This is a genomic window from Duganella sp. GW821-FHT07G03, assembly GCF_059418605.1.
Window position 1 is genome coordinate 280,604 of record NZ_JBWKQE010000002.1, and the last position, 55,221, is coordinate 335,824.

Below are 55,221 nucleotides of genomic sequence, written 5' to 3' on the forward strand. Positions count from 1 at the left end.
GCGGATGCGCCACGCGGCATAGCTCTTGGCCAGGATGAAGAACCAGCTCACCAGCGACATCGCCAGCAACACCAGCGCCACGATGTGGCTGATGGTGTCGCCCTGCTCCCAGTAGCTGGCCAGGGTGAAGTGGTTGGGCATCATCAGTTCAGCGCCAGCACGTCGTTCATGTCGTACAGGCCGGTGGCCTTGTCGGCCAGGAAGCGGCAGGCGCGCAGCGAACCGTGCGCGTAGGTCACGCGGCTGCTCGATTTGTGGCTGATCTCGATACGCTCGCCGGTGCCGGCGAACAGCACCGTGTGGTCGCCGACGATGTCGCCGCCGCGGATGGTGGCGAAGCCGATCGACGACGGATCGCGCTCGCCGGTCACGCCTTCGCGCGCGTAGACGGCGCAATCCTTCAGGTCGCGGCCGAGCGCGTCGGCCAGCACTTCGCCCATCTTCAGCGCGGTGCCGGACGGGGCGTCGACCTTGTGGCGGTGGTGGGCTTCGATCACTTCGATGTCGTAGCCGACCGCCAGCGCCTTGGCCGCCTGTTGCAGCAGCTTGAGCGTGACGTTGACGCCGACGCTAAAGTTGGGCGAGAACACGATGGCGGTCTTCTTGGCCGCCTCGGCGATGGCCGCCTTGCCGGCGTCGTCGAAGCCGGTGGTGCCGATGATCATCTTGATGCCGTGCTCGGCGCAATAGGCCAGGTGCTCCAGCGTGCCTTCGGGACGGGTGAAGTCGATCAGGAACCGGGCGCCGGCCAGGCCCTTGGCCAGGTCGGACTCCACCGGCACGCCGGCCGGCTTGCCGAGGAAGGCGGCGGCGTCGCTGCCGACGTTGGCCGAGCCCGCGCGGTCCAGCGCGCCGGACAGGGTGGCGTCGGGCGCGTCGAGCACCGCTTCGATCAGGATGCGGCCCATGCGGCCGCCGGCGCCGGCGATGGCGATGTTCAGGTCTGTCATGCGTCTGTCCTCGTGCTTATTTCTTGTCGTTGTTCACCGTGACGCCGACCGGCGAGGCGGCGGAGTTGTCGCTGCCGGCCGGAATCGGCGAGGTATTGCCGACCGGACGCGCGTCCGGCACGCTCAGGTCCTTCTTGACCTTGGGCGCCGGGCCGGCGATGCGGGCGATGTATTCTTTTTCGGTCGGCAGGTTGCCGCCTTCCCAGCGCGCCACTTTGCCGTCCTTGTCGAAGAACACGATCACGCGGCTGGTGGTGATTTCGCCGTTGCCCTTGGCCATGCGGAAGGCGTAGTCCCAGCGGTCGGCGTGGAACGGGTCGGCCAGCAGCGCGGTGCCGAAGATGAAGCGGACCTGGTCGCGCGTCATGCCGGCCTTCAGTTGCGACAGCATCTCTTCGGAGACGAAGTTACCCTGCTGGATGTCCGGACGATACGGCGAGAAGAACCACATGAACTTCTGCAGCTTGGTGATGGTGGTCGTTTGCGCGCCCTTGTTGGCGTCGAGCGTGGTGCCGGTTTCCTTGACGTCGGTCGATTTCTCGCCCAGCGTGGTGTTGGACGCGCAGCCGCCCGCGGCCAGCGCGACGCAAACAGCGCCGGCGAGCAGCGGCGCGCGGCGGGTGAAACGGTGCAACAAAGACTGCGATAAAGCCTGGGTGACGCGCATGGTTGTCCTCAATCTGATCGAGCGGAAGTGCCGAAAAACGCTATATCATAAAGCACAAGGTGCGAGATGGGGCTGCGCGGGCACTCGGAGAGTTCGCATTATCCTGCAAATCCGGAACTATGTCCTTGTTTTATAAAGATTAATTGTAAAACATTGCAAATGTAAATTTCACGCGGGAGGGCGCGTCTCGCGTTGAAGGTGCGGCGCCTGTCGGAGTGCGTTAAACTGTCGGCTCGCAATCGCCAACCACTCAAAGAGTCGACATCATGAGCAACAATCCTACCGACCTGAAGGCCAGCGGCCTGAAAGCCACGCTGCCCCGCCTGAAAATCCTGGACATTTTCCAGAACAGCGAAGTGCGCCACCTGACCGCCGAGGATGTCTACAAGATCCTGCTGTCCGACAATATGGACGTGGGTCTGGCGACCGTGTACCGCGTGCTGACCCAGTTCGAGCAGGCCGGCCTGCTGAACCGCAACCACTTCGAGACGGGCAAGGCGATTTTCGAATTGAACGAAGGTTCGCACCACGATCACCTGGTGTGCCTCGATTGCGGCCGGGTGGAAGAATTCTTCGACGAGGAAATCGAATCGCGCCAGCAGATCATCGCCAAGGAGCGCGGCTTCAAGATTGCCGAGCATGCGCTGGCGATCTACGGCAACTGCACCAAGACCGCCTGCCCGCACCGCCCTTAAAACCTCGGGGGTCTGCCCCCCGCTTAGTTGTGGCTCAGCGCGTTCGACAGCAGCTTGGCCGTGATGTCGACGATCGGTATCACCCGCTCGTACGCCATGCGGGTCGGGCCGATCACTCCCAAGGTGCCGACGATCTTGCCGTTGGCCATGTAGGGCGCGGTGACCACGCTCATCTCGTCCATCGGCACCAGGCTCGATTCGCCGCCGATGTAGATCTGCACGCCGCTGGCCTTGCTCGAGACGTCGAGCAGCTGCATCAAGCCCGTCTTCTGCTCGAACATGTCGAACATCTGCCGCAGCGACGTCATGTTCGACGACAGGTCGCTCACCGACAACAGGTTGCGCTCGCCGGAGATGACCATGTCGTCCGAGCTGTCGGCCATCGCCTCGCTGCCCGCCTCCACCGCCGCCTGCATCAGCCGCCCCATGTCATCGCGCAGCTGGCGCACTTCGTTTTGCAGCCGCATGTGCACTTCGTCGAAGGCCAGGCCGCCGTAGTTCTGGTTGATGTAGTTGGCCGAGTGCACCAGCTGCGCCGGGCTGTAGTCTACGTCGGTCAGCAACAGCCGGTTCTGCACGTCGCCGGTCGGGCCGACGATCACCAGCAGGATGCGCTTCTCCCCCAGCCGCAAAAACTCGATCTGCTGGAACACCGATTCGCGCCGCGGACTGAGCACCACGCCGGCGAACTGCGACAGCGACGACAGCATCTGCGCCGCGTTGGCAATCATCTTCTGCGGCTGCGGCGCCTGCAGCCGCATGCGCCCTTCGACCGATTGCTCGTCCAGGTGCTGCACCGTCAGCAGGGTGTCGACAAAGATGCGGTAGCCGCGCGGCGTCGGCACCCGCCCGGCCGAGGTGTGGGGACTGGCGACGTAGCCCAGCTCCTCCAGGTCGGCCATGATGTTGCGGATGGTCGCCGGCGACAGGTCCAGCCCGGAAATCTTGGACAGGGCGCGCGAGCCCACCGGCTGCCCGTCCGCGATGTAGCGTTCGACGAGGGCCTTGAGCAGGGTTTGTGCGCGTGTATCGAGTTGCATGGTCATTCACTGATGGTATTTCTGCTTATTATGCACGCTCTGCGCCGGACAGGGGCCGCGGCGTGGCGTCAATGCTGCATTTGCCCGCGCACCCATGCCAGAAGTGCATCGAAACTTGCACAGATGGCGTCCGGCGCCACGCCGGCCTCCAGGTGCGCCGTGCTGCCGGCGCGGTTCATCCATACCGCGCGCAGGCCGGCGCCCTGCGCGCCCTGCACGTCCAGCCGCAGGTCGTCGCCGACGTAGACCGCGTCCTGCGGCGCCACGCCCATCGCCTCGCAGGCGGCCAGGAAGATGGCCGGATCGGGCTTGGCGCGGCCGAAGCGCGACGAGGCCAGCACGGTTTCGAAATGGTGGTGCAGGCCGATGACTTCAAGGTCGGCGTTGCCGTTGGTGATCACGCCCAGCCGCAGCAGCGCCTGCAGCTCGGCCAGCGCCGGCAGCACGTCGGCGTACGGCGTGACGGCGTTGCGCTGCACTTGGAAATGGCGCATGGCGCCCTCGATGTGGGCGGCGTCGGCGCCGGCCTCGGCGAAGGCCTGCTCCAGCGCCACGCGGCGCAGCTGGTACAGGTCGACGACCAGCTCGGGACGCCGCTCCAGCAAGGCCATGCGGCGCGCCCGCAGCTCGGCGATCGAGTAGCGCTGCGCCACCTCGGGCGCGTGCTCGGCCAGCCAGGCGTGCCAGCTGGTTTCCGCCGCCGCGATCACCGGGCCGATCGGCCACAGGGTGTCATCAAGGTCGAACAGCAGGACGTGCGGGCGGCGATAGTTCATGGCGGGCAGGGAAAATTGGAATCCGCATATTGTCGCACCGATCGCCGCTTGGCGACGGCATGGTAACATCGGATTCCCCCGCTGGAGCCGCCGTGCCTTTGACTATGTTTGTGACGATTTGCCGCCGCTGGGCGCCGCCCCTGCTGAGCGCCATGCTGGCCGGCTGCGCCACCGTCGGCCAGGCGCCGGCCTTTTCCTCCTTCGTGGTGCTGGGCGAACAGGGCGCCGCCGTGGCGCGCGTGCTGATCGCCGCCCCCGCCTGCCCCGACATCGTCATCGACCAGCGCGCGCAGCCGATGGCCTTGCGCGCGCCGGCCGCCACCCTGGCGCTGCGCAGCACGCCGTCGGCCCCGGCCGATTCCAAACCGGCCGCCTTCCCGCTGCTGACCTGCGAGGCGCCGCTGCCGGCCGCCGGCAGCTATGGCCAGGCGAGCGTGCTGGGCCGGCCGCTGCCGCTGCCGAGCGCGGCCCCACGGCGCATCGTCGTGCTCGGCGACACCGGCTGCCGCCTGCAAAAAAACAGCCACAGCTACCAGGCCTGCAACGACGGCGCCGCCTACCCATTCGCCGCCATCGCCGCCGCCGCCGCCGCGTGGGGCCCGGAACTGGTGATCCACGTGGGCGACTACCACTACCGCGAAAACGCTTGCCCGGACGGCAACGCCGGCTGCGCCGGCAGCCCCTGGGGCTACGGCTGGGACGCCTGGAACGCCGATTTCTTCGCGCCCGGCGCGGCGCTGCTGCAGGCGGCGCCGTGGGTGATGGCGCGCGGCAACCACGAAAACTGCCTGCGCGGCGGCCAGGGCTACTGGCGCCTGCTCGATCCGCGCCCGCTGCTGCCCGGGCGCGACTGCAACCGCGCCGCCGACGACGCCGTCGGCAACTACAGCGATCCCTACGCCGTGACTATCGGCCAGGACACCCAGCTGCTGGTGCTCGACAGCGCCAGCACCAGCTGGAAGGGCCTCAAGCCGGGCGAGCTGGGCTACGACAAGTACCGCGAGCTGTACCGCAAGCTGGAGGCGCTGGCGCGGCAGGCGCCGCGCAACCTCGGCATCGTCCACCATCCGCTGCTGGGCATGGGCGCCGACCGCAAGGCCGACGGCGCCACCGTGCTGCTGCCGGGCGACGCCGGCCTGCAGCAAGCCTTCGGTTCGCTCAACGCGCAGCTGCTGCCGGACGGCATACAGGCGATGCTGTCCGGCCATGTGCATCTGTGGCAGCAGGTCAGCTTCGCCAGCGGCCATCCGAGCCAGTTCATTTCCGGCTTTTCCGGCACCGCCGAGGACACCGTGCCGCTGCCGGAACGCTTGCCGGACGGCGTGACGCCGGCGCCGGGCGCGCAGGTCGAGCAGTTCAGTTCCTGGGTCGACGGCTTCGGTTTCATGAGCATGGAGCGGCTGGGCGCCGACCAGTGGCTGGTGCGGGTGCACGACCAGCAAGGCCGGGTGCGCAACACGTGCCGGCTCGACGGCAAGCGTTCGCGCTGCGAGCGGGCGCAGGTCAACTAGGCGACGGCGCCGCCGCAAGTGTCACAAGCTGTTACATCGCTGAGCGGTCCGGCCTGAGCAAATGCACTAAAATACGGGCCATTCCGTGTAAGATGCTGGACCCGAGTGTTGCCGGGCCCTATACGTTTTTAAGAGAGATTTTTATGAAAAGTTTGTATCTGCGTTCGGGCCTGGCCCTGGTGTGCGCCGCCTTGCTGAACGCCTGCGGCGGCGGCAATGGCAACCTGGCCCTGTCCGGCACCATCACCGGCCTGACCAAGCCCGACCTGGTCCTGGTCAACAACAAGACCGGCGAAAAACTGCCTATCGCCGCCAATGCCAGCAGCTTTGTGTTCACCAAGCTGGCGGCGGTCGATGAAGAGTTCAATGTCACCGTGCTGACCCCGCCCACCGGCGGCAGCTGCAAACCGGTCGGCACCAGCAACGTCGGCAAGGCCAACGCCTACACCTCGTACTCGATCCAGTTCACCTGCCAGGCCAACCCTTACACCCTGGGCGGCACCGTTACCGGCCTCAGCAGCACGGGCCTGATCCTGGCCAACGGCGCCGACACCGTCAACGTACCGCCGCCGGCCACCGCCGGCGCGCCGGTCTCGTTCACCTTCGGCAACACGGTCGGCGACGGCTCGCCCTATGGCGTGACCGTGCTGTCACAGCCGAAAGATCCGGCCCAGACCTGCACGCTGTCCAGCAATGTCGGCACCATGCCGGCCAGCAGCTTCCTCGGCGTGACCGTCACCTGCAAGTAATTCCGGCGCCGGCCCGCATCGCGATGGCCGGCCGATCCGCCTCTTTTTGGAGTAATTGATGAAATTTTCGACTTTGAGCGCCGTAGCGGCGCTGATGCTGGCCGCCGCGCTGTCCGCCTGCGGCGGCAAGGCCCAATTCGCCGTGCAGGGCACGATCAACGGCCTGACCGGCACAGGCCTGGTGCTGGCCAACGGCGACGACAGGCTGCCGGTGGCGCCGGCCACCACCAGCTTCGCGATGCCAAGGCAAATCCCCTACGGCACCGAGTACAACGTCACCGTGCTGACCAACCCGTCGCACCAGACCTGCGCACCGGTGTCGGGCGGCTCCGGCTCGGCCGGCCATACGGTGGCGATCGCCGTGATCATCAACTGCGTCCAGAACAGCTACTCGGTGGGCGGCCCGTTCATCGGCCTGTTCAACAAATCCGAGGCGGTCGCCGCCAGCGGCACCACCGCCGCAGTGGCCGCCGTCCCGCGCGTCGTGGTGCTGCTGAACGGCTCCACCGGCGGCCAGGTCTCGGTATCGAGCGCCGCCGCCACGGATGCCGTGCTGGGCAAGGGCGAGTACGTGTTTGCCTCGTCGGTGGCCGACGGTTCCGCCTACGGCGTGACCATCCTGTCGCAGCCGGACGACCTCAACTGCTCGCTGGCCAACAACACCGGCGTGGTCAACGGCGCCAACATCAGCAACGTGACGCTGAGCTGCAAACCGAAGTAATCCAGAGGTGGGAGCGCCGCGCGGAATGCGCGGCGCGGCGGCCGGAGAGTTATACGTTATCGTGATGTTCGATATTCTAAAAATAAACTTGCGTTATATGCCGCGCCGCAGCATACTTCATTTGTCTCCTCCACTTCTTGCAAAGGAATTGGATTTAGCCCGCTTTCACCAGCGGGCTTTTTTTTGCCCGACGAAAAAGAAAGCGAGGGTCAAGTCTGACATTCGCCTTTGACCCCGCCTTGCTTACTTGAGCAGGTTGGCCAGCGCCACGTACTGCGCCAGACCCACGGTTTCCGGACGCATGGTCGGGTCGATGCCGGCTTCGACGATCTGCGCTTCGGTGAACATGCCGGCCAGGCAGTTGCGGATCACCTTGCGACGCTGCGAGAACGCCTTCAACACCACCGCCTCCAGGGTCGGCCCGTCGCACGCCAGCGGCTGGGCCACCGGTATCATGCGCACGATGGCCGACTCCACCTTCGGCGGCGGATCGAAGGCCTCCGGCGGCACCACGAACAGCAGCGTCATGTCGTAACGCCACTGCAGCATCACCGACAGCCGGCCGTAGGTCTTGCTGCCCGGCGCGGCCACCATGCGCTCCACCACTTCCTTCTGCAGCATGAAATGCTGGTCCTGCACCTGCGGCGCGAACGTCGCCAGGTGGAATAGCAGCGGGCTGGAGATGTTGTACGGCAGGTTGCCGACGATGCGCAGCTTTTGCCCGGCCGGCACCGGAATGCTGCCATAGTCGAACTTGAGCGCGTCGCCGGCGTGGATGGTCAGCTTGGCCGGGTTGTAGGTCTTTTCCAGCCGCGCCACCAGGTCGCGGTCGAGCTCGACCACGTGCATCTGCTTCAAGCTGCGCATCAGCTGCTCGGTCATCGCGCCCAGGCCGGGCCCGATCTCGACCATCGCGTCGTCCGGCGCCGGGGCGATCGCCTCGGTGATGCTGGACAGGACGTATTTATCGTGTAAAAAATTTTGGCCGAAGCGTTTGCGGGCGACGTGTTTCATGGTTGTTCTTGTTTGAGGGGTGAGGAGGAGGCGGCCTGGCTGTTGACCATGGCCAGCGCGGTGTCGAGCGCGGCGGCCATGCTGCCGCAGTCGGCCAGGCCCAGGCCCCGGGCCGCCAGGTCGAGCGCGGTGCCGTGGTCGACCGAGGTGCGGATCAGCGGCAGGCCCAGCGTGATGTTGACGCCCTGGCCGAAGGTGGCGTATTTGAGCACCGGCAAGCCCTGGTCGTGGTACATGGCCAGCACGCAGTCGGCGTCTTGCAGGTATTTGGGCTGGAACAGGGTGTCGGCCGGATACGGGCCGGAGGCGGCGATGCCGCGCGCCTGCGCCGCCGCGATGGCCGGCGCGATGACGTCGATCTCTTCGCGCCCCAGGTAGCCGCCCTCGCCCGCGTGCGGGTTCAGGCCGCACACCAGGATGCGCGGGGCGGCGATGCCGAACTTGGCTTTCAAGTCATGGTCGAGGATGTCGAGCACGCGCGCCAAGCCGTCCTGCGTCAGCGCGGCGGCCACGTCCTTCAACGGCACATGGGTGGTGGCCAGCGCGACGCGCAGCGGCGGCAGCAGCGGCCGGCCGGCCGGCGCCGGCGGCTGGCCGGCGAGCATCATCACCACCTGCGCGGTGCCGGTCTGGTCGGCGAAGTATTCGGTGTGGCCGGAGAACTTCACGCCGGCCTCGTTGATGGTGCTCTTTTGCAGCGGCGCGGTGACCACCGCCTGGAACCAGCCGGCCCGCACGCCTTCGATGGCGGCGTCCAAGGTGGCCAGCACGCTGCGGCCGTTTTCCCGGTCCAGCTTGCCCGGCACGACGTGCGCGGCCAGCGGCACGTCGATCACGCTGACGCGCCCCGGGCCGAACTGCGGCAGGCCGCCGTTGCGCACCGCCTGCAGCGACAGCGCCGACAAATGAATCTCGGGATCGATCTGGCTGGCCGTCATGGCCAGGAAGGCGGCGTCGCCCAGCAGCACGCAGTTGACGTCGTGGCGGCGCGCCCAGGCGGCGCGGATGGAAATCTCCGGGCCGATGCCGGCCGGCTCGCCGACGGTGACGGCGATCGCGGGACGCAGCGTGCTGCGCCCGGTTTGCAAAGTGGCGCTCACGCGTGCTCCCCTGGTTGCTTGCGGTTGAACTTACTTGGCGGCGGCGCCGTCTTCGGTGCGGTACTCGACGTAGGCGCGGTCGCGCACTTCGCGCTGCCAGCTTTCCGCCGCTTCCTCGACCTTGCGCTCGCGGATGGCCTGGCGCGCGGTGTTGCGCTCGCGCTCTTTCGAGACGTCGTCGCTCTTGCGCTCCAACACTTCGATCAGGTGGATGCCGAAGCTGGTTTCCACCGGCTGGCTCACTTCGCCGATCTTCAGGTTGTTCATCGCCGCCTCGAACTCGGGCACGATGTCGCCCGGGTACAGCCAGCCCAGGTCGCCGCCCTTGGCGGCCGAGCCGTCGTTCGACACCAGCCGCGCCAGGTCCTCGAACTTGGCGGCGTTGTTGTCCAGGCGTTCCTTCAGTTCGGCCAGCTTGCGCTTGGCGTCGGCCGCGCTCATGGTCGGCGTCACCTTGATCAGGATGTGGCGCACGTGCGACTGCTGCACCGCGGCCACGGCTTGCGCCTCGGCCAGGCTGCGGCGGTCGACCGCCTTGAGGATGTGGAACGCGCCCACGCTCTTGATGATGGGCGTGACCTGGCCAGGCTTGAGCTTGGTCAGCGCCTCGGCGAACACCGGCGGCAATCGCTCGGGCTGGCGCCAGCCGACCACGCCGCCCTGCAGGGCGTCGCTGGCGTCGGAATAGGTGCCGGCCATCTTGGCGAAGTCGGCGCCGGTGCGCAGCTGGCGCATCACTTCCTCGGCGCGCGCGCGGCGCTGGGCGATCACTTCGGCGGTGGCGTTGTCGGGAATGCGCACCATGATCTGCGAGATGTTGATCTCGAACTGTTCGGCGGCGGCGGCCTTCTCGGCGGCCATGAAGCTGTCGACCTCGGCCTCGGAGATCTGGATCTTGGCGTCGACCTCGTGCTCGCGCAGGCGCTGCATGATGATCTCCTCGCGGATATCCTCGCGGAAGGCGGCGTACGGCGTGCCATCCTTCTCCATCTGGTTGCGCAGGTCCTGCACCGACAGCTTCTGCGCCTCGGCGATGCGGCCGATGGCGCGGTCGAGCTGCTGGTCGTCGACCCGCACGCCCATTTCCTTGGCCATTTGCAGCTGGGCGCGCTCGACGATCATGCGCTCGAGCAGCTGGCGGCGCAGGTCGGCCGGATCCGGCATCTGCACGTTCTGCGCCTTCATGCGCGCGGTGACGGACTTGATGCGGTTGGCCAGCTCGCGCTGGGTGATGACGTCGTCGTTGACCACCACCACGATCGAGTCGATCGCCACGTTGCCCGACTCGCCCGGCGGCAGGAAGCCCTTGCCGTCGGCCTTGGCTCCCGCCTTGGCGGCGGCGGCCGGCGTGGTGTTGAGCGCCGGCGCGGCGGCCGGGGCGGCGCTGGCGGCCGGCGCTGGAGCGGCCGGGGCCGGCTTCTTCGAGAACAGGCTGCAGCCGCCCAGGGCGGCCGTGCACAACAGGACTGCGAGGATTTTCATTTCGAACTTCATCTTAAGAACGCTCATGAGTCAGGTGTAAAAGGATCAAAAAGCGCCCGCTGCCTGGCTGCAGCGGCGGACGCCGGGGTGGCTGGCCTTAGCGGCCGTAGCCTTCGTTCAAACGCTGATAACCGGGAATGCTGTTCTTCATCGCCTCGAGCGGGTTGCCCACGCCCAGGTGCGACAGGCCGTTCAACTCCAGCTGGAAGAAGATCGGCGTCGACGCCTTGGTCGAGGTGGTCACGAAGCGCTGCGCGCCCATGCGGAACACCCAGCAGTCGCCGTTGTATTCCAGCCCGACCAGGCTCTCGAGGATCTTCTTGTCCTGCATCGAGTAGCTGACCCGGCCCACGCCGTACCAGCGCTGGAAGATCGGCCACTGGCTCGACAGCTCGAGGTTCTTGAAGCTGCCGCGCAGATAGCGGTAGCCGGCGTTGAGCACCTTCTTCTGGCCCGGCGTCCACTGCGCGGTGTAGCTTTCCGACACCACCCGGCTCTGGCTGGGGCTGTACTGCACGGCGCTGTCGAAGCCCCAGGTGTCCGAGATGCGGCCGGTGGCGGCGAGCAGCATGTCCGAGCGCGAATCGACCACCGGGGTGGTCGAGGCCAGCTGCACGCGCTGGTCGCGGAAGTAGAAGCGCTGGCCGAACGCCAGGCGCAGCGTCTCGGCGCCGGCCGAGTTGAGGAAGCGCGACACCAGCGCCGCCGTCAGCTGGTTGGCGTCGCCGATGCGGTCCGAGCCGACGAAGCGGTTTTCGCTGAAGATCTGGCTGAAGTTGAAGGTCGCGGCGTCGGTGTCGAAGGTCGGGAACTTGCTCTGGTCGCGGTAGGGCGTGTTGACGTAGAACAGGCGCGGCTCCAGCGTCTGCGTCATGTCGCGGCCGCCGAACTTGATGTCGCGCTCGAACACCAGGCCGGAGTCGAGCGAGAACGTCGGCACCACGCGCGACAGGTTTTCCGACGCCTGGGTGCCGTAGGAGTCGAGCTGGTAGCTGGCCAGGTTGAGCATCACCTTGGGCGTGACGAAGTAGCTGGGGCCGACGACCGGGTAGCTCAGCTGCGGGATCGCCACCAGGCGGGTGCCGTTGATCAGGGTCGGGTGGTAGAAGCGGGTCAGCTCGCTGTCGACGGCCCAGTCGAAGCCGCCTGCGACGTCGTACTGGGCGGCGTGGAAGTTGATCGCCGGCAGCCGGTCGTAGGGGCGCGACACGAACAGCGACTTGTCGACCAGCGATTCCGGGTCTTGCAGCACCTGGTATTTCTGCACCCGCGCGGTCAGCGTCCAGAAGTCGCCATGGTAGTCGGTGCGCAGCTCGCGCAGCAGCTGGCGCTCGGTCGAGCTCGACACGGTCTTGGAGAAATCGTTGGGATAGTTGTTGTCCGAGGCGGCGCGCAAACTCCAGCCGTAGGACCAGTCCTGCGACAAGTCCTGGGCGTGGCTGGACCTGATGGTCCAGCGGTCGGTCGAGCCGCCCGGCGTGGCCGGCACGTACTGCTTGTCGTGCGGCAAGTATTCCAGATAGGTCTCGCCCTGGTACAGGCCGCCGCTGGTTTCGCCCAGATAGCGGCCGTTGGCGCCCAGCTGGAAGCCGCGCCGCGGGATGATCTTGGGGTACAGCGTCAGATCGCGGTTGGGCGCGATGTTGAAATAATACGGCACGGTCAGTTCGGCGGCGCCCTTGGAGCCGAAGCCCGGCATCGGCGACAGCCAGCCCGAGCGGCGCGCGCCCGACAGCGAGAACGACATCGCCGGCGTGCCCAGCACCGGCACGTCCTTGAAGTAGACGATGGTCTTGCCGGCGGTGCCGACGTCGCGCCCCGAGTCCAGGTTCAGGGTGTTCGAGCGCAGATACCAGTCCGGGTTCGGCCCCTGGCAGGTGCTGTAGGTGCCGTTGACCACCACCGCCTCGTCTTCATTGATGAAGTTGATGCGCTCGGCCTTGCCCTGGGCGTGGTTGGCCTCCAGCTGGTAGGTGGGGTTGAGCATATAGCCCTTGCCGCTGTCCATGTTCAGCTTGAGCTCGTCGCCGGTGAAATAGTCGCCGAAGCGCCAGATCTTGACATGGCCCCGGGCCTCGACCTCGTCCTCGACCTGGCGGTAGCAGGCGGTATCGGCCTTGACGCGGGTCTTGTCCTTGACCAGCTCGGCGTCCCGCTCGAGCGTGATTTCGCGCTCGGGGCGGCCGCTGATGTCCTCGGCCTGGATGGTGGTGACCGCGTTCTTGTCCTCCACGCGGGGCGCGCGCGCCTTCGGCGGCACGCTCTGGGCGTAGCTGGGCACCGCCGTGGCGGTGACGAAGGCAGTCAGGGCGTAAGCCCAGCGTTGCGAGGAGGTGGGGGGGGCCGGAAGCCAGCGCATGCGACTCATGAAAAGAAGGGAGGAAACACCATAGCAGGCGATTTTTTGATTTGAATCCCTTATTATATGGGAATCTTCACCCAACACCGGTTTCCAGGGCTCGCTTAATGTCTTTATTACAGAATTTAACTTCCGATACATCTTCCGGCGCCGCGCCCGACCTGCGCCTGCAGCAGCTGACCGCCTGGCTGGCCACCTTGAACGTGGTCGACGTGGCCAGCGCGCGCCCGGCCTCGGCCGACGCCAGCTTCCGCCGCTATTTCCGCGTCGATGTCTTGCCTGATCAACAAGGGGCGCTGGGCGCCACCCTGGTGGTGATGGACGCGCCGCCCGAGCGCGAGAACGTGCTGGCCTTCGTCAAGCTTGACGAAATGCTCACCCACGCCGGCGTCACGGTGCCGCGCATCGTCGCCACCGACTACGAGCGCGGCTTCCTGCTGATGTCCGACCTGGGCGTGACCACCTACCTGCAGGTGCTGGACCACGACAACGCCTCGACCATGTACGCCGAGGCGCTCGAGGCGCTGGTCAAGTTCCAGCTCACCAGCGAGCCCGGCGTGCTGCCCGAGTACGACCGCGCCTTCATGCTGCGCGAAATGATGCTGTTCCCCGAGTGGTACATAGCCAAGCACCTGAACGCCACCTTGAGCGACAAGCAAAGCGCCGAGCTGCAGGCGGTGTTCGACGCCATCCTGGCCAACGTCACCGCCCAGCAGCAGGTGTATGTGCACCGCGACTTCCACTCGCGCAACCTGATGTGGATGGACGCCGGCAACCCGGGCGTGCTGGACTTCCAGGACGCGCTGTACGGCCCGATGACCTATGACCTGGCCTCGCTGCTGCGCGACGCCTACGTGCAGTGGGACGAGGAACTGGTGCTGGACTGGGCGATCCGCTACTGGCAGCACGCCAAGTCGCTCGGCCTGCCGGTCAGCCAGGACATCGACGCCTTCTACCAGGACTTCGAATACGCCGGCCTGCAGCGCCACCTGAAGATCCTCGGCCTGTTCTGCCGCCTGAACTACCGCGACGGCAAGGCCCAGTACCTGCACGACCTGCCGACCGTGATGGACTACGTGCGCAAGACCGCCAACCGCTACAAGGAGCTGCGGCCGCTGGTGCGGCTGCTCGACCAGCTGGAAGACAAGCAGCCGCAAGTCGGCTACACCTTCTGAGGCGGCGCGCATGAAAGCCATGATCTTCGCCGCCGGACGCGGCGAGCGGATGCGCCCGCTGACCGACACCACGCCCAAGCCGCTGCTCAAGGTGCGCGGCCGGCCGCTGATCGTCTGGCACATCCTCAACCTGGTGCGGGCCGGCATCACCGAGATCGTCATCAACACCGCCCACCTGGGCGCGCAGATCGAGGCGGCGCTGGGCGACGGCAGCCAGTTCGGCGCCCGGCTGCTGTACTCGCATGAAAGCACCGCGCTCGAGACCGCCGGCGGCATCGCCACCGCGCGCCACCTGCTGGGCGAGGAGCCGTTCGTGGCGGTGTCGGGCGACATCTACATGCCCTACTTCGACTTCGCCCAGGTCAAGGACGTGTTGCACGACAAGGACATGTGGGGCCATCCCTACCCGGCCGACCAGCGCGACATCTGTTGGCTCTACCTGGTGCCCAACCCGGACTTCCATCCGGAGGGCGACTTCGGCCTGACGATGTACTCGCTGACCAACGAAGGCTCGCCGAAATGGACCTTCGGCAACGTCGGCGTCTACCGCCCTGAAATGTTCGACGGCATCGCGCCCGGCGAATACGCCAAGCTGGGACCGCTGATCCGCGCCTATGCCGACAAACAACAGGTCGGCGCCGAAGTCTACGAAGGCGAGTGGCACAACCTGGGCACGGTGCAGCAGCTCGAGCAGCTCAACGCGCCGCTGGCCAAGGGCGTGCAGTGATGGACAGCTACGCCGCCCGCCGCGCGCGCCTGCTGGCGCACATACCGCCCGGCGCGGTGGCGGTGCTGCCGACCGCGCCCGAAGTCGCGCGCAACAGCGACAGCGAATACCTGTACCGCCACGACAGCTACTTCTACTACCTGACCGGCTTCGCCGAGCCCGAGAGCGTGCTGGTGCTGGTGGCCGCGCGCGCCGCTACCGGTGAGCCGGCGCGCTCCATCCTGTTCTGCCGGCAGAAGAACCTCGAACGCGAAATCTGGGACGGCTTCCGCCACGGCCCGGAAGGCGCGCGCGCGGCCTTCGGCTTCGACGCCGCCCACGCCATCGAAGACCTCGACGGCGAAATCAGCAAGCTGCTGGCCGACGCGCCGGCGCTGTACTACGCGCTCGGCAGCGCGCTCGATGCGCAGGTCAAGCTGTGGCTGGCCAACGTGCGGCGCATGGCGCGCACCGGCGTCACCCCGCCGGCCAGCGCGGTCGACCTGCTGCCGCTGCTCGACGAAATGCGCCTGTTCAAGGACGCCGCCGAGCAGGCCACCATGCTGCGCGCCGCCACCATCTCCTCGCAGGCGCACGCGCGGGCGATGCGCGCGTCCAGGCCCGGCATGTACGAATACGAAATCGAAGCGGAGCTGCTGTACGAGTTCCGCCGCAACGGCGCGCAGGCGCCGGCCTACAACTCCATCGTCGCGGCGGGCGCCAACGCCTGCGTGCTGCACTACAGCGCCAACAACGCCCAGAGCCGCGACGGCGACCTGATACTGATCGACGCCGGCTGCGAGCTCGATGGCTACGCCTCCGACATCACCCGCACCTATCCGGTCAACGGCCGTTTCAGCGCGCCGCAAAAGCGCCTGTATGAACTGGTGCTGGCGGCGCAATCGGCGGCATTGCAAGCGATCGTCCCCGGCCTGCCGTATGCCGGCGTGCACGAGGCGGCGGTGCAGGTGCTGGCGCAAGGCATGCTGGACCTGGGTCTGCTGAACCAGGACGCGCACGGCGGCATCGCCGACATCGTCGCCAACAAGAGCTATCTGCAGTTCTACATGCACGGCACCGGACACTGGTTGGGCATGGACGTGCACGACGTCGGCCAGTACCGCGACACGGCGGCCGAAGGCAAGCCATCGCGCCCGCTGCAGGCGGACATGGTGCTGACGGTGGAGCCGGGCATCTATGTGCGCCCGGCCGAAGGCGTGCCGGAGGAATACTGGAACATCGGCATCCGCATCGAGGACGATGTGCTGGTCACGCCAGGCGGCCACACGATACTGAGCGCCGCCGCGCCGAAGACGGTCGCCGACATCGAACAACTGATGCAACAGCAATGACAGATACCACTTTTGATGTCGCCATCTGCGGCGCGGGACCGGCCGGCATGGCGCTCGCCGCGCTGCTGGCCAAACGCGGCACGCCGGCGCAGCGCATCGCGCTGGTCGACGCCAAGACGCTGGAGCAAGCCAGCAAGGACCCGCGTTCGATCGCGCTGTCGTGGGGCAGCCGGCAGATACTGGAAGAAATCGGCGCATGGCCGGTGGCCGCCACCGCGATCCACCAGATCCACGTGTCGCGCCGCGGCCAGTTCGGCCGCAGCCTGATCGACCGCGACGAACACAAACTGCCGGCGCTCGGCTACGTCCTGCGCTACGGCGATCTGGTGACGGCGCTGGGCGCGGTCTGCCAACGCGCCGGCATCGCCACGCTGCGCCCGGCCCGCGTTGAAGCCATCGACGAAGGCGCCGACGCCGTCGCGCTGACGATCGCCGGCGCGGCCTGCGCCACGGCCGCCATCGTGGTGCAGGCCGAAGGCGGCTTGTTCAGCGACCAGGAAAGCAAGGCCCAACACCGCGACTACCAGCAAACCGCGGTCATCGCGCAGGTACGCAGCAGCCGCCCGATCGCGCATCGCGCCTACGAACGCTTTACCGAACAAGGCCCGCTGGCACTGCTGCCGCAAGGCGAGGACTATTCGCTGGTCTGGTGCGTGCGCCCCGATACTGCGGCGCGCCTGCAATCGCTGGATGACGCGGCCTTCCTGGCCGAACTGGGCGCCGCGTTTGGAGAGCGCGTCGGCAACTTCACGCACGCCTCGCCACGGCTGGCCTTCCCATTGGGCCTGAACGCCGATCCGCGCAGCGGCGCGCGCACGGTCGCCATCGGCAACGCGGCGCAGACGCTGCACCCGGTGGCGGGACAAGGCCTGAACCTCGGCCTGCGCGACGTCGCCGTGCTGGCGCGCCTGCTGGCGCAAGGCGCCAATCCAACCATGCTGGCGCAATTCACCGAACTGCGCCGCCAGGACCGAGACACCACCGTGCGCCTGACCGACACCATGGCCCGCATCTTCGCCAACGATTCGCCGGCGCAAGCGCTGCTGGGCCTGTCGCTGGCCGCCATCGACATGGTCGCTCCCGCGCGCGGCGTACTGGCCGAGTTGATGATGTACGGCCGCCGTTGACTTGAGCGCAGTTGACCTGAGAATACACACAGAGGGTGTCCTTTCCATCTCCTTGTGGTAAACCGTCGCTTTCGGCTTCGCTTTTCTTCGCTTTTCTTCACCGCTCATCGCTTTTTGAACTTCTCGCGAAGTTTGCGATCTAACGTGAGTAAAAGCGAAGAAAAGAGAGGAGGAAAGCGAATGTTTACCACAATGAGCGTGCAGCTCCCACCCCATACCCTGCTCCGGCTGGTCGAGCAACTGCGCCGGGAAGGCGGCGTACAAGACCTTTCGGAAGCAATCAACAAGGCGCTGGAATTCTGGCTTGACGCGAAGACCTCGCTACCACCGGATGGCGACCCGGCCAACATGCGCGGCTATCAATGGAAATCGCTGTTTCTGCCGGAAGGCACGGTCCTGCGCTCATGGAGCTACGGTGAGCACAACTACGCTTGCGTTGAAGGAGACAAGATCATGCACAAAGGGCAGTCCGTCTCCCCCAACGAGTTTGCCCGCTCCTTCGCGCGCACCGCGCGCAACGCGTGGTTTGACTTGTCGGTGCGCCGTCCTGGCGACAAGCATTTCAAGATGGCGAACCTGCTGCGCAAAGAACTGGCGAGACAGGAAAAAGAAAGCGCGCAGAAGCCGCCGATGACCTCCCCCGCTACGCAGCCGATGCCGGTGACCGAACTGATGCCGGCGCCGGTTTCCGCACCAGCACCAGCGGTGGCGCCCTTGCCAATGGCTCCCGCCCGAAACACCGACCGAGAACCGGGCTGGGATCTTCCAGAGCGGCGCAAATTCCGCTACCGCCTGGAAGACGTGGCCTATTAAGTGCGCGTGATCGAAGCGCCGCCATCGACCAGCGAAGCGGTGCCGGTGACGAAGGACGAGTCGTCCGAAGCCAGGTACAGCACCGAGCGCGCCAGTTCCTCCGGCTGCGCCACGCGTTTCAGCGCATGCAGGTTGGTGACGAAGGCAGCCGATTCCGGCGTGTTGTTCATATCGCGATACATCGCCGTATCGACCGCGCCCGGCAACACCGAATTCACCCGCACACCTTGCGCGCCATACTCCGCCGCCAGCGCCTGCGTCAAACCGATCAGCCCCGCCTTGCTGGCCGCGTAAGCCGCCACGCCGGGGAAGGCAAAGCTGTAGCCGACAAAGGTCGAAGTGAAGATCACCGAACCGCCGCCATGCTTGATCATTTCAGGAATTTGATGCTTGGCGCCGAGGAAGGCGCTGGTCAGGTTGGCGGCGATGGTCTCGCTCCAGCCCTGCTCCGAGACGCCGGTGGTGGCGCCCATTTCGCCCAGCGTGCCGGCGTTGTTGTAAGCGATGTCCAGCCGGCCGAACGCTTCGACCGCGGCGGCCACCAGTTGCGCATTGAACGATTCGGAAGTGACATCGCCAGCCAGCGCGATGACCTGGCCGCCGTCGGCGACGATTTCCGCCACCAACGACTCCAGCTCGGCCTGACGACGCGCGGCAACGACGACGCGCGCGCCTTCAGCGGCAAACAACTTGGCGGTAGCGCGGCCGATGCCCGACGATGCGCCAGTAACGATGGCGACTTTGTTTTGTAAGCGGTTCATGGTGAGACTCCTTGAGGTGGGTTGATGTAGCCATCGTATGCTTCATCAACCCCACCATCAATCGGCCAAATACCAACGAACCATTCACAAATTATGAATCACGCATCACAGCACAACCTACTCCACGGCCTTGACCATGTCCTCGATGACCTTCTTCGCATCGCCGAACACCATCATCGTATTGGCCTGGTAGAACAGCTCATTGTCCAGGCCCGCGTAGCCGGAAGCCATCGAACGCTTGTTGACGATGATGCTCTTGGCCTTGTACGCCTCCAGGATCGGCATGCCGGCGATCGGCGATTTCGGATCCTTGGCGGCCGGGTTGACCACGTCGTTGGCGCCCAGGATCAGCACCACGTCGGTCTGGCCGAATTCGCCGTTGATGTCCTCCATCTCGAACACCTGGTCGTACGGCACCTCGGCCTCCGCCAGCAGCACGTTCATGTGGCCCGGCATGCGGCCCGCCACCGGGTGGATCGCATACTTCACGGTCACGCCCTTGTGGGTCAGCTTCTCGACCAGTTCCTTCAGCGAGTGCTGCGCGCGCGCCACGGCCAGGCCGTAGCCCGGCACGATGATCACGCTTTCCGCATTGGCCATGATGAAGGCCGCATCGTCGGCCGAACCGGATTTGACCGGACGCTGCTCCTTCGAACCAGCCGCACCCGCCTCCACCGGCGCGCCACCGAAGCCGCCCAGGATCACGTTGAAGAACGAACGGTTCATCGCCTTGCACATGATGTAGGACAGGATCGCGCCGGACGAACCGACCAGCGAACCGGCGATGATCAGCATCGAGTTATTCAGCGAGAAGCCGATACCCGCGGCGGCCCAACCCGAGTACGAGTTCAGCATCGACACCACCACCGGCATGTCGGCGCCGCCGATCGGGATGATGATCAACACGCCCAGCACGAACGCGATCGCGGTCATGATCAGGAACGGCAGCCAGGCCGGCTCGGTGCCGCCGGCGAAGCAGAACGCCAGGCCCAGGCCCACCATGACGATGGCCAGGATCAGGTTCAGCATGTGCTGGCCGGCGAAGCTGACCGGCGCGCCCTGGAACAGGCGGAACTTGTATTTGCCCGACAGCTTGCCGAACGCGATCACCGAACCGGAGAACGTGATCGCGCCCACAAAGGTACCGATGAACAGCTCGATGCGGTTACCAAACGGCAGCGCCTCGCCGACGGCGGCGATGCCGAAGGCGTGCGGCTCCGACACCGCAGCCACCGCGATGCACACGGCGGCCAGGCCGATCAGCGAGTGCATCGCCGCCACCAGCTCCGGCATCTTGGTCATCTCGACCTTCTTGGCCAGCACCGCGCCGATGCCGCCGCCGACGATCACGCCCAGCGCCACCAGGCCGAGGCCCATGCCGCCCGAGGCGCCCGCCACCGCGGCCGCCGTGGCTTCCGCCTTCAGCTTCAGGATCAGCGCGAGGGTGGTCACGGCGGCAATCGCCATGCCCGACATGCCGAACGCATTGCCGGTGCGCGCCGTCGACGGCGACGACAAGCCCTTCAACGCCTGGATAAAGCACACCGATGCGATCAGGTACATCATCGTCACCAGGTTCATGGAGATGAAATTCATGCGTGCTCCTCCTTGATGGCCACCAGAGGCTTAGCCTTGGGCTCTTTTTTCTTGAACATCTCCAGCATGCGCTGCGTGACCAAAAAGCCGCCGAACACATTGACGGCGGCCAGCGCCACCGCGACGGTGCCGGCGACCTGGCCGATCAGGCCCTCGGTCAGCGAGGCCGCCAGCATGGCGCCGACGATGATGATCGCCGAGACGGCGTTGGTGACCGCCATCAGCGGCGTATGCAGCGCCGGCGTCACGGTCCAGACCACGTGGTAGCCGACGTAGATCGCTAGCACGAAGATGATCAGATTGATGATGGTGTGGCTGACTTCCATGATTGATTCCCCTATTATTTTCGTAACAGCTCGCCGCCCGAGCACAGCAGCGTGGCCTTGATGATTTCGTCTTCGCGGTCGATCACCAGCTTGTCTTCCTTGTCGATGATCAGCTTGAGGAAGTCCAGCACGTTGCGCGCGTATAGCGCCGACGCGTCGGCCGCCACCAGCGTCGCCAGGTCCGGCTCGCCGACGATGTGGACGCCGTGCTTGACCACGGTTTTATTCAGCTCCGACAGCGGGCAGTTGCCGCCCTGCGACACGGCCAGGTCGACGATCACCGAACCCGGTTTCATCGCCTTCACCGTCTCCTCGGAAATCAGCACCGGCGCCGGACGGCCCGGAATCAGCGCGGTGGTGATGATGATGTCGGCCAGCTTGGCGCGTTCATGCACCAGCTCCGCCTGACGACGCATCCAGTCGGCCGGCATCGAGCGCGCATAGCCGCCCACGCCCTTGGCGATTTCCCTCTCCTCGTCGGTCAGGAAGGGCACGTCGATGAACTTCGCGCCCAGCGACTCGACCTGCTCCTTGACCGGCGGGCGCACGTCGGACGCCTCGATCACCGCGCCCAGGCGCTTGGCCGTGGCGATCGCCTGCAGGCCGGCCACGCCCACGCCCATGATCAGCACCCGCGCCGCCTTGACGGTGCCGGCCGCGGTCATCAGCATCGGCATGAAGCGCTGGTACGTGTTGGCCGCCACCATCACCGCCTTGTAGCCGGCGATGTTGGCCTGCGACGACAGCACGTCCATCGACTGCGCGCGCGTGATGCGCGGCACCGCCTCCAGCGCGAAGGCCTGCAAGCCGGCCGTCGCCATCGCCGCGTTGTTGTCGGCGTCGAAGGGGTTCAACATGCCGATCACCACCGTGCCGGCGGCGATCAGCCCGCGCTCCTCCGCATTCGGGGCACGCACTTTCAAAACCACGTCCGCAGCAAAGGCTTCCGCCGCGCTGCCGATCTGCGCACCTGCGGCCGCGTAGGCCTCGTCGGTGACCGATGCCGATAACCCGGCGCCGGCTTGCACGATCACTTGATGCTTGGCTGCGAGTTTCTTGACTGTCTCGGGCGTTGCCGCTACCCGGGTTTCGCCCGGCCGCGTCTCGGCCGGTATGCCTACTCTCATGGTGCCTCCAAAGGATTGATAAACTGACTAGAATCTAACACGGATTGCCGGGACAGCATCGCCCCTCGATGGCCCCAGCATACTTAATATCTATAGATCAATAAATAGCGGTTTTATCACATCATTTATTACTATTTATCATGAATTGCCGTTAAAACACTCAATTTGGCGCAAAACGCCCAGTCAAACACGGATTAACACAACAAACCTTGCGATTTTTCAATACGAAGCCATCTTTCGGTGCAGGCGGGTTCAAACCAAATGCCCGGAACAGGCTAAAATGTCGGCTCTTTCAAGGATGACTCATGCCGCGTATCTGGAAACCCTCTGTTACTGTTGCCGCCATCGTCGAAAAAGATGGCAAATTCTTGCTGATCGAAGAAGAGACCAGCGACGGCATCCGCATCAACCAGCCGGCCGGTCACCTCGACCCGCACGAATCGCTGGAGCAGGCCGTGATCCGCGAAACGCTGGAGGAAACCGCGCACGACTTCACGCCGACCGCGCTGGTGGGCATGTACATGTCGCGCTACACCTCCAACCGCACCGGCGAGGAAGTGACGTATCTGCGCTTCACCTTCTGCGGCGTGCCGGGCGCCAAGCATGACCGTCCGCTGGACGAAGGCATCCTGCGCACCATGTGGCTGACGCGCGACGAACTGGCCGCCTGCGCCGACCGTCACCGCAGCCCCACCGTGCTGCAATGCGTGGACGAATACCTGGCCGGGCGCCGCGCCCCGCTGGAACTGATACAAACCCACACCTCGGTGTACAAGGAAGCGGTGAGCACCGCGAATGGATAAGGCAGGAAAGTAAGATGAGCAAGAAAAAAGTCGTGATCGGGATGTCGGGCGGGGTCGATTCCTCGGTCGCGGCGTGGATGCTCAAGGAACAAGGCTACGACGTGGTCGGCCTGTTCATGAAGAACTGGGAAGACGACGACGATTCCGAATACTGCTCCACGCGCCAGGACTGGATCGACGCCGCCAGCGTGGCCGACGTCATCGGCGTCGACATCGAGGCGGTCAACTTCGCCAGCGAATACAAGGACCGCGTGTTCGCCGACTTCCTGCGCGAATACCAGGCCGGCCGCACCCCCAACCCGGACGTGCTGTGCAACGCCGAAATCAAGTTCAAGGCCTTTCTGGACCACGCCATGCACCTGGGCGCCGACCTGATCGCCACCGGCCACTACGCGCGCGTGCGCCAGAACGGCGAGCGCCATGAGCTGCTCAAGGCGGTCGACCACACCAAGGACCAGAGCTACTTCCTGCACCGCCTGAACCAGGCGCAGTTGTCCAAGACCCTGTTCCCGCTGGGCGAAATCCCGAAAACCGAAGTGCGCAAGATCGCCGAGAAACTGGCCCTGCCCAACGCCGCCAAGAAGGATTCGACCGGCATCTGCTTCATCGGCGAGCGGCCGTTCCGCGAATTCCTCAACCGCTACCTGTCGTACAAGCCGGGCCCGATGAAGACGCCGGACGGCAAGGTGGTGGGCGAGCACGTGGGCCTGAGCTTCTACACGCTGGGCCAGCGCAAGGGCATCGGCGTCGGCGGCATGAAGGCCTACAAGAATCCGGACGGCAGCAGCGACGCCTGGTACGTGGCGCGCAAGGACGTGGCCGAGAACACGCTGTACATCGTCCAGGGCCACGACCATCCATGGCTGCTGTCGGCCACGCTGCGCGCCGACCAGGCCAGCTGGGTCGCCGGCGAGGCGCCGACCGCGCGCGCCATGTCGGCCAAGACCCGCTACCGCCAGGCCGACGTGGCGTGCGAGCTCGCCCCGGAAGGCGCTTCCGATTTCGCGTTGAAGTTCATGGACGCCCAATGGGCGGTGACGCCGGGCCAGTCGGCCGTGCTGTACGACGGCGACGTCTGCCTCGGCGGCGGCATCATCGCCAGCTCGACCTTCGCCGCCGGAGACTAGCCGGCGGCGGGCTCGCCGCCGTCGCTGTCGGACGACTCCTGCCCTTCCGGCGCGCCGGCATCCTTGGCCAGCGCCGCGCGCTGGCGCTTGACCATGGCGATCACCGTATTGCGTATGGTATTGAGCACGGTGTCGGCCTTGAACGGCTTGACGATGAAGCCGTTCACGCCCATCGCGTGCGCGGCCTGGATGGTGGCGGCGTCGAATTCGCTCGAGACCATGAAGATCAGCGCCTTCGGCCAGCCGGTCTTGATCTCGCGCACGACCTCCTCGCCGTTCTCGATCTGCTCGCGGGCGATGCAGACGATGTGGGGATTGTGCTTGATCAGCAGCGCCAGGCCGCTGGCGCAGGTGTGGGTCTGGCCCACCACGTCATAGCCGCCATCGAGCAGGACCGTGTTGAGCAGGCCGCGCGCGACGGCGCTGGTGTCGATAATGACCGCTTTTAACATCTTGCAAACCTTGTCTTAGTGGGCGTGCGCTCAGGTCTTATCCCAGGCCAGCATATTCCAGGTCACGCCGACCCGCACGTCCGTTTTTAATTGCACCAATTGTCTCGAAAGATACAGCATTTCGCGTTCTTTTCGTAGAGTTTCGCCCAGCGCATCCTTCAGAATGCCGGCCCCGGCCATGATCCCGTCCAGAGTGCCGTAAGTACGCAACAGTTTGGCCGCCTTCTTGACGCCGACCTTGGACACGCCGGGGATGGAATCGGTGGCGTCGCCCATCAGCGCCAGCAGGTCCGGCAGCTGCGCCGGCGGCACGCCCCATTTGCGCTCGACCCAGGCGTGGTCGTGCCATTCGCCCTTGAAGTGGTCCCACACGCGGGCGCCCTGCGCGATCAGGCCGTGCAAATCCTTGTCGGTGCTGGCCACGGTGGCCTCGCCGCGGCCGTCGGCCAGCCAGCGCAGCACCACGGTGCCGATCACGTCGTCCGCCTCCACCTGCGGCAGCGACACCACATGCAGGCCGACGCCGCGCAGCTTGTCGTAAAAGCCCGGCAGCGCCTCGCGCAGCGCCGAGGGCATCGGCGCGCGCGCCTCGCGGTAGCCGGCATACAGATCGTGGCGCCAGGTGTTGCCGCCGAAGTCGAAGGCCGGCAGCACGTGGCTCGGCTCGTGCTCGTGCAGCAGTTTGCGGAACGAGGACAGCGCGTGGCGCAGCGCGATCTCGGCCTTTTCAGGACTATCGGGTTCGGGGCTGGCTTCGTAGACGCGGCGCACAATATTGAGGCCGTCGATGGCGAGGAGTCTACCCATGTTCAACATCTTCCGGGCTTGTTCAATCCATCATTTTACCCGACCACCGTCATTCCCGCGAAAGCGGGAATCCATACACAGCAGACTCCGGACGCGACGCATGGATTCCCGCCTGCGCGGGAATGACGACGCCAGCGCAGCGGCTTATTTCAGCAATTCATATGGACCGCCGTGCTCCAGCGCGCGCTGGAAGGCCGGGCGGCTGTGGATGCGTTTGAGGAAGGCCATCAGGTTCGGCCGGCGCTCGTCCAGCCCGCCGCGCGCGGCGGCCGCCTCCAGCGGAAAACTCATCTGGATATCGGCCGCGCTGAACTCGGCGCCGGCGAACCACGGCGTCTTATTCAGCTCCGCCTCCAGGTAGTCCAGGTGCTTCTCGATCTGCGGCTGGATGTAGCCCGCCTTGACCTTCTGCGCGATGCCGCGCGCGATCGGCTTGACGAAGAACGGCGCCGGACTGGTCTCGACCCGGTCGAAGATCAGCTTCATCAGCAGCGGCGTCATCGCCGAGCCTTCGGCGTAGTGCAGGAAGTAGGTCCAGCGGCGGCGCTCCGCCGTGCCGGCCGGCGGCACCAGCCGGCCGTTGCCGTAGGTCTCGACCAGGTACTCGACGATCGCGCCCGACTCCGCCACCACGATGTCGCCGTCGGATATCACCGGCGACTTGCCCAGCGGGTGGATCGCCAGCAGCTCCGGCGGCGCCAGCATGGTCTTCTGGTCGCGCTGGTAGCGCACGATCTCGTACGCCAGCCCCAGCTCCTCGAGCAGCCAGAGCACGCGCTGCGAGCGCGAATTGTTCAGATGGTGGACGACGATCATGGTGGACTTCCCAAAAAAAGAACGGCCGTGCGCCGCAATCCCGCTAGCTTAGCATTGTTGCCCGACTTGCGCGCCCGCCCCGCCACAGACCGATGGATTCCCACAAGAAACAGCAGTACACTGCCCCCATCAGCCGCCCACCGGAGCACCCATGAACCTGTTTTCCCCGCGTTACCTCGTCTTCAACGCCGCCGTCGTCACCCTGGCCGCATCGCTGGCGCTGGCCGCGCCGTGGTGGATCCCGCTGCTGGCCGCCGCGCTGGTCGTGGTCGGCGTCACCGACCTGCTGCAAACCAAGCGCGCGCTGCGCCGCAACTACCCTATCCTGGCGCACTTCCGCTTCTTCTTCGAATCGATCCGCCCCGAGATCCGCCAGTACTTCCTGGAGGACGACACCGTGGCCGAGCCGTTCTCGCGCAACCAGCGCAGCATCGTCTACCAGCGCGCCAAGATGGACACCGACAAGCGCCCCTTCGGCACCCAGCTCGACGTCTACGCCCCCGGCTACGAATGGATCAACCACTCGATCAGCCCCGCGCCCGAGCAGCACCACGACTTCCGCATCGACATCGGCAAGCACCCGGACTGCCCGCGCGCGCAACCGTATTCGGCCAGCGTGTTCAACATCTCGGCGATGAGCTTTGGCGCGCTGTCGGCCAACGCCATCCTGGCGCTCAACGGCGGCGCCAAGGCCGGCGGCTTCATGCACGACACCGGCGAAGGCAGCATCAGCCCCTACCACCGCCAGAACGGCGGCGACCTGGTGTGGGAAATCGGCTCCGGCTACTTCGGCTGCCGCAACGCCGACGGCACCTTCTCCGAGGAGAACTTCGTCGCCAACGCCACCACGCCGCAAGTGAAGATGATCGAGCTGAAGATGTCGCAGGGCGCCAAGCCGGGCCACGGCGGCGTGCTGCCGCGCGCCAAGGTCACGATCGAGATCGCCACCACCCGCGGCGTGCCCATGGGCCAGGACTGCATCTCGCCGTCGAAGCACTCGGCCTTCAACACGCCGCTGGAGATGCTGGCCTTCATCGACCGCCTGCGCACCCTGTCCGGCGGCAAGCCGACCGGCTTCAAGCTGGCCATCGGCCACCCGTGGGAATTTTTCGGCATCGTCAAGGCCATGTTGGCCACCGGCATCACGCCCGACTTCATCGTGGTCGACGGCGGCGAGGGCGGCACCGGCGCCGCGCCGGTCGAGTTCACCGACCACGTCGGCACGCCGCTGCAGGAGGCGCTGCTGCTGGTGCACAACACGCTGGTGGGCGCCAACCTGCGCGACAAGATCAAGATCGGCGCCTCGGGCAAGATCATCACCGCCTTCGACATCGCCCGCATCCTGGCGCTGGGCGCGGACTGGTGCAACTCGGCGCGCGGCTTCATGTTCGCGCTGGGCTGCATCCAGTCGCAGAGCTGCCACACCGACCGCTGCCCGACCGGCGTCGCCACCCAGGACCGGACCCGCCAGCGCGCGCTGGTGGTGCCGGACAAGACCCGGCGCGTCGCCAACTTCCACCAGAACACCCTGAAGGCGCTGGCCCAGCTGATCGCCGCCGCCGGCCTGACGCACCCGTCGCAACTGAAGGCGCACCACCTGGTGCGGCGCATCTCGACCAACCAGGTCAAGCTGGTGTCGGCGCTGCTGCCCTACCTGGAGCCGGGCGAGCTGCTCGACCCCAGCCAGCTGGCGCACCTGCCGCCGGTGTTCGGCCTGTACTGGCCGATGGCGCAGGCGGAGTCGTTCAATCCGCTTTGCTAGTCAGGATAGGGCAGATAGCCGCGACGGATCGCCCATTCCCGCAGTACGGCGTTTATACCCAGCTCCCATCCCTCGCCGGTGCGCTTGAAGACATCGATCAAGTCAACATCGTAGTCGATGCTGACGTTTACTTTGGGCGCATCCGCAGGCGGCAGCAGCCGCAAGCGCCACGGACGGAATTGCGCCAACTGCTCTTCTGTCATCGGCAGCGCATCGGGATCAGATAAAGCGGCGGCAGTAATTGCGGCATCCTCCTCCGGAGTCGCAAAAATAATCTTACTTTTATCCAACATACAAGATCTCCTCGCCTCCGTTCGCCTTGCGCAAACTAATAATTCGACGTTCGCGACCGCGATCAACGAAGGTCACATGAAACAAACGATGACCGATCAAGCCTATGGCACACTCCCGTACTTCTGAGTAGTGATAGCGCTGATCTATCCAGATCAGCGCGTTGTCCCAGTCAAACGCCGACGCCGCGGACAGCGATATGCCGTGCTTGCGCTGGTTGAGCTTGTCTTTCTTGGGATCGAAGGTGATCACCATGTTTCATCTTATCCGCAAAGATTAAGAAATCAATCGCTTTGCGGATAAGATTAAACAGGCTGTGGCCGGCGCGTTTGCGCCGGCGCAGAGGGGAGAGAATCAGCGCTGCACGTGCAGCATGATGACGCGCTTGAGCGGCGCGGAGGTGGGCGCGTCGGACGCTGCCGACGGCGTGGTGTCGCAGGAACCGCAGCTGGAGCAGCCGTCGCCGCAGCTCGATTTCGTGTTAAACAGTTTAGCCAGTTTATTCTGGTCGTAGCCGCGCCGCGACAGCACGTAGACGATCTGCCTGCGCAAGGCCGCCGGCAGGTACTTGGTGCAGAAATGCGCCAAGGCCGCCACCACAATCAACGCCACGATCACTTGCTGCCACATGCTCAGCCTCCGATGAAGAACAGGGAAATACGGTAAGTCAGGAACGACGCCGTGTACGCCAGCGCGAACATATAGCCGGCCATCATCAGCGGATAGCGGATGCTGTTGGTCTCGCGCCGCACCACGCTCAGGGTCGACATGCACTGCGGCGCGAACACGTACCACGCCAGCAGCGACAAGGCCGTCGGCAAGGTCCACGAGCTGGCGATGATGGGCGTTAGCGACTGCGCCAGCGCCTCGCCGCTCTGCGACAACGCGTACACCGTGCCCAGCGCCCCCACCGCCACCTCGCGCGCGGCCAGGCCGGGCACCAGCGCGATGCAGATCTGCCAGTTGAAGCCGATCGGCGCGAACACATATTCCAGCCCGCGCCCCAGGATGCCGGCCATGCTGTAGTAGATGGCCGGATGGGTCGCCCCTTCAGGCGCGCCCGGGAAGGAACTCAGGAACCACAGCAGCACCATCAAGGTCAGGATAATGGTCCCCACGCGCGACAGGAAGATCTTGCAGCGCTCCCACAGGCCCAGCGCCAGGTTCTGCAAATGCGGCCAGTGGTAGGCCGGCAGCTCCAGCATCAGCGGATGCTTGTGGTTCGAGCCCATCGCGCGCTTCATGACATAAGCCACCGCCATCGCCGAAGCGATGCCGGCGAAGTACAGCACAAACAGCACCAGCCCCTGAAGACTCATGAAGCCAAACAGCTCGCGCTCCGGAATGAAGGCCGCGATGATCAGCGCATACACCGGCAAGCGCGCCGAACATGTCATCAGCGGCGCGATCATGATCGTCACCAGCCGGTCGCGCGGGTTCTGGATGGTGCGCGCCGCCATCACGCCCGGAATCGCGCAGGCAAAGCTGGACAGCAGCGGAATGAAGGCGCGCCCCGACAGGCCGACGCCGCCCATCAGGCGGTCCAGCAGGAAGGCCGCGCGCGGCAGGTAGCCGCAGTCCTCCAGGATCAGGATGAAGAAGAACAAAATCAGGATCTGCGGCAGGAACACCAGCACGCTGCCGGCCCCGCCCAGGATGCCCTCGACCAGCAGGCTACGCAGCAGGCCATCGGCCATCGCGCCCTTCAGCATGGTCCCGACGCCGTCGACGCCGGCCTTGATCATATCCATCGGCACATTGGCCCAGCTGAACACCGCCTGGAACACCAGGAACATCAGCACCGCCAGGATCACCGGGCCGAGCACCGGATGCAGCACCACGTTGTCGATCTTCTCGGTCAGGTTGCCGGTGTCGTGGGCGTCGCTGCTGACCAGCGCCAGGATGCGGCGCACTTCGCGCTGCGTCTCTTCCACGCCGACCGCGTCGATCGCCGACAGCGGCTGCGGCTTGACCGCGTGCAGCGGCAGCATCGCGTCCAGCGCGCGCAGCAGCGACTTCTCGCCGCCGGCCTGCACCGCCACGGTTTCCACCACCGGCATGCCCAGCTCCTGTGCCAGACGGTCGGCGTCGATCTCGATGCCGCGCTTCTTGGCCACGTCCACCATGTTCAGCGCCAAAATCATCGGCAGGCCGAGTCGCTTGATCTCCAGCACCAGCCGCAGGTTCAGGCGCAGGTTGGTGGCGTTGACCACGCACACCACCACGTCCGGCGACGGCTCGCCCGCGCGCAGGCCGGCCACCACGTCGCGCGTGATCGCCTCGTCCGGCGTATGGGCCGACAAACTATAAGCACCCGGCAAATCAAGCACGCGGAAGCCGTTGCCGGCCGGGGACTGGAACGCGCCTTCCTTGCGCTCGATGGTCACGCCGGCGTAGTTCGCCACCTTCTGGCGCGCGCCGGTCAGGCGGTTGAACAGCGCGGTCTTGCCGCAATTCGGATTGCCCAGCAACGCCACCATCGGTGTCGTCGTCAGGACCGGCGCCACCGGCGCCGCGATATCTGCTGCACCCATGGTTTATTCCGGTTGGATCGAAATCAGCGCCGCTTCAAAGCGGCGCAACGCGAACGTCGAGTTGCCGACCTTGATCGCCAGCGGCTCGCCACCCGGCATGCCGCGCTTGAGCATGCGGATTTTTTCGCCCGGCACAAAGCCCAGCTCCATCAGGCGGCGCGCCAGCGTGGCGCCATCATGGGCGTCGTGGGCGTCGTCGCCGGGGGCGATGTGCACCACGGTGGCGCTGGCGCCGACCGTCAGGGCATCGAGGGTGATCAGGGGAGCTGCTTGCGTCATAGCGAAGTCCGTTCAAATCGCCGCCCGGCCAGTGCCGCTGCGGCTTGCCGGCGAACTGCAAGATCGCGTTCTTGCCGGAAATAAGATACTAGCATTATAAACGGTAATGCGAATTACTTCTATTTGCGCTTGCATCTGGCCCAAAGTTGAGGCAGTATACGATTAATGATAATGATTCGCATTAAGTAACCAACAGGCAATCATGTCAGTTCATTCTTTTTGTAATGCCTAGCCAGAAGGTGTATCGATGATTGTATGTGTCTGCAACAACATATCTGATCGTGAAATCCGTCAAGCCGTGGAATTGGGATTGACGTCGATGGAAGAACTGCGCCGCGACCTGGGCGTGGCGACTTGCTGCGGCCAGTGCTTTTCCTGCGCCGAGGAAATCCTGAGCGAGCACTTGGCCGCCACTGCCGAGATCCAGGAAACCGTACTGAAGCGCCCTGTCTTCAGCAACTAAGACCAAGCCGATGAACACCATGACCTATGGCCGCACGGCGACAACGCCGGCGGCGGATGAGCGCGGCCTGGCCGCGCAGCTGACAACGCAATGGCAAACCCGCGGCCGCAAGTTCGCGCCGCTGGCCACCATCGTCATGGTGCATGTCTTCGGGTTTTATATGTTCCAGTCGGGAATGTTGAGCCACGTCCCGCGCACGATCCTGCCGCAGGTGGTCAACGTCACCTTCATCGCCGCGCCGGAGCCGCTCAAGCCGGCTCCGCCGCCGCCCAAGACCGTGCCGGTGGTGCGCCAGGCGCCGGCCTTCATTCCGCCGGTTCCGCTGGTGAACATGGTGCAGACCGAGCCGACCATCACCGTCGCGCCGCCGCAACCGCGCACCAGCGAGCCGGTCGCCGTCGCCGCGCCGCCCGCGCCACCGGCGCCGGCCCACGTGGCCACGCCGGCCGCGCCGAAAACCGTGTCCGGCGTCGAATACCTGCGCGCGCCGCAGGCGGTCTATCCCAACATCTCGCGCCGCATGGGCGAGAGCGGCATCGTCATCCTGCGCGTGCTGATCAGCGAAAAAGGCCAGGCCGAGCAGGTGGTGATCCACAAATCGTCCGGCTCCAGCAACCTCGACGAAGCCGGCCGCCAGGCCGTGCTGCGCGCCCTGTACAAGCCCAACATGGAAGACGGCAAGCCGGTCCCCGTGTACGCGCTGGTGCCGATCAACTTCCAGCTGGGCTAAGCGCTCAGACGTCCAGCCTGCCCTCGACCGTGTCGACCAGCGGCTTGCCGATCACGGCGCCGATCAGCATCCTGACGCTGGCCACCGCCCTGCCGTGCCTGGTATCCCAATAGTAGCCATAGGTCGGCGCGAACTTGATCAGCGTCACGCGCGGATCGTCCTCGCCGCCGGCGAACCAGGTCTTCATCGCAAAACTCCACAACTCCTTCAGCTTGACCGGATCGCGCAGCACCGTGGCGATGCCCTCCAGGTGCATGAACTCCGCCCGGCCCGAGGCCTGGAAGTACAGCGTGGCCGACGGCTCGGCCGCCAGCTCCAGGTTCTTCAGGCTGTCGCTGGCGCTGACGAACCACAGATTGCCCTGCGCATCGACCTGCAGGGCGGTCATCGGCCGCGCGTCGCCGGGGCCGCCGGCCGCGTCGTTGGTGCAAAAGAAGCAGCCGGGCGTGCTGTCGACAAAGTCGCGGATCTTCTTGACGGCGTCCTCGCCAATCAAGTCCTGGTGATGGTTTTCATTGCTGGGGTCCATGGCGGTGCGCTCCGGTAGGGGAAAGCATCGATACTACCCCTGGCGATGTCAGCCCTCCGTGGGTTGCATCACACATCCGCCCACATGCGCAGCAGGTTGTGATAATGGCCGGTCAGGTCCACCGTGATCTCGTTGTCGCCGTGCGCGGCGCGCAGCTTCTGGATGTTCTGGTCCAGCTCGAACAACATGCCGCGCCGGGCGTCGTCGCGCACCATGCTCTGGACCCACAGGAACGAACTGACCCGCTCGCCGCGCGTGACCGGCGCCACCCGGTGCACGCTGCTCGACGGATAAACGATCAGATCGCCCGCCGCCAGCTTGACCTCGTGCGTGCCGTAGGCGTCGCTGACGATCAACTCGCCACCGTCGTATTCCTCCGGCTCGCTGAGGAACAGGGTCGACGAGACGTCGGCCCGCATCGCATTGGCCGTGCCGGGCCGCATGCGGATAGCGCCATCGACATGCATGCCGTAATGCTCGCCGCTGGCATAGCTGTTGAAGTAAGGCGGCAGTATGCGCAGCGGCAGCACCGCCGCGAAGAACAGCGGATTAGCTGCCAGCGCCTGCGTGATGAAGCCGCCCAGCTCCTGCGCCAGCGGCGACAGCTCCGGCAGCTGGCGGTTGCGCTTGACTTGCGCGCTCTGCGCCCCGGCAGTGCCGCGGCCGTCGATCCAGTCGGCCTGCGCCAGGCGCTGGCGGAACTCCTGCACCTGCGGCTTGGTCAGCACGGCGGGGATATGCAGCATCATGGGGACATCCTTTCATAACGGCGACATGGGAATGTTAATTGTTTTCATTTGCGCCAACAATCTCACTCCGCCCATATTGGTACACTTTGCACGCATAGCGCCACGCGAGCACGGCGTTCGTGGCAAAATGTCAGTATTCCACCACCATTGTAGAAAGCATCCCATGAAGGGTGACCCAGAAGTTATTCGCCTGCTGAACGCTCAGCTGACCAACGAACTCACCGCCATCAACCAGTACTTCCTGCACTCGCGCATGTACCGTCACTGGGGTTTCGAGAAGATCGCGAAGAAGGAATACGAAGAATCGATCGGCGAAATGAAGCACGCCGACAAACTGATCGACCGCATCCTGATGCTCGACGGCCTGCCCAACCTGCAAGCCATGCACAAGATCATGATCGGCGAGAACACCGAAGAGATGATCGGCTGCGACCTGAAGCTGGAAAAAGGCGCGCAGATCACCGTCAAGGAAGGCATCGCCGCCGCCGAGAAGGCCGCCGACTACGTGTCGCGCGACCTGCTGCTGATGATTTTGGAAGACACCGAAGAACACATCGACTGGCTGGAAACGCAGCTGGACCTGATCGGCAAGGTCGGCATCCAGAACTACCTGCAAAGCCAGATGAGCGAAGACTAAGCCAGGCTGGCTTCCTCTTCAAGCCGCGGGTTCGCCTGCGGCTTTTTTATTTTCACCGCCAGCACGGCCAGCGCGCCGCACAGCATCAGGCCACCGGCCAGCCGGATCACATTCTCAGGATTCCCGCCCAGCAGGCTGCGGTAGTACAGCGGCAGCGTGAAGATCTGGATGATCATCGGGATCACGATGAACATATTGAAGATGCCCATGTAGACGCCGGTGCGCTCCGGCGGTATGCAACCCGCCAGCATCACATACGGATTGCCCATGATGCTGGCCCACGCCAGCCCGATGCCCACCATCGGCACGAACAGCAGCGCCGGCGTATGGATCATCGGTATCGACAGCATGCCGACGCCGGCCAGCGCCAGGCAGACGCTGTGCGTGACCTTGGGCCCATGGCGGCGCGTGAACGGCACCAGCGCCAGCGCCCCCACGAACGCGATGAAGTTGTAGAACGCCCCCACTTGCCCCGACAGCAGGCCGGCGTCGCGGAAGCCCTGAGAGGCCTGGTCGGTGGTGCCGTAGAGGGTGGTCGACAGCGACAGCATGATGTACTGCCAATAGCAGAACATCGCATACCACTGGAACAGCTTGACCCAGGCCAGCTGCTTCATCGTCGGCGGCATCTCGCGGATCGCGCTGGCGACGTCGCCCAGCGTGTGCCGCCAGCCGGCCGGCCGCGCGCGGATCTGCGCCAGTTCCTCGCTGGTCAACGGATATTCGGGCGTGGTCTTCAAGGTCCACAGCACCGACGAAATCGAGAACACCGCACCGATCAAAAAGGCCACGATGACGATGTGTGGAATATGGCTGCCGTTGACGGCGTCCTTGTTCATGCCAAACCAGACCAGCAGCGATGGCGTCAGGTAGGCCAGCGTTTGTCCCAGCCCGGTGAAGGCGCTCTGCGTCAGGAAGCCGACCGAATGCTGCTGCGGATCGAGCTTGTCGCTGACGAAGGCGCGGTACGGCTCCATCGTCACGTTGTTGGCCGCGTCCAGTATCCACAGCAGGCTGGCCGCCATCCACAGCGTGGGGCTGAACGGCATCGCCAGCAGGCCAAGGCTGCACAGGATGGCGCCGATCAGGAAGTACGGCGTGCGCCGTCCCCAGCGCGTGACCGTGCGGTCGCTCATGGCGCCGATCAGCGGCTGCACCAACAGGCCGGTCATCGGCCCGGCCAGCCACAGGTAGGGCAGGCTGGCTTCGTCCGCGCCCAGGTATTTGTAGATCGGGCTCATGCTGCTCTGCTGCAGACCGAAACTGAACTGGATGCCGAAGAAGCCGATGTTCATGTTCACGATCTGCCAGAACGACAGCCGCGGCTTCATGCGACGGCTCCTGGCATGACCGCGTCGCCGCGCCACGCTTCGATCCACGGCTGGTAGAACGCGATATCGGCCGGCACCGCGCCGGAGATGCCGCAGATGGCGCCGGCAAAGGCGTTGGCCCGCGCCAGCGTGAGGCTGATCGGCCAGCCCTGCGCTTGCCCGAACAGGAACACGGCGGAGAAGGCATCCCCCGCGCCCACCGTGTCGACGATGCGCACCGGCGCATGGCAATCCTGGTTGGCGATGACGCCACCGTCCGCGCCGAAGTACAGCGCGCCGCGCTCGCCCAGCGTGACGATCAGGCCTTGCAGCGAGAAGATGCGCATCAGCGCCTGGCAGGCGTCCACCATCTCGGCGCTGTCGATCGCCTTGGTGCCCGGTTTGGTGTGGGTGTACCAGCTGAACAAATCCTTCAGCTCATCCTCGTTGACCTTGACGATGTCCGCCAGGTGCAGCGATTCGTAAGCGCAGCGCTCCGTCACCTGGCCGTCGCGCACGTTCAGGTCCAGGTAGCGCTGGACGTTGAACGCGCGGGACGCTTCGAGCATCGCCCGCAGCGCCGTGCGCGATCGCTCGTGCCGCTGCGCCATGGTGCCGAAGTAGATCGTGGTTGGCGCGGCCTGCGCCAGCGCCGCCAGCGCCGGCGCGGTTTCCACATAGTCGTAAGCTTGGTCGGGCAGGATGATGAAGCGGTGGCCGTCCGCATTGCGCTCGACCACCACACGGCCGGTGGCCTCCTGCGGATCGACTTGCAAGCCCGCCTCGCTCATGTCGAAGCGCTCGAACTCGTTGCGCACCAGCGCACCGTTCTTGTCGGTGCCGATGCGGGTGACCATCAGCGTCGCCACGCCGAATGCCGCCAGATTGCGCGCGACGTTGAACGGCGCACCGCCGACAACCTGCTCGGTGATGAAATCGTCGACCAGCGCTTCGCCGAATACGGCTATGGTTTGTTGGGTCATGCTTGTCTCCACGCCCTGCTTGGGCGATTCTATATTATTCGGGTTCCAGCCAGTACATTGCATACGGTTCCAGCACCAGCATGCCACCTGTCGCCTGCTCCGCCACGCAATCGCGCCAGGTGCCTTGCAGCGCATAGCTTTGCGGCCGGCCGGAGAAATTCATCAGCGTCAGGAAGCGCTCGCCGCGCGCCAGCGCCAGCATGCCGTCCGGCGCATCGGCCAGCAGCGCGCGGGGCGCGTTGGCCGCCAGCGCATCGTGCCGGCCGCGTATGCGCACCAGCTTGGCCAGCGCCTGATGCATCGTTCCCGGCACGGTGGAAACATCGTAGCGATGCTTCCAGCGCTGCTGGTCGAACACCGGCCGTTGCAACCAGCGGCTGTCCATCGCGTGCTGCGGGCGATCCTGATAGCTGTAGTCGTTCTCCATCGCCAGCTCGTCGCCCATGTACAGCACCGGCAGCGCGCCGAAGCTCAGTGCCAGGCCATGCAGAAGCAGCATGCGACGCAACGCCAGCGCGCGTTCCTCGTCGGTGCCGGCCGCCTGCAGGCCGGTCAGCGACGCGGCCATGCCGTTGCTGCCGTGCGCCGCGTTCGGATCGGTGCTCTGGAAGGCGGCGCCGATGGCGTAGCTGCCCTCCGCGCCGCTGAAGAAGCGCGCCGCGCGCGCCAGCCGCACCGCGCTATCGGAACCGTCAGCCGAAGCCTCCGCGCGCAGCACGTTCCAGCCGATATCGTCATGGCAGCGCACGTAGCTGAGCCACGTCGCGGCGGCCGGCAGCGCGGGCGTGTTGCGTATCACTTCGCGCAGCACGCCGGTGCCCTGCTCCGCCAGCGCCACCCAGCCGGCCGCCATCAGGCTGCTGTGATAGGCGATGTGGCATTCGGGCGCCTCGGCGCTGCCCAGGTAGGCCGGCAGCTCGCGCGTCGGCACGATGGCTTCGGCCTTCAGCAGCACGCCCGGCGCGACGATATCGACAATCGCCCGCAAGGCTTGCAGCAGCTGGTGCGCCTCCGGCTGGTTCATGCTGTTGCTGCCCTCGCGCTTCCACAGGAAAGCGGTCGAATCGAGACGGAACACTTCGATGCCGCGATTGGCCAGCCGCAGCAGGGCAGCCGCCATCGATGCGAACACCGCCGGATTGGCGTAGTTCAGGTCCCACTGGTACGGGTAGAACGTGGTCCACGCCCAGCCATCCAGCTCCTCGATGAAACTGAAATTGCCCGGCGCCACCTGAGGGAACACCTGGCCCAGCGTGCGCTCGTAGCGGTCCGGCATGTCGCGATCGGGGAACACATGGAACATCGCCCGCGCATCGGCGTCGCCGGCCTTGGCTGCGCGTGCCCACTCGTGATCGTCGGCCACGTGGTTCAGGATGAAGTCCGAGCACAGGCTGATGCCGGCGGCGCGCAACTGCGCGGTCAACGCATCCAGGTCGGCATTGCTGCCCAGCGCCGGATCGACCTCGTCGAAACTGGAGACGGCGAACCCGCCGTCGTTCTCGCCCGCGCGCGGACGCAGGAACGGCAGCAGGTGCAGATAGCTGACGCCCAGCTCCCGCAGATACGGGATGCGCGCCGCCACGCCGTTCAAATCGCCGCCGAATTTCTGCACATAGGCGCAGTAGCCCAGCATGCGCTGGCTGAGGAACCATTCCGGCTGCGCGGCGCGCTGCGCGTCAAGCGCCCGCAGTTCCGCCGGCCGCGCCGCGTACAGGGTACCCAGCGATTCCATCAGCTCACCCAGCCACGCATCGAAATCGGCGCGCTCGCCATACAGGCCGGCCAGCAGCCGGCGCAGCACCGGCTCCGCCGCCGCCAGCCGCTGCGCGGCCAGCGGACGCAGGTCATCGGAAAGGACCGCCAGCAGGCGGTCCGACATTACTTTAGAAGGCATAGGACAGACTAACTTTCGCGGCGCGGCCGGAGATGGAGCGGGCGGCATGGCCGTCGCCTTCGACTTCGGTGTAGCCGATCTTGTTGAGCAGGTTGTTCACGCTCAGCGACAAGGTAGCCTTCTCCGTCACGTGATAATTAACGAAGGCGTTCACCACCTGGTAAGCCGGCAGCACGATGGTGTGCGCATCGTCGCCCCACGACTTGCCGGTGCCGATCAAGCTGGCGCCGACGGTGGCCTGGCCGAAGGTGTAGGTCGGCGCGATCTGGTACACCACCTTGGCCTGGCGGCGCGGCGTGTTGCCGATCACCGCCACGTCGCCGGGCGCGGTGCCGGTGATCTTGGCGTCGGTGTAGGTCATGCCGCCGGTGACGCGGAAATCGTTCAACGCATACGCGCCTTCCAGCTCCACACCCTTGGCGTCGTACTTGTTGGAGGTGCTGCGCTGCGTGGTCGCCTCGTAGTTGCTCTCGTCGGTCTTGGCCTGGAACAGCGTCACGAAGGTGCTGATGCCGCCGCTGCGCCACTTCACGCCGCCCTCGATCTGCTTGACGGTGTTGATGTTGATCGGCGCGCTGCCGTCCAGCGGGGTGCCGAACAGGATGCGGTCCGCATTGAAGGCCACGCCGTCGCTGACACGGGCAAACGCCGCCAGGTTGCCGGTGACGCGGTAGTTGCCGCCGACCGAGTACGAGTTGTGGTTGATCTTGTAGTCCACCAGCTGCTGCGTGGCCGGATCGTAGCGCAGCGCGCCGCCGCTCATGGTGGCGATATTGGCCGTGCCGCTGGCGCGCTGGCGGTCCTGGCGCACGCTGGCGTCGATGTTCAGCGGGCCGGTTTCATAGCCCACGTTCAGGTAGGGCGACGTCAGTTTGTATTCCATGTCGACCGCGCGCGAGCAGCAGCCGCCGAAGGCCGGACCGACCAGGCCAGGCGTGGCGCTGGCAGTTTGCAGCAAGGCCGGCTTGTCGCCGCTGGCCTGCATCAGGTACTCGTTGAAGTTCCAGGTCAGCGCCAGCTTCTGCGTCGACAGGTACAAGCCGGCGGTGGTGGTCAGCTTGGAGCCGTCGGCCAGCTTGAAGGTCTTGGCCAGCTTGGTGTCGTTGAGCGTATTGCCGGCGTCGTCGATCGAGGTGTTGAACACCACGGCGGAGAAGGCGCGGCCGTTGTAGGCCTGGCCCTTGTTCGGTCCCGTCGCGTACACATAGCTTCCGACCTTGCCGTTGTTGCCGGCGAAGACGCCGGTGAAGCGCCCGCTGTTGCTGGCGGTGCGGAACTTGTCGCTCAGGTTCCAGCCGTCGCCCAGGTCGAACGAACCTTCCAGGCCGACCGTATCGCTCTTCACGTGCAGGCCGTCGTTGACGTTGGTCGACACCGGCGTGTTGTTCTTGCCCAGCGTGACATCGCGCACCCAGTACGGCGAGTAGAACGTCACCTTGCGCGGATCGATGCCCGGGATTTCCTGGATCTGCTGGTTCACCACCTGCACCGGCACCGGCAGCACGGTCGGCGATTTGTCGTCCACGTGCTTGAACGACAAGCGGATAAAGCCGTTGTCCAGGTCATGCGTGATATTGCCGCGAATCTGGCCGCCGTCCTCGGTGCTCATGCCGGTGTTGCGCACGCCTTCGCCGCTGCGGTAGTTCCCGCCGATGAAGAAGCGCGTCTTGTCCGACAGCGGTGCGCCGTAGTCGAAGTCCAGCCGGGTCTCGTCGTAGCCCAGGCCGTGGCTGATGCCGATATGGCCGCCCTTTTCCTCGCCGGTCTTGGTGATGAAGTTGATGATGCCGCCCGGCGCATTGGTCGCCAGCGTCGAGGCCGAACCGCCGCGCACCACTTCCAGATGGTCCAGCGTGCCGTCGATCTTGACGAAGCTGTCCGGCGTGATGAAGTTGAAGTCGCCCGACTGCAGCACCGGCAGGCCGTCTTCCTGGATCTGCACATAGCGCGCGCCGCCGGCCGAGATCGGCACGCCGCGCACCGTGATGTTGGCGTTGCCCTCGCCGCCCGACGATTCCGAACGCACGCCCGGCACCGAGCGTAATACTTCAGCTGCGCTCAGCGGCGCGCCGTTCTTGATGGTCTCGCCTTCCAGCGTACTGATCGACACGCTCGATTTCATTTTGGTGGAACCGCCGGAGGTGCCCGTGACGACCACGCGCTCCATGTTCAGGCCATCGGCGGCGGGGGCGGCCTGCTGGGCCGAGGCGCCGCCCATGTGCAGGACTGCCGTTGCAACAGCGGCAGCGATGCCACCCATTTTGAATGTGCGTTGTTCCATTGTCGTCTCCAGATATTGTCGTTTTTGATCTGCCGCTTAATTGAGCAGGTACGCCATTATTCATCGGATTTCGATTTAATGCAATCGATTGCATAACGTCGCAAAAATATTTTTAACTGCCTTGCTGTGAAGCTTATGCAATCGGTTGCATAAATCAGACAGAACTGTTGCGGACGATCAGTTGGGTAGGAATTTGCAGCGAAGGCGCCGGGCGGCCGTCGACCAGCTCCAGCAGCTGGGACACCAGCGCCCGGCCGGCCTCGCGGATAGGTTGCTGCACGGTGGTCAGCGGCGGATGGAAGTAGCCGGCCAGCTCGATATCGTCGTAGCCGACCACGGCGACCTGCCCCGGCACGTCGTAGCCGTGCTGGCGCAGCGTGTTAATCGAGGTCATGGCCATCAGGTCGCTGCCGGCGAACACGGCGTCGAACGGCACGCCGCGGCGCAGCAGTTCCTGCACCGCGTCGCGGCCGCCTTCGGGCAGGAAGGACACCGACACCTGCAAGGCCGGATCGACTTGCATGCCGGCCCGCTGCAGCGCGCGGCACAGGCCTGCGTAGCGCTGGCCCACTTCGGGCAGCTTGATATCGCCGAAGAAGGCGATGTGTTTGCGACCCTGCGCGATCAGGTGCGCGCCGGCCAGCTCGCCGCCGCTCACATTGTCGCCGCCGACGGTGCAGTACAGCTGCTGCGGCAGCTGCGCGCCCCACACCACGATCGGCACATGGCGCGCGGCCAGCTGGTTCAGTTGCTCATGGTGGCGCCACTGGCCGATCAGGATGATGCCGATCACGCGGCCGGTGTCGAACGGCGCGGCGGCCGCGTCCAGCTGCTCGGCGTCCACCCGCGAGACCAGCATGTCGAAACCCAGCTCGGTCAGCGCGTCGGCCAGGCTGCCCAGCATCGACAGGAAGAAGGGATCGGACAAATGCTGGCGCGTGGCCGAATCGTAGGGGATCACCACGCCAACGGTGCGGTTCTGCTTCATGCGCAGATTCTGCGCGCCGATGTTGATGGTGTACTTGAGCGAGCGGGCCAGCTCCATGATGCGCACCCGCGTCTCCTCGCTGACCAGCTTGCTACCGGCCAGCGCCCGCGACACCGTCGACGTCGACACGCCGGCCAGCCGCGCGATGTCGGCCATCTGCAGGCGCCGCTGCTGGGCGGAGCTGTCGCCGTCTTGCGGCGTGGTCTTGGGCATGGCTTATTGCGGCACGGTGTCTTTGAACGACTGGCGCTCGGACAGCTTGTCGTACAGGCGCGCCAGGTTGGGGTAGTCGTCGCGCCAGGTGATGTCCGGGAAGCGGAACGACAGCCAGCCCAGCGTGCAGCCCACCGCCACGTCGGCCAGCGAGTAATGGATGCCGGCGCAATAGGCCGACTCGCCCAGCTTGTCCGACAGCGAGGCCAGGCCCAGCTGCACCTTGCGCATCTGGCGCGCCATCCAGTCCTCGCTTTGCAGCGCCACCGGACGCTGGGTGCGCTCCAGGCGCACGATGATGGCGGCGTCCAGCATGCCGTCGGCCAGCGCTTCCCAGCACTTGACGTCGGCGCGGTCGCGGCCGTTCGGCGGCAGCAGCTTGCAGACCGGGGTCAGCGTATCGAGGTATTCGACCATCACGCGCGAATCGATCATGACGTTGCCGTCTTCCATGACCAGGCTCGGCACCTTGCCCAGCGGGTTCAGCTTGTCGATGGTGGTATCCGGGGCCCACACATTTTCCAGTTCAAACTGGTAATCAAGCTTCTTTTCCGCCAGGACAACACGAACTTTGCGTACATAAGGACTGGCGAGGGAACCGATGAGTTTCATAGAGGCTTAGAGTGAAAGAGCAGGCCCCAGTATAACATCGGAGGGGTGAAGCCCGGCCAATGGTAAAATCTACCTTTGCGCCATTTTAACCCTGCCTCCTTCCCATCATGACCACTACTCCTTACTCCACGCTGTCGGCGCTGTCGCCGCTGGACGGCCGCTACGCCGGTAAAACCGACCTGCTGCGTCCCATCCTGTCCGAATCGGGCTTCATGCACCACCGCGTCAAAGTGGAAATCTCCTGGCTGCAAGCGTTGTCGCTGGCCGGCTTCGCTGAAATCAAGCCGTTCTCGGCCGCTGGCTCCGCCCTGCTGGACAAGATCGCCAGCGACTTCAGCGAGAAAGACGCCGCCCGCATCAAGGAAATCGAAGCCGTCACCAACCACGACGTCAAGGCCGTGGAGTACTGGCTCAAGGAGCAGGTCAAGGATGTGCCGGAACTGGTGGCCGCGTCGGAGTTCATCCACTTCGCCTGCACCTCGGAAGACATCAACAACACCTCGCACGGCATGATGCTGAAGGCGGCCCGCGACAGCGTCATGCTGCCGTCGCTGACCAAGCTCATCGCCCGCCTGAAGGAAATCGCCATCGTCAACGCCGACGTGCCGATGCTCTCGCGCACCCACGGCCAGACCGCCAGCCCGACCACGCTGGGCAAGGAGATGGCCAACGTCGTCGCCCGCCTGCAGCGCGCCATCAAGCGCATCGAGCAGGTCGAAATCCTGGGCAAGATGAACGGCGCGGTCGGCAACTACAACGCCCACCTGTCGGCCTACCCGTCGTTCGACTGGGCGGCGTTCTCCAAGGACGTGATTGAAAAACGCCTGGGCCTGGTGTTCAACCCGTACACCATCCAGATCGAGCCGCACGACTACATGGCCGAACTGTTCGACGCCTTCGCCCGCGTCAACACCATCCTGCTGGACCTGAACCGCGACATCTGGAGCTATGTCTCGCTGGGCTACTTCAAACAGAAGACCAAGGCCGGCGAAATCGGTTCCTCGACCATGCCGCACAAGGTCAACCCGATCGACTTCGAAAACTCGGAAGGCAACCTGGGCCTGGCCAACGCCGTGCTGAAGCACCTCTCGGAGAAGTTGCCAGTGTCGCGCATGCAGCGCGACCTGACCGATTCGACCGTGCTGCGCAACATCGGCGTCGGCCTGGGTTACACGCTGCTGGCCTACGACAGCTGCCTGCGCGGTCTGAACAAGCTGGAAGTGAACCACGCCCGCCTGGCGGCCGACCTGGACGCCAACTGGGAAGTGCTGGCCGAGCCGGTGCAGACCGTGATGCGCCGCTACGGCATCGAGAATCCGTACGAACAGCTGAAAGAGCTGACCCGCGGCAAAGGCATCTCGAAAGACGCGCTGCGCGACTTCATCACCGGCCTGGCGATTCCGCAGGAAGCCAAGGACCTGCTGCTGGCCATGACCCCGGCCAACTACATCGGCATCGCGACGGATCTGGCGAAAGCCATCTAAGCAAACCCGCCAAACTGTTTTACACTAGCCCCCGCCGACTCTTGGTCCCGGGGGCTTTTTTACGTCTGCCCAGCAAGCCTTGCATTTCTTTGGTATATTAGTCCTAACACGTACTATTTTCTGGAGCTCACGCTTATGCAACGCTACACCAAAACGGCCATGCTGCTGCACTGGCTGACCGCCCTGCTGATCATCGCCGCCTTCTTCCTCGGCCTGACCATGGTGGACATCCACGGCATCACGCCCACCAAGCTCAAATACTATTCCTGGCACAAATGGCTGGGCGTGACGGTGCTGGGCGTGGCGGCCATCCGCCTGCTGTGGCGTAAGGCCAATACCCCGCCACCGCCGCTGGCCAGCATCCCGGTCTGGCAGCACAAGGTGGCCGACGGCATGCACTACCTGCTGTACTTCTTCATCTTCGCGGTGCCGATTTCCGGCTACCTGTACACCTACGCGGCCGGCGTGCCGGTGGTGTACCTGGGTCTGTTCCAGCTGCCGGCCCTGATCGAGCCGAACGCCGAACTTAAGCCGATCTTAAAAACCGTACACTATGTTCTGACCATGACGATGGCCGCCGCCGTAGTGGCCCACGCCCTCGCCGCACTCAAGCATCACTTTGTCGACCGCGACGCCACGCTCAAACGCATGCTGCCGTAATCCCCTCATCCACCGGAGCCAATATGAAAACCATGAAAAAACTCGCCCTCGTCTCGCTGATGGGTGTTGCCCTGGCCGCCAGCGCCGCCGCCCTGAAGACCGATCCCCCCAAGTCGACCGTGTCGGCCGTGTTCAAGCAGATGAACGTGCCGGTCGAATCCAAGTTCAAGAAATACACCGTCGCCATCGACTACGACGCGGCCAAGCCGGACGCCTCCAAGGCCACCGTCGAAGTCGAAACCGCCAGCCTGGACGTCGGCGACGCCGACATGAACAAGGAAGTAGCGAAGAAGGAATGGTTCAACTCGGCCCAGTTCCCGAAAGCGACCTTCGTCTCGTCGTCGATCAAGAGCGCCGGCGCCGGCAAGCTGACCGTCACCGGCAAGCTGACCATCAAGGGCAAGACCGCCGACATCAGCTTCCCGCTGACGGTCAAGGCCGACGGCGGCAAGCAAGTGTTTGAAGGCGCGCTGCCGATCAAACGCCTGGCCTACAACATCGGCGAAGGCGAATGGAAAGACACCGGCATGGTCGCCGATGAAGTGACCATCAAGTTCCACGTCGCAGCCCAATAAGCTCACACCGGAGACCGTTAGATGACATTGCAAATCCTGATCGCCACCCTGCTGGCCGCCTCGGCCACGTCCGCCATCGCCGCCACCTACAACATCGACCCGACGCACACCTACCCGAGCTTCGAGGCCGACCACATGGGCCTGTCGGTCTGGCGCGGCAAGTTCGACAAGACCAGCGGCACCGTGACGATGGACCGCGCCGCCAAGACCGGCGCGCTGGACATCGCCATCGCGTCCGACTCGATCGACTTCGGCATGGAGAAAATGAACAGCCACGCCAAGACGGCCGACATGTTCAACGTCGAGAAATTCCCGACCATCACCTACAAGAGCAAATCGTTCAAGTTCGACGGCGACAAGCTGGTCGGCGTCGAAGGCGAGCTGACCTTGCTGGGCGTGACCAAGCCGGTGGCGCTGAAGGTGGACAAGTTCAACTGCATCATGCACCCGCGCTACAAGCGTGAAGTGTGCGGCGCCAACGCCGTGGCCGAGTTCAAGCGCACCGATTTCGGCCTGAACTACGGCACCCCGGCCTTCGCGCCGGAAGTCAAACTGGCGATCCAGATCGAAGCCATCAAAGCCGACTAAGCAAGTCAAGTTGCAAAACCGCCGGGGTCAAGTCTGACATTCGGACACGAACTCTTCTGTAGCAGCCGCTACGGCAGAGCCCGTGTCCGAATGTCAGACCTGACCCCGGTTTTTCGCTATACTCCCGTCGTTGTTCCTTTTGCCACCACTTCAACAACGACAAACATGCATAAATCACTGATCGCGCTCGCCATCCTGAGCACCGCCGCCCACGCCGATGAAGGCATGTGGATGCCGCAACAGCTGCCACAAGTAGCCAAGCAACTGAAAGCCGCCGGCCTGAAACTGGCCCCCGCCAACCTGACCAAACTGACCGAGTTCCCGATGGGCGCCATCGTCAGCCTGGGCGGTTGCTCGGCCTCCTTCGTCTCGCCGCAAGGCCTGGTCGCCACCAACCACCACTGCGTCTACGGCAGCGTGGCGCACAACTCCACGCCGGAACGCGACCTGCTGGCCAATGGCTTCCTGGCCCATGACTTCGGCGAAGAACTGCCGGCCTCCCCAGGCAGCCGCATCTTCGTGACCAAGGCCGTCACCGACGTCAGCAAGCAAGTCGTCACCGCCGACGTCGCCAAACTGAGCGGCAAGAAGCGCGGCGACGCCATCGAGAAGAACCAGAAAGCCATCCAGGCCGAGTGCGAAAAAGACGAAGGCCACCGCTGCACCGTGTCGTCCTATTACGGCGGCCTGGAGTACTACCTGATCAAGCAACTGGAAATCCGCGACGTGCGCCTGGTGCACGCGCCGCCGGCCGGCGTCGGCAAGTTCGGCGGCGACACCGACAACTGGATGTGGCCGCGCCACACCGGCGACTACGGCTTCTACCGCGCCTACGTCAGCAAGGACGGCAAGGCCGCCGACTTCAGCAAGGACAACGTCCCCTACCTTCCGCAGCACTATCTGAAGCTGGCCAAGGAAGGCGTCAAGGAAGGCGACTTCATCATGGTGCTGGGCTACCCGGGCCGCACCAACCGCCACCGCCTGCTGTCGGAAGTGGCCTACACCTTCGACTGGAGCTACCCGGCCTTCGTCAAGACCTCGGCGGAAAACCTGGCCATCATCGCCGACGCCACCAAGGACAACAAGGACACCACGCTGAAATACGCGTCGCAGGTCGCCAGCATCAACAACTACTACAAGAACCGCCAGGGCATGCTGGACTCCTACGCCGGCAGCGACATGCTCCAGCGTAAAACCGCCGAGCACGAAGCGCTCAAGACCTGGATCAACGCCACCCCGGCCCGCAAGGCCGAATACGCCGGCGACATCGACCTGGTGGAAAAGCTGATCGCCCAGCGCGACGCCGAAACCAAGCGCGACTACTTCCTGTCCTCGTCCAAGCCGCGCCTGCTCAACACCGCGCGCATGCTGTACCGCCTGGCCAACGAGAACACCAAGCCCGACGCCGAACGCAAGGCCGGCTACCAGGTGCGCGACGTGCCACGCATCAAATCGTCGGTGGCCGCGCTGGTGCGCAACTACGATGAAAAAGTCGACAAGGCGCTGGTCATCAACAGCCTGGCGAAATACGCCGCCCTGCCGGCAGCCCAGCGCAACGCCGACTTCGACGCCATCCTCGGCATCAAGGACGGCATGGGCAAGGCCGACCTGCAAGCCGCGCTGGACACGCTGTACGCCGGCAGCAAGCTGGGCGACGCCGCCGAGCGCAGCAGCTGGATCGGCAAGACGCCGGAAGAGTTCAAGGCCAGCAATGACGCCTTCATCAAGGCGGCCGTGGCCATGTACCAGCCGGACCTGAAGGAAGAAGCGCAGGAGGAAGAGCTGGGCGGCAAGCTGCAGCAAGCCTACGCCAACTACATGAAGGCCAAGATCGCCTTCATGCACAGCAAAGGCCAGGCCGTCTACCCCGACGCCAACAGCACCCTGCGCGTAACGTTCGGCCAGATCGCCGGCCGCGACCACGGCGCCGACGGCACCACCTGGAAGGCCTTCACCACCGTCGAAGGCGTGGCCGCCAAAGCCACCGGCGTCGGCGAATTCAACGCACCGAAAGCCCAGCTGGCCGCGATCAAGGCCAAGGACTTCGGCAAGTACGTCGATCCGAAACTGAAATCGGTGCCGGTCGCCTACCTGGCCACGCTGGACATCACCGGCGGCAATTCCGGCTCGGCCGCGCTGAACGCCAGGGGCGAGTGGATCGGCCTGGCCTTCGACGGCACGCTCGACTCCATCATCTCGGACTGGGACTTCAACCGGGCCAACACCCGCGACATCCAGGTCGACCTGCGCTACATCCTGTGGAACATGAAACACGTCGACCACGCCGACAACCTGCTCAAGGAAATGAAGGCGGAATAAGCGTTCCGGCCTTCCCCCCGAAAACCACGCCCCGGCAACGCGGCGTGGTTTTTTTCATGGATCGGTTACATTAAGATTCCCTATAACCGTCTTCAGGAGATGTCATGGCCGCGAAAAAAGTCGCCGTAGTGATCGGCAGTCTGCGCAAGGATTCGCTCAACCGCAAGTTCGCCCACGAGCTGATCGCGCTGGCGCCGCCGTCGTTGCAGCTGGAGATCGTCGAGATCGGCGAACTGGCGCTGTACAACCAGGACCTGGAGGAAAACGGCGCCACCGCGCCGCAGGCCTGGACCCAGTTCCGCCAGCGCCTGCAGGCGGCGCAAGCGGTGCTGTTCGTCACGCCGGAATACAACCGCTCGGTGCCGGCGCCGCTGAAGAACGCCATCGACGTCGGTTCGCGCCCTTACGGCAGCAGCATCTGGAGCGGCAAGCCGGCCGCCATCGTCAGCGTGTCGCCGGGCGCGACGGGCGGCTTCGGCGCCAACCATCACCTGCGCCAATCGACGGTGTTCCTCGACATGCCGCTGCTGCAGCAACCGGAAGCCTACATCGGCGGCGCCGCCAAGCTGCTCGACGACAACGGCAAGTTGAACAACGACAGCACCCGCGAGTTCCTGCAAAAGTTCATGACCGCCTTCGCCGCCTGGGTCGACACCAACGTCAAGCCGTGATTAGCGTTTGATCGCCTTGAACGCTTGGCCGGCCTCGGTCAACGCCGCCGGCTTGGCGGCGACAGCGGCCGGCCGCGCCGCGCGTTGCAGCGCCAGCAGCAACGGCGCTTGACGGCCCGGGTCCGGCAGCAGCGCCAGATCGGCGCCTGGCAGGCGCTGGGCCAGCGTGCCCGCAGCATCCGCCCCCAAAGGCTCGCAACTGACGTACAGCCGGTACGAGGCCCAGCTGTTGCCCACCTCCAGCATGAAGCCCGCCACGTTCACCGTACCCGGCGATCCGGGCAGCGCCGTCACGCGCAGCCGCGTCTTGCCCTTGCGCAGGTGCAGCGTATCCCAGGTCTGCATCGGATAGAACGGCGGCCGCTGCAGCGCCGACCTGGCCGACGCCAACCCGGCGGCGACCGGCTCCGCCACGATCACCGGCAGCTTGTCCAGCGACGCCAGCGACGCCAGCGGCGCCACCCCGCCGTAGTGGCCGCTGCTGGCGGGCGTCACCAGCAGCAGGTCGGCCACCGGCCATTGCCGCGCCGCTTCGGCGCTGTAGGCATCGGCATCGGCGCCCACCGTCAGGATGGTCAGCCCCTGGAAGTGGATCAGCGCCAGGCCCTTGCCGGCCAGCTGCACACGTCCCGGCGCGCCTGGCGCCGCCTGCGCCGCGCCCTCCAGCTCGATCACATAACGCGGCCCGATCTGCGCCAGCCCCACCCTGCAGCCCAGCGCCAGCAACGCCATCACGATCACCGCGCGCAATCCGTACCTGTTGCCCATCGCTCCCTCCCGGCCCTGTCCGTGTTCTCCAGTAAAGCACCAACGCCGTAAAGTTTTCTTGAAGCAACGCAAAACCTGCGCCCGGCTAGTCCGGCGCCGCTCAAAAATCGGGCACGAATGATACAATTCCGCCCTCGGCAGCGTGTCGCTGTGCTTATCCAGCGCGACCCGCCTTCCCCTCAACTCCCTCTGAGATCCAGACTGCCATGCACCCAGAAATGCCTACGCCTTACGAAAAAGGCAATCAAAACCAGACCACCTTGTGGAGCGAATGCATCGCCTTCTACCAGGAGCTGGCGCAACGCTTTCCGCAAGTACTGCGTTTTGAGCAGATCGGCACGTCCGACGGCGGCATCCCGGTGCATGCGGGCGTGGTCAGCGCGGACGGCGTGTTCGACCGCAACCAGATCAAGGCCGAAGGCCGCACCGTCTTCTTCAACAACAACGGCATCCACCCCGGCGAACCCGAAGGCGTGGACGCCTGCATGGCCATCGTGCGCGACCTGTGCTTCGATCCGGCCCGCCTCGCCGCGCTGGGCAAGACCGTGCTGCTGTTCGTCCCGCTGTACAACGTCGACGGCGCGCTCAACCGCGCCAACACCTCGCGCGTCAACCAGGACGGCCCGGAGCAGTTCGGCTTCCGCGGCAACAGCCGCCACCTGGACCTGAACCGCGACTTCATCAAGTGCGACACCCTCAACGCGCAGCTGTTCAACCAGCTCGTCACCGGCTGGGACCCGGACGTGATGGTGGACACCCACACCTCCAACGGCGCCGACTATCCGTACACGATGACCTTGATCCACACCCAGGCGGACAAGCTGGGCTACGGCCTCGGCCCCTTCCTGCGCGAGACCATGCTGCCGCACATCTACGCGCAGATGGAAGCGAAAGGCTGGCCGACCTGCCCCTACGTCAATCCGGTGCAGGACACGCCGGACGACGGCATCGCCGAATTCCTCGAAGTGCCGCGCTTCTCGACCGGCTACGCAGCGCTGCACCACGTGATCGGCTTCATGCCCGAGACGCACATGCTCAAGCCCTTCAAGGACCGCTACGATTCGATGCGCGCGCTGCTGGACGTGACGATGGCCTTCACCGTCACCCACGGCGAGCAAATCCAGAAGCTGCGCGCCGACGCGCGCGAGCAAGCCGCCAACGCCAAGCAATGGACCGTCAGCTGGAAGATGGATGAAGCGAATCCGTCGACCTTCCGCTTCAAGGGCTACGCGGCCAAGCGCAGCCCCAGCCTGCTGGGCGACTACACGCGCCTGTCCTACGACCGCAGCCAGCCTTGGGAAAAGGACATCGCCTACTACAACAGCTTCGTGCCGTCGGCCACCGTGCGCGCGCCGAAAGGCTATGTGGTCCCGCAAGCCTGGCGCGAAGTCATCGAGCGCCTGCAATGGAATGGCGTGGAAATGGCGCGCTTCGACGAAGCCTCCACCATCGAGGCGCAGTACTACCACATCGCCGCCGTCACCTCGCGCCCACACGCCTACGAAGGCCATATGTACCACGACGAGGTGGACGTCGAAGCGCGCACCGGCAGCTTCACCGTGCAGCCGGGCGACTACTTCATTCCGCTCAAGCAGGCCAACGCCCGCTACGCCGTCGAGACGCTGGAACCGCAAGGCCACGACTCCTTCTTCCGCTGGGGTTTCTTCAACAGCGTGCTGGAGAAAAAAGAAGCCTACTCCGACTACGTGTTCGAAGACCTGGCGCTGGAAATGCTGGAAACCGAACCCGAACTGAAAGCGAAATTCGAGCAGTGGAAGGTCGCTAATCCGGCGCTGCTGACCAGCCAGGACAAGGTACTGGGCTTCATCTTCGAACACGGCAAACGCCACGCAGAGCCGGAATGGCGCCGTTACCCGGTGCTGTCCGTCCTCTAAGTCCCCGCAAAGTATCAACAAGCGTTACCCCATGCGCGCAGCGGCGATCCCGCGGCGCGCATGCAAGCTGCCCACAAGGCCATAGCCATGCACTACGCACTCAACCTGCGCACCTTCTTCTACAGCCATTACTTTTACCTGGGCCTGCGCTTCGCCGCGGGCCTGGTCGGCGTCACCCTGATGACGCTGCAATTGGCCGACATGGCCACCGCCATGACGGTGTGCGTCGGCGCGCTCTGCACCGCGCTGATGGACATGCCCAGCCCCCTGCGCCACAAGTTCAACGAGATGAGCGCCTCGGTGCTGCTGTGCAGCGCCGTCACGCTGTTGATCAGCCTATGCGCGCCGGTGCACTGGCTGCTGATGGTCATGCTGGTGGCGGTCAGCTTCCTGGCCTGCATGATGGTCGTCTACGGCAAGAAGTCGATGCCGCTGCAACTGGCCACGCTGTTCATCATGACCATGTCGATGGAACACGAGATGACGGTGCGCGAATCCTTCATCCACACCGGCCTGTTCACGCTGGGCGCGGTGGCCTACCTGGCCTACGCGATGGGCATCTCATGGATACTGCGCCACCGCATCAAGCAGCAGGTGCTGGCCGAGGCATTGTTCGAGCTGGCCGCCTACATCGACATCAAGGCCGACTTCTACGACACCCGCTACAACCTCACCGAACAATTCAACAAGCTGGTACGCCATCAAAGCCTGCTGGCCGACCGCCAGCAAGCCTCGCGCGACCTGATACTGCGCAGCCACCAGAACAGCAAGGACGCCATCGTCGTGCAGACCCACGTCTGCATGCTGGACCTGTATGAGCTGGTGCTGTCGACCCACACCGACTACGCCCAGCTGCGCGCGCACCTGGCCGATTCGCCGGTGCTCAAATCGCTGCACGACCTGGCCTACAAGGCGGCGCGCGATATCGAATCGGTGGCCTACGACGTCACCCGCAAGAAGGCTTCCTACCCGGAGATCAGCTACGAGCCGGAACTGGCCGCCATCGAGGCGGAGCTGGCGGCCCTGCAGCGGCGCGTGGACGACGGCAAGCCGGCGCAGGAAGCGCTGGCCGTGCTGCGCGCGCAGCGTAACAAGGTGCGCGCCATCATCAAGATGATCGGTGAGCTGCACCAGGCCAGCCAGAAGGCCTACGACACCACGCCGTTCTGGGTCGACGCCGACATGGGTCCCTTCCTGTCGCAGCAAAAGTACGAGCTGCGCATGATCCTGTCGCACCTGCGCTTCGATTCGCCGATCTTCCGCTTCTCGCTGCGGGTGGCGATGGCGATCTCGGTCGGCCTGGCGGTGGCCTCGTGGCTGCCGTATGCGGCACACAGCTACTGGATCGTGCTGACCATCGTCATCATCCTCAAGCCCAGCTTCAGCATGACCAAACAGCGCCGCAGCGACCGCATCGTCGGCACCATCATCGGCTGCGTGATCACGGCGCTGATCATCAAGTACCTGAACTATCCGGCGGCGATCCTGGGCTTCCTGATTTTATCGACGGTGGCCACGCCGACCTTCATCTACGTGCGCTACCGCTACGCGGCGATCGCGGTCAGCATCATGATCCTGCTGCAGATGCACCTGATCGCGCCGGGCAACCACGACCTGATCGTCGAGCGCCTGATCGACACCTTCATCGGCGCGGCGGTAGCGACGGCGTTCAGCTTCGTGCTGGCCAGCTGGGAATATCAATCCCTGCCACGCCTGATCCGCGAAGTGCTGGACGTGAACCTGCGCTACATGCAGGCCAGCTTCGATCTGCTGCAAGGCAAGGGCAAGGACGATTTCGCCTACCGCATCGAGCGCAAGCGCCTGATGGACAGCCTGGCCGCGCTCAGCTCCGCGCTGGTGCGCATGCTCGACGAGCCGGCCCGCAAGCAGCGCGCGGTGGAGGACATCAACCTGTTCATCGTGCAGAACTACCTGCTGGTGGCGCACGTGGCCGCGCTGCGCGCCATCCTGCGCCGCCACGTGAAGGAGCTGCCGACCGCGCCCGTCAACGCCATGCTGCGCGAGAGCCACGAGCAGGTCGTGCGCACGCTGGCGCAGGCGCTGTCGCCGCAGTCCGGCGCCGCGGCGCAGCCGGCGACCGCGCCGGCGACCGCCGCCATCGCTACGGACGGCGCCAGCGTGCCGTGGTCCGGCTGGCCGCTGGTGCAGCGTCGCATCCGCCTGCTGCAAGCGGACGCCGTCAAGATCATCGTCCACAGCGAGGCCATCGTCCGCGACGTCGCCTGACCTGGCTCCGGCCTTGGTCCTGCCTCTGCGCCGCCGGCGCAGGCCTGCTAAGATGGCAACATGACCGACGCCACCGCCCCAGCATCCTTCAGCACCCGTGACCTGATCTCCGCCCTGTTCGTCGTCCTGATCTGGGGCACCAACTTTGTCGCGATGAAGGTCGGCCTGCGCGACCTGACGCCGTTCCAGATGGGCGCCGCCCGCTACATCTTCGCCGTGCTGCCGCTGATCCTGTTCGTGCGCCCGCCCAAGCTGCCGGTGAAATGGATCGTCGCTTATGGCCTGTGCCAGGGCGTCGGCCAATTCGGCTTGCTGTTCCTGTCGCTGAAGGTCGGCATGTCGGCCTCGCTGGCTTCCGTGATCCTGCAGACGCAGGTGTTCTTCACCGCCTTCTTCGGCTTCGCGCTGCTGCACGAACGCGCCAGCCGCGCCTTGCAGGCGGGCCTGCTGCTGGCCGCCGTGGGCCTGGTCTGCTTCGGCATGAACTACGTGCAGCCCGGCCACGCGGGCGCCACCACCGCCGGCGGCTTTGTACTCTGCCTGGCCGCCGCCGCGATGTGGGCGGCCTCGAACATCGTCGTGCGCCGCGCGCAGCAGGCCACGCCGCAATTCGATGTGGTGGGTTTCATGGTCTGGTGCAGCCTGGTGCCGATCCTGCCGTTCATCGGCCTGTCGCTGGCCTTCGACGATCCAGCCACGCGCTGGAGCTGGACCAGCGCGCCGCTGTCCACCTGGATCTCGACCGCCTACCTGGGCTGGATGGCGACCATCCTCGGCTACGCCATGTGGACGCGCCTGTTGAAACGCCACCCGGTCAACCGCGTGGCGCCGTTCAGCCTTGGCGTGCCGGTGGTCGGCATCAGCGCTGGCATGATCGCGCTGGGCGACGTCATCACCGGCTGGCAGTGGGCCGGCATCGCGCTGATCGTCGCCTCGCTGATCTGCACCATGTTCGGCGGACGCTGGCTGGGCCGGCGCGGCTAGCTAGGAGAAGCAGACGCGGTTGCGGCCCGTCTGCTTGGCGCGGTACAGCAGCGCATCGGCCTTTTGCAGCATCGCCTCGGCGGTGCCGGCGGCCAGGTCGGCGTACACGCCCATGCTCATCGTGACCTTCAGATCCGGGTGCACCTCGTGCCACGGGAAGCCCTCGATCATGTTGCGCAGCTTGTCGCACAAGGCCGCCGCCTGCGGCAGCTCGGTCTCAGGGAAGGCGATCACGAATTCCTCGCCGCCGTAGCGCGCCACCAGGTCGCTCAAGCGCATATGGCTGCGCAGGATCTCGCCCACCTGGCGCAGCACCGCGTCGCCGGTGGCGTGCGAGAACTGGTCGTTGATCCGCTTGAAGAAATCAATATCCCCTATCACCACGCTCAATGGCCGCTTGTGGCGCACCGCGTGGCTGAACAGCGTGGTCGCCTGCTCGTCGAAATGGCGGCGGTTGTGCAGCTTGGTCAGGGCGTCGCGCACGCTCAGTTCGCGCATCTGCTCGGCCTGCGCCAGGATGGTCTGGTGCGTCTCCTTCAGTTCCTCGTGCGAGCGCGCCAATTGCTCGCTCATGTCGTTGAAGGCGCTGGCCAGCGTGGCCACTTCGTCCCGGCCCTCCACCGGTACCCGTTGCAGCAGCGAGCCGCCGTGCATGGCGCGCACCGCGCCGGTCAGGTGACTGAGCTTGCGGCTCAGGCCCCGGCTCAGCAAAACGCCCAGCAC

At 65.2% G+C, this 55,221-nt stretch carries 55 protein-coding genes (2 of these 55 only partly in view); 24 read left to right on the forward strand and 31 right to left on the reverse strand.

Annotation, left to right across the window (positions count from 1 at the left end):
* The 3 genes in view from AC07OK_RS05150 to AC07OK_RS05160 are tightly spaced (at most 16 nt apart) and all read right to left on the reverse strand, a layout consistent with a single transcriptional unit that may run on beyond the window.
* Positions 1–144 carry the 5' portion of a MotA/TolQ/ExbB proton channel family protein gene (locus tag AC07OK_RS05150; RefSeq protein ID WP_494689267.1) on the reverse strand. Its footprint begins 516 nt before the window's first position, so the window shows 144 of its 660 coding nt (coding positions 1–144); it begins with the start codon at positions 142–144; its stop codon lies beyond the left edge, outside the window.
* Positions 144–950, reverse strand: a complete 807-nt coding sequence (gene dapB, locus AC07OK_RS05155) for a 4-hydroxy-tetrahydrodipicolinate reductase (RefSeq protein ID WP_494689268.1) — start codon at positions 948–950, stop codon at positions 144–146. Before dapB ends, AC07OK_RS05150 begins: the two co-directional genes overlap by 1 nt.
* Positions 951–966: 16 nt before the next feature.
* Positions 967–1,617 carry an outer membrane protein assembly factor BamE gene (locus tag AC07OK_RS05160; RefSeq protein WP_494689269.1) on the reverse strand — a complete coding sequence of 217 codons (651 nt, stop codon included), beginning with the start codon at positions 1,615–1,617 and terminating at the stop codon, positions 967–969.
* Between the two features lie 266 nt (positions 1,618–1,883).
* Here AC07OK_RS05160 and fur point away from each other — a divergent pair, with 266 nt between their 5' ends.
* The gene (fur, locus tag AC07OK_RS05165; RefSeq protein WP_020700775.1) at positions 1,884–2,312 is read left to right on the forward strand and encodes a ferric iron uptake transcriptional regulator; all 429 of its coding nucleotides are present in this window, start codon (positions 1,884–1,886) and stop codon (positions 2,310–2,312) included.
* 23 nt (positions 2,313–2,335) lie between these two features.
* Here fur and hrcA read toward each other — a convergent pair whose 3' ends face one another.
* Complete coding sequence (gene hrcA, locus AC07OK_RS05170) at positions 2,336–3,352, reverse strand: heat-inducible transcriptional repressor HrcA (RefSeq protein ID WP_494689270.1); 1,017 nt, start codon at positions 3,350–3,352, stop codon at positions 2,336–2,338.
* A 68-nt stretch (positions 3,353–3,420) separates the two neighbouring features.
* Positions 3,421–4,128: an HAD family hydrolase gene (locus tag AC07OK_RS05175; protein ID WP_494689271.1), complete on the reverse strand. Its 708-nt coding sequence runs from the start codon at positions 4,126–4,128 to the stop codon at positions 3,421–3,423.
* Positions 4,129–4,220: 92 nt separating this feature from the next.
* Between AC07OK_RS05175 and AC07OK_RS05180 the strand changes: the two genes are divergently transcribed.
* The 3 genes from AC07OK_RS05180 to AC07OK_RS05190 all read left to right on the forward strand — a co-directional run bounded on the left by AC07OK_RS05180 (position 4,221) and on the right by AC07OK_RS05190 (position 7,109).
* Positions 4,221–5,639 (forward strand): metallophosphoesterase, encoded by a 1,419-nt coding sequence (locus tag AC07OK_RS05180; RefSeq protein WP_494689272.1) that lies wholly within the window; start codon positions 4,221–4,223, stop codon positions 5,637–5,639.
* Between the two features lie 143 nt (positions 5,640–5,782).
* Positions 5,783–6,388: a hypothetical protein gene (locus tag AC07OK_RS05185; protein WP_494689273.1), complete on the forward strand. Its 606-nt coding sequence runs from the start codon at positions 5,783–5,785 to the stop codon at positions 6,386–6,388.
* A gap of 58 nt (positions 6,389–6,446) precedes the next feature.
* Positions 6,447–7,109 carry a hypothetical protein gene (locus AC07OK_RS05190; RefSeq protein ID WP_494689274.1) on the forward strand — a complete coding sequence of 221 codons (663 nt, stop codon included), beginning with the start codon at positions 6,447–6,449 and terminating at the stop codon, positions 7,107–7,109.
* Positions 7,110–7,352: 243 nt separating this feature from the next.
* Here the strand turns inward: AC07OK_RS05190 and rsmA are convergent, their stop codons facing one another.
* The 4 genes from rsmA to AC07OK_RS05210 all read right to left on the reverse strand — a co-directional run bounded on the left by rsmA (position 7,353) and on the right by AC07OK_RS05210 (position 13,064).
* Positions 7,353–8,123 (reverse strand): 16S rRNA (adenine(1518)-N(6)/adenine(1519)-N(6))-dimethyltransferase RsmA, encoded by a 771-nt coding sequence (rsmA, locus tag AC07OK_RS05195; RefSeq protein ID WP_494689275.1) that lies wholly within the window; start codon positions 8,121–8,123, stop codon positions 7,353–7,355.
* Entirely contained in the window at positions 8,120–9,223 is a 1,104-nt protein-coding gene (pdxA, locus tag AC07OK_RS05200) for a 4-hydroxythreonine-4-phosphate dehydrogenase PdxA (RefSeq protein ID WP_494689276.1), read from the reverse strand. The genes rsmA and pdxA overlap by 4 nt, the downstream gene beginning before the upstream one ends.
* 30 nt (positions 9,224–9,253) lie before the next feature.
* Positions 9,254–10,705, reverse strand: a complete 1,452-nt coding sequence (locus AC07OK_RS05205; RefSeq protein WP_494689277.1) for a peptidylprolyl isomerase — start codon at positions 10,703–10,705, stop codon at positions 9,254–9,256.
* A 97-nt stretch (positions 10,706–10,802) separates the two neighbouring features.
* The gene (locus tag AC07OK_RS05210) at positions 10,803–13,064 is read right to left on the reverse strand and encodes an LPS-assembly protein LptD (protein WP_494689278.1); all 2,262 of its coding nucleotides are present in this window, start codon (positions 13,062–13,064) and stop codon (positions 10,803–10,805) included.
* Between the two features lie 107 nt (positions 13,065–13,171).
* Between AC07OK_RS05210 and AC07OK_RS05215 the strand changes: the two genes are divergently transcribed.
* From AC07OK_RS05215 to AC07OK_RS05235, 5 genes are all read left to right on the forward strand, one after another.
* Entirely contained in the window at positions 13,172–14,239 is a 1,068-nt protein-coding gene (locus tag AC07OK_RS05215) for an aminoglycoside phosphotransferase family protein (RefSeq protein ID WP_494689279.1), read from the forward strand.
* Positions 14,240–14,249: 10 nt separating this feature from the next.
* Positions 14,250–14,966, forward strand: a complete 717-nt coding sequence (murU, locus tag AC07OK_RS05220) for an N-acetylmuramate alpha-1-phosphate uridylyltransferase MurU (protein ID WP_494689280.1) — start codon at positions 14,250–14,252, stop codon at positions 14,964–14,966.
* Positions 14,966–16,297 carry an aminopeptidase P N-terminal domain-containing protein gene (locus AC07OK_RS05225; protein WP_494689281.1) on the forward strand — a complete coding sequence of 444 codons (1,332 nt, stop codon included), beginning with the start codon at positions 14,966–14,968 and terminating at the stop codon, positions 16,295–16,297. Before murU ends, AC07OK_RS05225 begins: the two co-directional genes overlap by 1 nt.
* Positions 16,294–17,424, forward strand: coding sequence for a UbiH/UbiF/VisC/COQ6 family ubiquinone biosynthesis hydroxylase (locus tag AC07OK_RS05230; protein WP_494689282.1), 1,131 nt, complete (start codon positions 16,294–16,296; stop codon positions 17,422–17,424). Before AC07OK_RS05225 ends, AC07OK_RS05230 begins: the two co-directional genes overlap by 4 nt.
* Before the next feature lie 180 nt (positions 17,425–17,604).
* Positions 17,605–18,237 (forward strand): hypothetical protein, encoded by a 633-nt coding sequence (locus tag AC07OK_RS05235; protein WP_494689283.1) that lies wholly within the window; start codon positions 17,605–17,607, stop codon positions 18,235–18,237.
* Here AC07OK_RS05235 and AC07OK_RS05240 read toward each other — a convergent pair.
* The 4 genes from AC07OK_RS05240 to AC07OK_RS05255 form a co-directional block, all read right to left on the reverse strand.
* Positions 18,234–18,998, reverse strand: a complete 765-nt coding sequence (locus tag AC07OK_RS05240; RefSeq protein WP_494689284.1) for an SDR family oxidoreductase — start codon at positions 18,996–18,998, stop codon at positions 18,234–18,236. The genes AC07OK_RS05235 and AC07OK_RS05240 overlap by 4 nt on opposite strands.
* 117 nt (positions 18,999–19,115) lie before the next feature.
* Entirely contained in the window at positions 19,116–20,594 is a 1,479-nt protein-coding gene (locus AC07OK_RS05245) for an NAD(P)(+) transhydrogenase (Re/Si-specific) subunit beta (RefSeq protein ID WP_494689285.1), read from the reverse strand.
* Positions 20,591–20,920 (reverse strand): NAD(P) transhydrogenase subunit alpha part 2, encoded by a 330-nt coding sequence (locus AC07OK_RS05250; protein WP_494689286.1) that lies wholly within the window; start codon positions 20,918–20,920, stop codon positions 20,591–20,593. The genes AC07OK_RS05245 and AC07OK_RS05250 overlap by 4 nt, the downstream gene beginning before the upstream one ends.
* A 14-nt stretch (positions 20,921–20,934) precedes the next feature.
* A complete protein-coding gene (locus AC07OK_RS05255; protein ID WP_494689287.1) occupies positions 20,935–22,047 on the reverse strand; it encodes a Re/Si-specific NAD(P)(+) transhydrogenase subunit alpha in 1,113 nt (370 codons plus the stop codon).
* Positions 22,048–22,352: 305 nt separating this feature from the next.
* Here AC07OK_RS05255 and AC07OK_RS05260 point away from each other — a divergent pair, with 305 nt between their 5' ends.
* Positions 22,353–22,850: an NUDIX hydrolase gene (locus AC07OK_RS05260; protein WP_494689288.1), complete on the forward strand. Its 498-nt coding sequence runs from the start codon at positions 22,353–22,355 to the stop codon at positions 22,848–22,850.
* A 14-nt stretch (positions 22,851–22,864) separates the two neighbouring features.
* Positions 22,865–23,977 carry a tRNA 2-thiouridine(34) synthase MnmA gene (gene mnmA, locus AC07OK_RS05265; RefSeq protein WP_494689289.1) on the forward strand — a complete coding sequence of 371 codons (1,113 nt, stop codon included), beginning with the start codon at positions 22,865–22,867 and terminating at the stop codon, positions 23,975–23,977.
* On the opposite strand, the gene AC07OK_RS05270 is transcribed toward mnmA, so the two are convergent.
* The 3 genes from AC07OK_RS05270 to AC07OK_RS05280 form a co-directional block, all read right to left on the reverse strand.
* Entirely contained in the window at positions 23,974–24,429 is a 456-nt protein-coding gene (locus AC07OK_RS05270) for an ANTAR domain-containing response regulator (protein WP_494689290.1), read from the reverse strand. The two genes, mnmA and AC07OK_RS05270, sit on opposite strands and share 4 nt — an antisense overlap.
* A 30-nt stretch (positions 24,430–24,459) precedes the next feature.
* The gene (locus AC07OK_RS05275; RefSeq protein WP_494689291.1) at positions 24,460–25,236 is read right to left on the reverse strand and encodes a 5'-3' exonuclease; all 777 of its coding nucleotides are present in this window, start codon (positions 25,234–25,236) and stop codon (positions 24,460–24,462) included.
* A 144-nt stretch (positions 25,237–25,380) separates the two neighbouring features.
* Positions 25,381–26,052, reverse strand: coding sequence for a glutathione S-transferase family protein (locus AC07OK_RS05280; protein ID WP_494689292.1), 672 nt, complete (start codon positions 26,050–26,052; stop codon positions 25,381–25,383).
* 151 nt (positions 26,053–26,203) lie between these two features.
* Between AC07OK_RS05280 and AC07OK_RS05285 the strand changes: the two genes are divergently transcribed.
* A complete protein-coding gene (locus AC07OK_RS05285; protein ID WP_494689293.1) occupies positions 26,204–27,814 on the forward strand; it encodes an FMN-binding glutamate synthase family protein in 1,611 nt (536 codons plus the stop codon).
* On the opposite strand, the gene AC07OK_RS05290 is transcribed toward AC07OK_RS05285, so the two are convergent.
* The 5 genes from AC07OK_RS05290 to AC07OK_RS05310 all read right to left on the reverse strand — a co-directional run bounded on the left by AC07OK_RS05290 (position 27,811) and on the right by AC07OK_RS05310 (position 30,918).
* Positions 27,811–28,107: a BrnA antitoxin family protein gene (locus AC07OK_RS05290; RefSeq protein ID WP_494689294.1), complete on the reverse strand. Its 297-nt coding sequence runs from the start codon at positions 28,105–28,107 to the stop codon at positions 27,811–27,813. The genes AC07OK_RS05285 and AC07OK_RS05290 overlap by 4 nt on opposite strands.
* A complete protein-coding gene (locus AC07OK_RS05295; RefSeq protein WP_494689295.1) occupies positions 28,097–28,360 on the reverse strand; it encodes a BrnT family toxin in 264 nt (87 codons plus the stop codon). The genes AC07OK_RS05290 and AC07OK_RS05295 overlap by 11 nt, the downstream gene beginning before the upstream one ends.
* A 99-nt stretch (positions 28,361–28,459) precedes the next feature.
* The gene (locus AC07OK_RS05300; protein WP_494689296.1) at positions 28,460–28,735 is read right to left on the reverse strand and encodes a DUF6587 family protein; all 276 of its coding nucleotides are present in this window, start codon (positions 28,733–28,735) and stop codon (positions 28,460–28,462) included.
* 2 nt (positions 28,736–28,737) lie between these two features.
* Positions 28,738–30,639, reverse strand: a complete 1,902-nt coding sequence (feoB, locus tag AC07OK_RS05305; protein WP_494689297.1) for a ferrous iron transporter B — start codon at positions 30,637–30,639, stop codon at positions 28,738–28,740.
* Positions 30,640–30,642: 3 nt separating this feature from the next.
* On the reverse strand, positions 30,643–30,918 hold the full coding sequence (locus AC07OK_RS05310; protein ID WP_494689298.1) for a FeoA family protein: 276 nt from the start codon (positions 30,916–30,918) through the stop codon (positions 30,643–30,645).
* Positions 30,919–31,165: 247 nt separating this feature from the next.
* Between AC07OK_RS05310 and AC07OK_RS05315 the strand changes: the two genes are divergently transcribed.
* Together AC07OK_RS05315 and AC07OK_RS05320 are read left to right on the forward strand one after the other, a co-directional pair.
* Positions 31,166–31,381: a (2Fe-2S)-binding protein gene (locus AC07OK_RS05315; protein WP_116991964.1), complete on the forward strand. Its 216-nt coding sequence runs from the start codon at positions 31,166–31,168 to the stop codon at positions 31,379–31,381.
* 10 nt (positions 31,382–31,391) lie between these two features.
* Positions 31,392–32,111 (forward strand): energy transducer TonB, encoded by a 720-nt coding sequence (locus AC07OK_RS05320; protein WP_494689299.1) that lies wholly within the window; start codon positions 31,392–31,394, stop codon positions 32,109–32,111.
* Positions 32,112–32,115: 4 nt separating this feature from the next.
* Here the strand turns inward: AC07OK_RS05320 and AC07OK_RS05325 are convergent, their stop codons facing one another.
* Positions 32,116–32,640: a pyridoxamine 5'-phosphate oxidase family protein gene (locus AC07OK_RS05325; protein WP_494689300.1), complete on the reverse strand. Its 525-nt coding sequence runs from the start codon at positions 32,638–32,640 to the stop codon at positions 32,116–32,118.
* 68 nt (positions 32,641–32,708) lie between these two features.
* Positions 32,709–33,389 (reverse strand): Fe2+-dependent dioxygenase, encoded by a 681-nt coding sequence (locus tag AC07OK_RS05330; RefSeq protein ID WP_494689301.1) that lies wholly within the window; start codon positions 33,387–33,389, stop codon positions 32,709–32,711.
* A 163-nt stretch (positions 33,390–33,552) separates the two neighbouring features.
* On the opposite strand from AC07OK_RS05330, the gene bfr reads away from it, so the two are divergent.
* On the forward strand, positions 33,553–34,026 hold the full coding sequence (bfr, locus tag AC07OK_RS05335) for a bacterioferritin (protein WP_494689302.1): 474 nt from the start codon (positions 33,553–33,555) through the stop codon (positions 34,024–34,026).
* Here bfr and AC07OK_RS05340 read toward each other — a convergent pair.
* The 6 genes from AC07OK_RS05340 to AC07OK_RS05365 form a co-directional block, all read right to left on the reverse strand.
* Complete coding sequence (locus AC07OK_RS05340; protein ID WP_494689303.1) at positions 34,023–35,357, reverse strand: MFS transporter; 1,335 nt, start codon at positions 35,355–35,357, stop codon at positions 34,023–34,025. The two genes, bfr and AC07OK_RS05340, sit on opposite strands and share 4 nt — an antisense overlap.
* On the reverse strand, positions 35,354–36,319 hold the full coding sequence (locus tag AC07OK_RS05345; RefSeq protein ID WP_494689304.1) for a PfkB family carbohydrate kinase: 966 nt from the start codon (positions 36,317–36,319) through the stop codon (positions 35,354–35,356). Before AC07OK_RS05345 ends, AC07OK_RS05340 begins: the two co-directional genes overlap by 4 nt.
* Positions 36,320–36,353: 34 nt before the next feature.
* Positions 36,354–38,213, reverse strand: a complete 1,860-nt coding sequence (locus tag AC07OK_RS05350; protein ID WP_494689305.1) for an alpha-amylase family glycosyl hydrolase — start codon at positions 38,211–38,213, stop codon at positions 36,354–36,356.
* On the reverse strand, positions 38,203–40,494 hold the full coding sequence (locus AC07OK_RS05355; protein ID WP_494689306.1) for a TonB-dependent receptor: 2,292 nt from the start codon (positions 40,492–40,494) through the stop codon (positions 38,203–38,205). Before AC07OK_RS05355 ends, AC07OK_RS05350 begins: the two co-directional genes overlap by 11 nt.
* Positions 40,495–40,648: 154 nt before the next feature.
* On the reverse strand, positions 40,649–41,695 hold the full coding sequence (locus AC07OK_RS05360; RefSeq protein WP_494689307.1) for a LacI family DNA-binding transcriptional regulator: 1,047 nt from the start codon (positions 41,693–41,695) through the stop codon (positions 40,649–40,651).
* Between the two features lie 3 nt (positions 41,696–41,698).
* Positions 41,699–42,307, reverse strand: coding sequence for a glutathione S-transferase N-terminal domain-containing protein (locus AC07OK_RS05365; protein ID WP_494689308.1), 609 nt, complete (start codon positions 42,305–42,307; stop codon positions 41,699–41,701).
* Positions 42,308–42,414: 107 nt separating this feature from the next.
* Here AC07OK_RS05365 and purB point away from each other — a divergent pair, with 107 nt between their 5' ends.
* From purB to AC07OK_RS05395, 6 genes are all read left to right on the forward strand, one after another.
* Positions 42,415–43,791: an adenylosuccinate lyase gene (purB, locus tag AC07OK_RS05370; RefSeq protein ID WP_494689309.1), complete on the forward strand. Its 1,377-nt coding sequence runs from the start codon at positions 42,415–42,417 to the stop codon at positions 43,789–43,791.
* Between the two features lie 135 nt (positions 43,792–43,926).
* Positions 43,927–44,451 carry a cytochrome b gene (locus AC07OK_RS05375; RefSeq protein ID WP_494689310.1) on the forward strand — a complete coding sequence of 175 codons (525 nt, stop codon included), beginning with the start codon at positions 43,927–43,929 and terminating at the stop codon, positions 44,449–44,451.
* 23 nt (positions 44,452–44,474) lie between these two features.
* Positions 44,475–45,026 (forward strand): YceI family protein, encoded by a 552-nt coding sequence (locus AC07OK_RS05380; protein ID WP_494689311.1) that lies wholly within the window; start codon positions 44,475–44,477, stop codon positions 45,024–45,026.
* Between the two features lie 21 nt (positions 45,027–45,047).
* On the forward strand, positions 45,048–45,614 hold the full coding sequence (locus AC07OK_RS05385) for a YceI family protein (RefSeq protein WP_494689312.1): 567 nt from the start codon (positions 45,048–45,050) through the stop codon (positions 45,612–45,614).
* A gap of 165 nt (positions 45,615–45,779) precedes the next feature.
* Positions 45,780–47,933, forward strand: a complete 2,154-nt coding sequence (locus tag AC07OK_RS05390) for a S46 family peptidase (protein ID WP_494689313.1) — start codon at positions 45,780–45,782, stop codon at positions 47,931–47,933.
* Between the two features lie 104 nt (positions 47,934–48,037).
* The gene (locus AC07OK_RS05395; RefSeq protein ID WP_494689314.1) at positions 48,038–48,604 is read left to right on the forward strand and encodes an NADPH-dependent FMN reductase; all 567 of its coding nucleotides are present in this window, start codon (positions 48,038–48,040) and stop codon (positions 48,602–48,604) included.
* On the opposite strand, the gene AC07OK_RS05400 is transcribed toward AC07OK_RS05395, so the two are convergent.
* Positions 48,605–49,372: a hypothetical protein gene (locus AC07OK_RS05400; RefSeq protein WP_494689315.1), complete on the reverse strand. Its 768-nt coding sequence runs from the start codon at positions 49,370–49,372 to the stop codon at positions 48,605–48,607.
* Positions 49,373–49,590: 218 nt separating this feature from the next.
* Between AC07OK_RS05400 and AC07OK_RS05405 the strand changes: the two genes are divergently transcribed.
* From AC07OK_RS05405 to AC07OK_RS05415, 3 genes are all read left to right on the forward strand, one after another.
* Positions 49,591–51,267 carry a M14 family zinc carboxypeptidase gene (locus AC07OK_RS05405; protein WP_494689316.1) on the forward strand — a complete coding sequence of 559 codons (1,677 nt, stop codon included), beginning with the start codon at positions 49,591–49,593 and terminating at the stop codon, positions 51,265–51,267.
* A gap of 87 nt (positions 51,268–51,354) precedes the next feature.
* A complete protein-coding gene (locus AC07OK_RS05410) occupies positions 51,355–53,514 on the forward strand; it encodes an FUSC family protein (protein WP_494689317.1) in 2,160 nt (719 codons plus the stop codon).
* Positions 53,515–53,574: 60 nt separating this feature from the next.
* On the forward strand, positions 53,575–54,498 hold the full coding sequence (locus AC07OK_RS05415; protein WP_494689318.1) for an EamA family transporter: 924 nt from the start codon (positions 53,575–53,577) through the stop codon (positions 54,496–54,498).
* Here AC07OK_RS05415 and AC07OK_RS05420 read toward each other — a convergent pair whose 3' ends face one another.
* Positions 54,499–55,221: the 3' portion of a GGDEF domain-containing protein gene (locus AC07OK_RS05420; protein ID WP_494689319.1), read on the reverse strand. It continues 642 nt past the right edge of the window; 723 of the gene's 1,365 nt are visible here — the last part of the coding sequence; its start codon lies off the right edge, out of view — the gene reads right to left on this strand; the stop codon is at positions 54,499–54,501.

What these genes read in the sequence shown, in the direction of transcription:
- dapB (WP_494689268.1), bottom strand. Translation starts at nt 950, where the DNA reads ATGACAGACCTGAACATCGCCATCGCCGGCGCCGGCGGCCGCATGGGC.
- AC07OK_RS05160 (WP_494689269.1), bottom strand. Translation starts at nt 1,617, where the DNA reads ATGCGCGTCACCCAGGCTTTATCGCAGTCTTTGTTGCACCGTTTCACC.
- fur (WP_020700775.1), top strand. Translation starts at nt 1,884, where the DNA reads ATGAGCAACAATCCTACCGACCTGAAGGCCAGCGGCCTGAAAGCCACG.
- hrcA (WP_494689270.1), bottom strand. Translation starts at nt 3,352, where the DNA reads ATGCAACTCGATACACGCGCACAAACCCTGCTCAAGGCCCTCGTCGAA.
- AC07OK_RS05175 (WP_494689271.1), bottom strand. Translation starts at nt 4,128, where the DNA reads ATGAACTATCGCCGCCCGCACGTCCTGCTGTTCGACCTTGATGACACC.
- AC07OK_RS05185 (WP_494689273.1), top strand. Translation starts at nt 5,783, where the DNA reads ATGAAAAGTTTGTATCTGCGTTCGGGCCTGGCCCTGGTGTGCGCCGCC.
- AC07OK_RS05190 (WP_494689274.1), top strand. Translation starts at nt 6,447, where the DNA reads ATGAAATTTTCGACTTTGAGCGCCGTAGCGGCGCTGATGCTGGCCGCC.
- rsmA (WP_494689275.1), bottom strand. Translation starts at nt 8,123, where the DNA reads ATGAAACACGTCGCCCGCAAACGCTTCGGCCAAAATTTTTTACACGAT.
- AC07OK_RS05205 (WP_494689277.1), bottom strand. Translation starts at nt 10,705, where the DNA reads ATGAAAATCCTCGCAGTCCTGTTGTGCACGGCCGCCCTGGGCGGCTGC.
- AC07OK_RS05210 (WP_494689278.1), bottom strand. Translation starts at nt 13,064, where the DNA reads ATGCGCTGGCTTCCGGCCCCCCCCACCTCCTCGCAACGCTGGGCTTAC.
- AC07OK_RS05215 (WP_494689279.1), top strand. Translation starts at nt 13,172, where the DNA reads ATGTCTTTATTACAGAATTTAACTTCCGATACATCTTCCGGCGCCGCG.
- murU (WP_494689280.1), top strand. Translation starts at nt 14,250, where the DNA reads ATGAAAGCCATGATCTTCGCCGCCGGACGCGGCGAGCGGATGCGCCCG.
- AC07OK_RS05225 (WP_494689281.1), top strand. Translation starts at nt 14,966, where the DNA reads ATGGACAGCTACGCCGCCCGCCGCGCGCGCCTGCTGGCGCACATACCG.
- AC07OK_RS05230 (WP_494689282.1), top strand. Translation starts at nt 16,294, where the DNA reads ATGACAGATACCACTTTTGATGTCGCCATCTGCGGCGCGGGACCGGCC.
- AC07OK_RS05235 (WP_494689283.1), top strand. Translation starts at nt 17,605, where the DNA reads ATGTTTACCACAATGAGCGTGCAGCTCCCACCCCATACCCTGCTCCGG.
- AC07OK_RS05240 (WP_494689284.1), bottom strand. Translation starts at nt 18,998, where the DNA reads ATGAACCGCTTACAAAACAAAGTCGCCATCGTTACTGGCGCATCGTCG.
- AC07OK_RS05245 (WP_494689285.1), bottom strand. Translation starts at nt 20,594, where the DNA reads ATGAATTTCATCTCCATGAACCTGGTGACGATGATGTACCTGATCGCA.
- AC07OK_RS05250 (WP_494689286.1), bottom strand. Translation starts at nt 20,920, where the DNA reads ATGGAAGTCAGCCACACCATCATCAATCTGATCATCTTCGTGCTAGCG.
- AC07OK_RS05255 (WP_494689287.1), bottom strand. Translation starts at nt 22,047, where the DNA reads ATGAGAGTAGGCATACCGGCCGAGACGCGGCCGGGCGAAACCCGGGTA.
- AC07OK_RS05260 (WP_494689288.1), top strand. Translation starts at nt 22,353, where the DNA reads ATGCCGCGTATCTGGAAACCCTCTGTTACTGTTGCCGCCATCGTCGAA.
- mnmA (WP_494689289.1), top strand. Translation starts at nt 22,865, where the DNA reads ATGAGCAAGAAAAAAGTCGTGATCGGGATGTCGGGCGGGGTCGATTCC.
- AC07OK_RS05270 (WP_494689290.1), bottom strand. Translation starts at nt 24,429, where the DNA reads ATGTTAAAAGCGGTCATTATCGACACCAGCGCCGTCGCGCGCGGCCTG.
- AC07OK_RS05275 (WP_494689291.1), bottom strand. Translation starts at nt 25,236, where the DNA reads ATGGGTAGACTCCTCGCCATCGACGGCCTCAATATTGTGCGCCGCGTC.
- AC07OK_RS05280 (WP_494689292.1), bottom strand. Translation starts at nt 26,052, where the DNA reads ATGATCGTCGTCCACCATCTGAACAATTCGCGCTCGCAGCGCGTGCTC.
- AC07OK_RS05285 (WP_494689293.1), top strand. Translation starts at nt 26,204, where the DNA reads ATGAACCTGTTTTCCCCGCGTTACCTCGTCTTCAACGCCGCCGTCGTC.
- AC07OK_RS05290 (WP_494689294.1), bottom strand. Translation starts at nt 28,107, where the DNA reads ATGTTGGATAAAAGTAAGATTATTTTTGCGACTCCGGAGGAGGATGCC.
- AC07OK_RS05295 (WP_494689295.1), bottom strand. Translation starts at nt 28,360, where the DNA reads ATGGTGATCACCTTCGATCCCAAGAAAGACAAGCTCAACCAGCGCAAG.
- AC07OK_RS05300 (WP_494689296.1), bottom strand. Translation starts at nt 28,735, where the DNA reads ATGTGGCAGCAAGTGATCGTGGCGTTGATTGTGGTGGCGGCCTTGGCG.
- feoB (WP_494689297.1), bottom strand. Translation starts at nt 30,639, where the DNA reads ATGGGTGCAGCAGATATCGCGGCGCCGGTGGCGCCGGTCCTGACGACG.
- AC07OK_RS05310 (WP_494689298.1), bottom strand. Translation starts at nt 30,918, where the DNA reads ATGACGCAAGCAGCTCCCCTGATCACCCTCGATGCCCTGACGGTCGGC.
- AC07OK_RS05315 (WP_116991964.1), top strand. Translation starts at nt 31,166, where the DNA reads ATGATTGTATGTGTCTGCAACAACATATCTGATCGTGAAATCCGTCAA.
- AC07OK_RS05320 (WP_494689299.1), top strand. Translation starts at nt 31,392, where the DNA reads ATGAACACCATGACCTATGGCCGCACGGCGACAACGCCGGCGGCGGAT.
- AC07OK_RS05325 (WP_494689300.1), bottom strand. Translation starts at nt 32,640, where the DNA reads ATGGACCCCAGCAATGAAAACCATCACCAGGACTTGATTGGCGAGGAC.
- AC07OK_RS05330 (WP_494689301.1), bottom strand. Translation starts at nt 33,389, where the DNA reads ATGATGCTGCATATCCCCGCCGTGCTGACCAAGCCGCAGGTGCAGGAG.
- bfr (WP_494689302.1), top strand. Translation starts at nt 33,553, where the DNA reads ATGAAGGGTGACCCAGAAGTTATTCGCCTGCTGAACGCTCAGCTGACC.
- AC07OK_RS05340 (WP_494689303.1), bottom strand. Translation starts at nt 35,357, where the DNA reads ATGAAGCCGCGGCTGTCGTTCTGGCAGATCGTGAACATGAACATCGGC.
- AC07OK_RS05345 (WP_494689304.1), bottom strand. Translation starts at nt 36,319, where the DNA reads ATGACCCAACAAACCATAGCCGTATTCGGCGAAGCGCTGGTCGACGAT.
- AC07OK_RS05350 (WP_494689305.1), bottom strand. Translation starts at nt 38,213, where the DNA reads ATGCCTTCTAAAGTAATGTCGGACCGCCTGCTGGCGGTCCTTTCCGAT.
- AC07OK_RS05355 (WP_494689306.1), bottom strand. Translation starts at nt 40,494, where the DNA reads ATGGAACAACGCACATTCAAAATGGGTGGCATCGCTGCCGCTGTTGCA.
- AC07OK_RS05360 (WP_494689307.1), bottom strand. Translation starts at nt 41,695, where the DNA reads ATGCCCAAGACCACGCCGCAAGACGGCGACAGCTCCGCCCAGCAGCGG.
- AC07OK_RS05365 (WP_494689308.1), bottom strand. Translation starts at nt 42,307, where the DNA reads ATGAAACTCATCGGTTCCCTCGCCAGTCCTTATGTACGCAAAGTTCGT.
- purB (WP_494689309.1), top strand. Translation starts at nt 42,415, where the DNA reads ATGACCACTACTCCTTACTCCACGCTGTCGGCGCTGTCGCCGCTGGAC.
- AC07OK_RS05375 (WP_494689310.1), top strand. Translation starts at nt 43,927, where the DNA reads ATGCAACGCTACACCAAAACGGCCATGCTGCTGCACTGGCTGACCGCC.
- AC07OK_RS05380 (WP_494689311.1), top strand. Translation starts at nt 44,475, where the DNA reads ATGAAAACCATGAAAAAACTCGCCCTCGTCTCGCTGATGGGTGTTGCC.
- AC07OK_RS05385 (WP_494689312.1), top strand. Translation starts at nt 45,048, where the DNA reads ATGACATTGCAAATCCTGATCGCCACCCTGCTGGCCGCCTCGGCCACG.
- AC07OK_RS05390 (WP_494689313.1), top strand. Translation starts at nt 45,780, where the DNA reads ATGCATAAATCACTGATCGCGCTCGCCATCCTGAGCACCGCCGCCCAC.
- AC07OK_RS05395 (WP_494689314.1), top strand. Translation starts at nt 48,038, where the DNA reads ATGGCCGCGAAAAAAGTCGCCGTAGTGATCGGCAGTCTGCGCAAGGAT.
- AC07OK_RS05400 (WP_494689315.1), bottom strand. Translation starts at nt 49,372, where the DNA reads ATGGGCAACAGGTACGGATTGCGCGCGGTGATCGTGATGGCGTTGCTG.
- AC07OK_RS05405 (WP_494689316.1), top strand. Translation starts at nt 49,591, where the DNA reads ATGCCTACGCCTTACGAAAAAGGCAATCAAAACCAGACCACCTTGTGG.
- AC07OK_RS05410 (WP_494689317.1), top strand. Translation starts at nt 51,355, where the DNA reads ATGCACTACGCACTCAACCTGCGCACCTTCTTCTACAGCCATTACTTT.
- AC07OK_RS05415 (WP_494689318.1), top strand. Translation starts at nt 53,575, where the DNA reads ATGACCGACGCCACCGCCCCAGCATCCTTCAGCACCCGTGACCTGATC.